We start from the raw sequence: 56047 nt of genomic DNA, 5'->3' as shown, positions 1-56047 counted from the left end.
AGACGCGCCTGCGTATAGGCGCGGCCGTCGGTCCACTTCGGAAAGGACAGGGCGACGAGGCCGATGCGGTCGAGGTCGTCAGCGAGGGTTTCGATGTCGACGTCGTTCGGCACCGCGACGCCGACCGGCACGTCGGCCGGCCAGCGCTCGCGCAGCACCTGCCAGTCGGCGAGCTCGAGCAGCTGGTAGGCGCCCGGCTCGGCGTCGCTGCCGGCGCTGCGCGACACCCAGCGGTCGGTGGCGGAATCGATGAAATGCATGTCGGGAGCGTCGTGTGATCGGATCGGGGAGGGCTGCACCGCTCAGGCGCGCGCGGTGGACCGGCGCACGGCGTTGGCCGACGCCTTGAAAGGGTCGAGGCCGATGCGCCGTACGGTCTCGATGAAGCGCTCGCTCGCCGCGCGCTCGGCGCGGTAGGTATCGACGATGGCCTCGATCACGTCGGGCACCTCGTCGGCCGCAAAGGACGGGCCGATCACCTTGCCGGGAACGGACGCGCCGCTGAGCGTGCTGCCGTCCGAGCCGCCGAGCGTGATCTGGTACCACTCGGCGCCGTCCTTGTCGACGCCGAGGATGCCGATGTGCCCGCTGTGGTGATGGCCGCACGAGTTGATGCAGCCGCTGATGTGCAGGTCGATGTCGCCGACGTCGTAGATCTCGTCGAGATCCTCGAAGCGCTCGGTGATCGCCTCGGCGATCGGGATCGAACGCGCGTTGGCGAGCGCGCAGAAGTCGCCGCCCGGGCACGCGATCATGTCCGTCAGAAGTCCGATGTTGGGCGTCGCGAAGCTCGCCGCTCGGGCGCCTTGCCAGAGCGCGTGGAGGTCGCTCTCGAGCACCCACGGCAGCAGCAGGTTCTGGTCGTGGGTGACGCGGATCTCCCCGCGGCTGAAGCGGTCGGCGAGGTCGGCGGCCGCGTCCATCTGCTCGGCGGTCGCGTCGCCGGGCGCCTGACCGGCGCGCTTGAGCGACAGCGTGACCGCGCGGTAGCCCGGCACCTTGTGCGCGTGCACGTTGCGCTCGAGCCAGCGCATGTAGGCCGGGTCGCCCGTCGGGCGGTCGAGTTCGCTCGGCGTGGTGGCCGCGCCGGTGTCGACGCCCGCGGGCAGCGGGAAGTGCACCGCCACGCGCTCGAGCTCGCTCAGCGGGATGATGTGCTCGCGGCCGCCTTCGTCGTGCTCGAGGATGTTGGCGAACTCGGCGTTGACCGCATCGATGAACTTCTGACCCTCGGCCTTGACGAGGATCTTGATGCGCGCCTTGTACATGTTGTCGCGCCGACCGTAGCGGTTGTAGACGCGCACGATCGCCTCGATGAAGACGAGGATCTGCTGCCAGGGCACGAAATCGCGGATCAGCGTCGCGATCACCGGCGTGCGGCCCATGCCGCCGCCGGCGAGCACTCGAAAGCCCACCTCGCCGGCACCGTTCTTCAGGAGCTGCAGGCCGATGTCGTGCCACGCGATCGCTGCGCGGTCTTCACGCGCGCCGGTCACCGCGATCTTGAACTTGCGCGGCAGGAAGGCGAACTCGGGGTGCAGCGTGCTCCACTGTCGCAGGATCTCGCAGTAGGGCCGCGGGTCGACCACCTCGTCGGGCGCAATGCCGGCGAGCGCGTCGGTCGTGATGTTGCGGATGCAGTTGCCGCTGGTCTGGATGCCGTGCATGTCGACCTGGGCGAGCAGGTCGAGCGCGTCGGCGCTGCGCTCGAGCGGAATCCAGTTGAACTGGCAGTTCTGGCGCGTCGAGAAATGGCCATAGCCGCGGTCGAGCTCGCGCGCGATGCGGCCGAGCTGGCGCAGCTGGCGCGAGCCGAGTTCGCCGTAAGGCACCGCGATGCGGAACATCGGCGCGTGGCGCTGGATGTACCAGCCGTTCTGCAGGCGCAGCGCGCGGAAGTCGTCGTCCGGGAGCTGCCCCGCGAGGTGGCGCTCGAGCTGGTCGCGGAACTGCGCCGCGCGCTGGTGGACGAACTGGCGATCGAACGCGGTGTATTGATACATGCCGGGTGGGAAGCGGGAAAAAAGCTGGCGATTCTGCGGTCGATCGGCTCGGGGTGCCGGGTGCAGTCGGCACCGCCACACCGGGGAAGCGCAATGTAGGTGGCGAAGTCAGTAGCGGAAAGAACAGTTTTCTTCGTTCGTTATCCTCGAGCCGAATATGAGAGCGTCTCCCGATCGTCCGAGCCCACCGTCCGATCGCATGCGCCGCGAGACCCTGACGCGTCTCGCCGGCGCGGCGGCGCTCGCGTTCGGCGGCGCGCTCGTCGGCTGCTCGACGCGACGCCCGCCGCCGCCCGCGGCACCTGCGGGACCCGTCACCCCACCGGCGCCGCCGCAGCCGCCGCGCATCGGCCTCGCGCTCGGCGGTGGCGCGGCACGCGGGTTCGCGCACATCGGCGTGATCCAGGTGCTCGAGGAAAGCGGCATCCGGCCGGACCTCGTCACCGGCACGTCGGCGGGCAGCCTGGTCGCGGCGCTCTACGCCGCCGGTCGGAGCGGCGCCGAGCTGGCTGCGCTGGCCGAGGTGATGGACGAGACGGCGTTCGCCGACTGGGCGTTCCCCGGCCGCGGACTGATCCGCGGCGAGGCGCTCGCACGGTTCGTGCGCGAGAAGACCGGCGGGCTCGACATCGACCGAATGCGGATCCCGCTGGGCATCGTGGCGACCGACCTCGACAGCGGCGATCCGATCCTGTTCCGCCGAGGCGACACCGGCACCGCGGTGCGTGCGTCGAGCGCGGTGCCGGCGGTGTTCCAGCCGGTGAAGATCGGCACGCGCGAGTACGTCGACGGCGGCCTCGCGGCGCCGGTGCCGGTGCGCTTCGCGCGGCAGATGGGCGCCGAGGTGGTGATCGCGGTCGACATCTCGCAGGTCACCGACGGCGCGCCGACCACCGATGCGGCGCGCATGCTGCTGCAGACCTTCGCGATCATGGGCCGCCGCATCAACCACTTCGAGCTGCGCGAAGCCGATGTGGTGGTGCAGCCGGCGCTCGCCGGCGCATCGGGCACCGACTTCAGCATCCGGCGCCGAGCCATCGAGGCGGGCCGCGCGGCGGCGCGCGCCCAGCTGCCGCAGCTGCGCCAGGCCATCGCGGCGAAGACGCACTGAGCCGCGGGCGCGACCCGAGGACGGTGCGACGGGCGCCGCCGCCACCGGTCAGCCGGCGCCGTCGGGCAACGAGACCGCCGGCCGCAGCGAGCTCGAGTCGCGCGGTGGGATCGGTCCGCCTCGTCCTGCGTCGCGCTCCCAGCAAACAAAAAGGCCCGGTGTCGCCACCGGGCCTTCGCTGCATCGCGTCACCGCATCGCTGCGGTGCGACCTGCCGGTTCTTGCGGGGACTCAGGCGGCGCGGCGCGCCTTGGTCGCGGCTTGCGTCGCGCGCACGGCGGTCGACGACAGGGCCTGGAAGTTCGCGTCGGCGACGTCGGCGGCCTGCTTGGCGGCCTTCTGCATGGTCTCGAACGCATTGCTGGCCGCGGCGACGGCCGACTTGACGAGCGTCACGGCGTTCTCGGTGCCGGCGGGCGCGTTCTTGACGGCGTTGTCGACGATCGCCATGAACTTGGCCTGGGCATCGGCCGTGGTCGCCTCGGCGACGCGGTTCACCTCGGCGCCGGTGGTCTGCGCGATCTCGTACACGTGACGGCTGTAGGCGGCGGCCTTTTCGGCGGCGGGTTGCAGCAGGCCGGCTTGCAGCGCGAGCAGCTCCTGCGCGTCCTTGACCGACAGCACGGCTTGCGTGGTCGCCGCGGCTTCGCCCATCGCGGTCTTGGCGACCTGCAGGTTCAGCTCGATCAGCTTCTCGATGCCTTCGAAAGCCTTGCCGGTCAGGCCGAACAGGGTTTCGACGTTGGCCTTCTGCGCGGTGATCAGTTGGTCGGCGGTCATCATGGTGTCAACTCCTCGAGTGGTTTGAAGCGTGTCCGGAGCAGTGATGCTGCACCGCAACATGGATGAAGTATAGGGTCACGGCCAGCGAATGCAAGCACTTTTTGCTGCAGTGCAGCAGAATTGTTGCAGAACCGGCCACGGCATGGCCCGCGCGCCGGCGGAGCCATCCTGCGGGGCGCTCGAGGGCGGGCAGTCTGCACGCGATGGAACAATGGGCCATGCCCGAGTCCGATGCCAGCCTGGGAAGCGGCGCGCCGCCCGCCGCACGTGCCCAGCCCGAGCCACGCAGCGCCTACCGCCGTTTCGAAGCGCTGACCACGCGCTGGATGGACAACGACGCCTACGGGCACCTCAACAACGTCGTCTACTACAGCCTGTTCGACAGTGCGGTGAACGCGTACCTGGTACGCGCCGGCGCGCTCGACATCACCGCAAGCCCGGTCATCGGGCTCGTCGTCGAGACCGGCTGCAGCTACTTCGCGTCACTCGCCTTTCCGGAGCCGGTCGAGGCGGGCCTCAGGGTCGCGCGCCTCGGCGCGAGCAGCGTGCGCTATGAGGTCGGCATCTTCGCAGCGGGTGGCGAGCACACCGCCGCGCGCGGGCACTTCGTGCACGTCTACGTCGACCGCGCGACGCGGCGGCCGGTCGGGCTGCCTCCCACGCTGGTGGACGCGCTGCGGCCGCTCGTCGTCGACGCCGGCGCATGAGCACGGTCGATCCGGCTGCCGACCCGGCGCTGGTGCGCCGCATCGTCGATCACGCGCTGAGCTCGCGGCGCTCGGTGCGCGCCTTCCTGTCGACGCCGGTCGAGCGCGCGACCATCGAAGCGATCCTGGCCGCTGCATCGCGCGCGCCCTCGGGCACCAACACCCAGCCGTGGAACGTCTACGTGCTCACCGGCGCGGCCAAGGCCGAACTGACGCGGCGCATCCTCGACGCGTACGACGACCCGGCCGAGTTGGCGCGGCACACGGCCGAGTACGCCTACTACCCGACCGAGTGGCGCTCGCCGTTCGTCGAGCGCCGCCGCAAGGTCGGGTGGGACCTCTACAGCCTGCTCGGCATCGCCAAGGGTGACAAGGTGCGCATGCACGCCCAGCACGGCCGCAACTACGCGTTCTTCGACGCGCCCGTTGGCCTGATGTTCACCATCGACCGCGTGATGGAGCTCGGCAGCTGGCTCGACTACGGCATGTTCCTGCAAAGCGTCATGATCGCGGCGCGCGGCCATGGCCTCGATACCTGCCCGCAGGCGGCGTTCATCGACTTCCACCGCATCGTGATGCCGCTGATCGGCGCGCCCGTCAACGAGCAGCTGGTCTGCGGCATGTCGCTCGGCGTGGCCGACCCGGCGGCCATCGAGAACAGCCTCGTCACCGAGCGCGAGCCGGTCGAGCGCTTCACCCGCTTCCTCGACGATCCCATCGACTGACCACAACGCCAACCGGAGACCAGCCCATGAAGCCAGCCGTCCTTGTCGCCCGCCGCATCTTCCCCGAAGCCATGGCGCGTCTTGCCGAGCATTTCGACGTCAGCGGCAACCCCGACGACGAGGTCTGGCCCAAGGAGGAGCTGATCCGGCGCCTGCAGGGCAAGGCGGGCGTCTTCGTCACCGGCAGCGAGAAGATCGACGCCGCGCTGATCGCCGCGTGTCCCGACCTGCGCGCGGTCTGCACCATGGCGGTCGGCTACAACAACATCGACGTCGACGCCTGCACCGCGGCCGGCGTGCTGGTCAGCAACGCACCCGACGTGCTGACCGAGACCACCGCCGACTTCGGCTTCGCGCTCATGATGGCGGCGGCGCGCCGCATCACCGAGAGCGAGCACTTCCTGCGCCGCGGCGAGTGGAACAGCTGGAGCGTCGACATGTTCGCCGGCGCCGACGTGCACGGCGCGACGCTCGGCGTGCTCGGCATGGGCCGCATCGGTCAGGCCATTGCCCGACGCGGCGCTCTCGGCTTCGGCATGAACGTGATCTATCACAACCGCTCGCGCCTCTCCGAAGCGGACGAGGCGGCGGTGCGTGCGCGCTACGTCGACAAGGACGAGCTGCTGGAAACCGCCGACCACGTCGTCATCGTCGTGCCGTACAGCCCGGCGGCGCATCACCTCATCGGCGCGGCCGAGCTGCGCCGCATGAAGCCCACCGCGACGCTGACCAACGTCGGGCGCGGCGGGGTGGTCGACGACGCGGCACTTGCCGCCGCCCTGCGCGATCGCACGATCGCCGCCGCCGGGCTCGACGTGTTCGAGAACGAGCCGGCGTTGCACCCCGACCTGCTGACGGTCCCGAACGTCGTGCTGACGCCGCACATCGCGAGTTCGAGCCTGCCGACACGGCGCGCGATGGCCGATCTCGCGATCGACAACCTGATCGCCGTGCTGGCCGGCGGGCGCGGTGCACGCCCGCCCACGCCGATCAACCCGCAGGTGCTGGCGGGACGCTGAGGCGTAGGAGCAGACCCACAGGGGCCGCCGGCCCCGACCGATAGGGTCGCCCAGGGGCGCCGACCAGAATCGGCGCCATGCGGAAACCACTCAACCGGACCGCGTGCGCCGCCGGCGCCGCCATGCGGCCGACAACGGATCGATGACGCGCGCACTTCCCGGGTGGCTCGCGGGACGGCGCTGGCTGCAGATCACGCTCGGCGTGCTGGCCGCGCTCATCGTCGGCGTCGGCATCTGCGAGGCGCTGGGCTGGCCGTTCCTGGTGGGACCGGTCCAACGCAAGCTCGCCGAAACACTTGATCGCAAGGTCGAATTCGCGGCCGACGAGGCGAACCCCCGGGTCCGCATCGGCCTGCTGGGCAGCGTCCGCGTGCGTGCCGCCCGCATCGAGATCGGCGCACCGTCATGGAGCTCGGAGCCGCACACCTTCCTTGCCGAGGACGCCGCCCTCAAGCTGCGCTACCGCGACCTCTGGCGCATGTCGCGTGGCGCTCCGCTGCGCATCGAGTCGCTGACCGCGCGTCGCTTCGACGGTCGTATCGAGCGCCTGGAAGACGGCCGCGCGTCGTGGCAGTTCGGAGACGAGCCGAAGACCCAGGAGCAGGCAGGCAAGGACCCGTCGCTGCCGGCCTTCGGCACCCTGCGGGTCGACGACGGCAGCCTGAAGCTGCGCGACGCGATCTTGCCCGCGAGCGTCGACGCCACGTTCTCGCTCACCGACAGCAGCGACCCAGGCGGCGGCGCCGCGAGTGCCGGCGCGGCGTCGGCAGCTTCCGGCGCGGCGAGCGCGGGTCGTCGTGCGTCGGCGGCGTTGCGCGTCGGCACCGAGCTGGCGGCAAGCGCGGCGAGCGCCGCCGAGCGCGCAGGCGTCGGCCGCGACGCCGATGCTCCGCGTGCCGCGGCGGCGGCGGCATCGGCCCCCGGCGGTCTGCAGGTCAGCGCGACCGGCACCTATCGCAAGCTGCCGCTCAAGGTCGAGCTGCGCACCTCGGGCGTGCTCGCGCTCGTCGACGACCCGTCCGGTGCGCCGGCGCAGCCGGTCTACATCAACGCGACCGTCGGCGGCGCGCACCTCACGTTCGACGGCAGCGCACGCGACCCGCTGCACCTCAGCGACCTCGCCGGGCGCTTCTCGCTGTCGGGGCCGTCGCTCGCCGCGGCCGGCGATCCGCTCGGGCTCACGCTACCGACGACGCCCGCGTTCACCACCCGGGGCGCGCTCCGCAAGGACGGGCAGGTCTGGAACGCTCTCTTCGAGCGCGCCGACATCGGCACGAGTCGCCTCGAAGGTGCATTCCGCTACGACCCCACGCGCGAGGTGCCGCTGCTCTCGGGGCGGCTCGGCGGCAGCCGCTTGCTGCTCGCCGACCTCGGCCCTGCGATCGGCGGTGCGCCACGGCCCGGCCCGGCAGGCGTCGCGCCGGCCCGCGAAGGCGGTGCCTCCCGGCCCGGCAAGGTGATCCCGGACCGCCCATTCGACCTGCCGTCGCTGCGCGCCATGAACGCCAACGTGCTTGTCGACATCGGCCATCTCGACCTCGGCACCGACAAGCTCGACCCGCTGCGGCCGCTGCGCGCGCACCTCACGCTCGCCGGCGGCGTGCTGCACATCTCGGACATCGTCGCCCGCACCGGGCAGGGCCAGCTCACGGGCGCCGTCGGTCTCGACGGGCGCGGCGCCAAGGCACGCTACGACGCCGACCTGCGCCTGCAGGGCGTTCGTCTCGAGCAATGGCTGAACCTCGCGCGCAACGGGCAGCCGTACATCACCGGGCGCCTCAATGCGCAGGCCAAGGTGACGGGGCAAGGGCGCTCGGCCGCCGAGATCCTGGCCGGGCTCGACGGTGGTCTGCGCATCCAGTTGCGCAACGCGACGCTTTCGCACCTCGTGATGGAAGCCGGCGGGCTCGACATCGCGCAGGCCATCGGGCTTCTCGTCAAGGGCGACAAGCCGCTGCGCATTTCGTGCAACGTCGGCGACTTCGCGATCAAGGACGGGGTGATGCGCCCCAACATCTTCGTGGTTGCGACGGAAGACTCGACGATGTGGGTCGACGGCACGCTTTCGCTTTCGACCGAGGCGCTCGACCTGCGCGGCGTGGTGGCCCCGAAGGACTTCAGCCCGCTCACCATCCGCACGCCGATCCACGTGCGCGGCACGCTCGGCGACCCGGCGGTGTCGGTCGAAGCCGGGCGGCTGGCCGGCAAGGCCGGCGCGGCGGCGTTGCTGGCGCTGCTGCACCCGTTGGCCGCGCTGCTGCCGTTCATCGACACCGGTTCACGGGAAGAGGCGCGCGAAGCCGATCAGGAGTGCCAGGCGCTCGCCAAGCGCGGCGGCGCGCCGTTGCCCTCCGCGCAGGCAGAGGCCAAGGGGCGTTGAGGCTGGGCTGCGGGCCGGCGACACGCCGCCGGCGGTCCGGGAGGGGACGAGGAGCCGCGCACGACGTCCGCCGTCAGTGCCGGGCGTTGCGTCGCTCGCTATTGACCAAGGCGCTCTTGAGACGGCCAGCAAGGTGGCGGTGGTCGCTCGCGGCCCTCAGCGGCGCGCGCTGACGAGCGGGCGCAGCCGTTGCCTGGTAGACGCGTCGAGCCGCGTGCGCGGCCGCCAACTTCAGCCGCCCGGCGTCTTCCCCTGATCGCCGGCCGGCTTGTCCTCGGCAGCTTGTCCGCTGCGACTGTGCGCCGCATCGCTGCGCGCGCGCTCGCGGGCGTCTTCCTTCGAGCCGGGGAACGGTTCGTCCGCTGCCGGCTCGACACGCGCCGACTCGCTGAACTCGCGCGCCGCGTCGTCATAGCGACGGCCCGGCTGCACCGACGTGTCGATGTCGGCGGGAATGCTGGGTGACTTGTTCGTCATGTGAATCTCCGTTGGCACGGTCGGCGCCGCTGCTGCCCGGGATGCGGGCTCAGACCACGTTCAGCGGCGCCTCGGTCACCTCTTCGGTGATCACGTCGAAGCGGTTCAGCGTGCTGCGGCCGAACGCCATCGTGATCGGCACGTCGCCGGCGTCGCGGCCCCGCGCCATCACGATGCGGCCGATGCGCTGGCGGTTGTGGCGCGCGTCGAAGGTATGCCAGCGGTTGCCGAGGTAGACCTCGAACCAGGCGCTGAAGTCCATCGGGTAGGGCGCGACCGGCACCCCGATGTCACCGAGGTAGCCGGTGGTGTAGCGTGCCGGGATGTTCATGCAGCGGCAGAGCGTCACCGCAAGGTGCGTGAAATCGCGGCACACCCCGACGCGCTCGCGGAACGCGTCCAGCGCGGTGCGCGTCGGCCGCGCGAGCTTGTAGTTGAAGCTCAGGTGCTGGTGCACGAAATCGCAGATCGCCTGCACGCGCTGCCAGCCCAGGGGCGTCGAGCCGAACTGGTTCCAGGCGAAGTCGAGCAGTTCGCTGTCGACCTCGCAGTAGCGGCTCGGCAGCAGGAACTGCAGCGTCGAGAACGGCAGCTCCGTCGGGTCGTGCTGGTACGCGTTGTAGTCGACCGGGTCGGGCAAGCCGGAGTCGCGGATCAGCGCCTCGTTGCTGATGCGGATGGAGTTCGTCGTTGCCGGAATGTTCACCCGCCCGCAGTGGTTGCCGAAGCTGTCGACGTACTCCTCGGCTTCGAGCCCGCCGCTGATCCGGAAGTTTTCGGGCCCGACCAGGTCGTCGCGCCGCGACGGGTGCACGTGCAGCAGATAGATCAGCGCCATCGGCGTCGCAACCGTGAGTTCGATGTCGAACCCGATCCTGATGAGCATGAAGGCTCCTTGTTTAGAACGACCGGGAGCTTCTCATGCACGGATCGTTCCCGCCGTCCGACGGAACTGGCACGCGCTGTAGGAGCAGCCCGCCGCGGGCACCCCGTGTAGGTTCGTTCCGACGCCGGGTGAAGCTTTCGCCCGGCTGTGCAGAACCCGCGCGGGAACTAAGGTGAAGGCTCGATCGGAGCACATGATGTCGGAGTCGTTCCAGCGCTGGTTCCAGCGATTCGTGCGGTGGTTTTTCAACTCGTCGCCCACGGCGTTGCTCGACGACGAGACGGGCTGGCGCGACGCGCGCGGTCGCGACGCCGATCCTCGGGCAGCCCATCGCGCGCCACGCCATCAGCTGACCCGCTTCGACGCGAGCTGATCCTGCTGTACCGCTTTCACGAGGTCGCCATGCCTGTCACGCCTTCCGCACCTGCAATCACCGGCGGCTGGTCTTCCGCGACTCACACGTCCGCTCCCCGCCCCGGCATTCGCCGCGCCCTGGGCTGGCTCCTCGGCGCCACGGCGCTGCTGCTCCTCATGCTGTTCTACAGCGTGGTCAGCGAGGCGGTCGAGCGTGCCGACATGCGCAGGACGCAGCAACGCGCCCAGTTCGAACGCAACGCGCGCTGCGCCGCCTTGCCGCCGGCGTCGCGCGACCTCTGCATGCTGACCGCCGCTGCGCCGATCGACGGTCGGCGCGAATCGGCGGCTCAGCGCGCGGCGATGCTGAGCGCGCGCCTGGAATGACGGAGTCGCGCGGCGGTGCGCCCGCGCGCTGAGCAAGCGCTGGCGTCGATCCCGTCGGCGCCCCGATCGCACGGCGTGCTGGTCGCGCGAGCGTCGACGCCGCCGGTCGCCCTGAGCAGGGCCACCGCGCGAACCACCGGAAACGCTGATCGATAATCCGCCGCTTTCGCGACCCGCCTGTGGCACTGCGGGTCGTTTTCGAACGAGGGATCGCGTTGGGCCGGGCCACATCCTCTTTGGCAGTCTGTGAGCAGTGCGGTCTGGCGCACCGCTGGAACCCGCTCGCGCCGGGAGCGGTGGCGCGCTGCGTGCGCTGTGCGGCGGTGGTCGGCCGGGGCCATCGCTTCGGCTTCGATGCGGTGCTCGCGCTCACCGTCACGGCGGCGGTCGCCTTCCTGATCGCGATGGGCACTGCGGTGATCGAGGTGCGCCTGCGCGGCGCCGCCGTCGCGGCGAGCATCCCCGAGGCGGTGCTGATCGCGTGGAGCGAGGGTCAGCGGCTCGTGGCGCTGGCGGTCGCGGTCACCGCCATCCTCGCGCCGGCCCTCTTCATCGGCCTTCGGCTCTACGTTCTGCTGCCGCTGGCGCGTGGCTGCCTTGCGCCAGGCTTCGCGATCTGCGTGCGCGCGCTGCACCACGCCACGCGCTGGAACATGCTGCAGGTGTTCACGATCGGCGCGCTGCTCTCGCTGGTTCGCCTCGCCGGTCTGGCCGACGCGTCGCCCGGCCCCGCGCTGTTCGCGCTCGGCGCGCTCACGCTGCTCTTCGCCGCGATCGAGTCGGCCGGCCTCAAGCACCTGTGGTGGCACGTCAGGTGAGCGTCTCTGCCACGCTGCCGCCTCGCGCGGATTGCGACCCGTTGCCTGCCGGTGAAGCGGCGCCGCCGCTGCTCGGCTGCACCAGTTGCGGGCTGGTCTCGCTCGATCTCGGGGCGTCGCTGCCGCACGGAATGGTGCAGCGCTGCACGCGCTGCGGGCGGTCGCTGCGCCGGGAGAAACCGATGAGCCTGCAGCGCACCTGGGCATGCCTGATCGCCGCGACGCTGCTCTACATCCCGGCCAACGTGCTGCCGATCATGAGCACCACGTCGGCGCTGCAGCGCAACGAGCACACGCTGCTCGGCGGCATCCGCGAGCTCTGGATCGACGGTTCGTGGATGCTCGCGATCATCGTGTTCGTCGCCAGCATCGCGGTGCCGGTGCTGAAGATCGCGGTGCTTTCGCTGCTCGCGTGGAGCGTGCGTCGCGCCCCGCGATGGCGGCGGCTCGAGCGGGCGCGCCTCTACCGGCTGATCGAGACGGTCGGCCACTGGTCGATGCTCGACGTCTACGTGGTGGTGCTGCTGGCCGCGACGGTGCGCTTCGGCTCCCTGGCGAGCGCCGGCCCCGAGCCGGGTCTGCTCGCGTTCGGCGCCGTCGTGATCTTCACCGTGCTCGCGACGCTCAGTTTCGACCCGCGACTCATCTGGCAGGAGCCGCATGGCCCAGCTGCCGCCTGACGGGCTCGGCGCCGGCGCGCCGCCCGACGACGATCGGTCGCCCGATGGCTGGGCCGCGCTGCCGCGCCCGCGCGTCGACGCGCCGCGCCGCTTCAACGTCTCGCTGGTGTGGCTGGTGCCGCTCGTCGCACTGCTCGTCGGGGCCTCGCTGCTGGTGCGCACGGTGCTGCTGATCGGCCCGCGCATCGAGATCGAGTTCAACTCGGCCGAGTCGATCGAGCCCGGCCGCACCGAGGTCCGCTACAAGGAGGTGGTAATCGGCCGCGTCGAGACGGTGCAGCTTCGCGACGACCGCACGCGGGTCGTGGTGACGGTGCAGCTCGACCGCAACGCAGCCAGCATCGCGGTCGAGGACACGACGTTCTGGGTGGTGCGCCCGCGCGTCGGGACCAGCGGCATCACCGGCCTCGGCACCCTGCTCTCGGGCGCCTACATCGGGGTCGATGCCGGCGTCTCGCGCCAGGAGCGCACGCATTTCAAGGGACTCGAGTCGCCGCCTTTCGTGCTGCGCGGCGAGCCCGGTTCGGTGTTCGTGCTGCGTGCCGACGACCTCGGTTCGCTCGACGTCGGCTCGCCGGTCTACCACCGGCGCACCCGCGTCGGGCGCGTGGTCGGGTACACGCTCGACCCGGATCGCGACGAGCTCTCGATCAAGATCTTCGTCGAGGCGCCGTATCAGAAGCTGGTGACGACGCAGACCCGGTTCTGGAACGCGAGCGGCGTCGACGTTACCATCGGCGCGTCGGGCCTGACGCTCGACACGCAGTCGCTGGTATCGGTGCTCGCGGGGGGCCTCGCGTTCGCGGATCCGCCCGACACGCCGAACGGCACCCCGGCGGCGGAGAACAGCGTGTTCACGCTGGCGGGGGACCGTGCCGAGGCGCTGGCACCTCCGGCCGGGCCGCCGATGCCGGTGCGCATGGTCTTCGATCAGTCGGTGCGGGGCCTTGCGCCGGGCGCACCGATCGACTTCCTCGGCGTCGAGATCGGCCGCGTGCGCCAGGTGTCGCTGCAGTACGACGCCCGGCGCGACCGCTTCCCGGTCGAGGTGACCGCCGACATCTTCCCGCTGCGCTTCGGCCCGATCCGCAGCGCCGCGTCGAGCGGCGCGAGCGGGCGCGCCGACGACGAGGCACTGATCCAGAACCTGGTCGACCACGGCCTGCGCGCGCAACTGCGCACCGGCAACCTGCTGACCGGTCAGCTCTACGTGGCGTTCGATTTCCAGCCGGGCCGTGCACCGGCGCGCGTACAGCGCGATGCCGGCCTGCTGACGCTGCCGACCGTGCCGGGCACGCTGAGCGAGATCCAGCCGCAGATCGCCGACATCGTGCAGAAGGTCAGCAAGATTCCGTTCGACCAGATCGGCCGCGACCTGCAGGCCACGCTGCGCGGCGCGCAGACGACGATCGCGCAGCTCACGCCCGAGGCGCAGAAGGCGCTCGCCGAGGTGCAGCGGACGCTGCAGAAGGCGCAGGGCACCCTCGACACGCTCGAGCGCGGCGTGCTCGACCCGTCGGCGCCGCTGCAGCGCAACGTGGAGGACACCATGCTCGAGCTGCAGCGCGCCTCGCGCTCGCTGCGCACGCTCGCCGATTACCTGCAGATGCATCCCGAGTCGCTGCTGCGTGGCAAGCCGCCCGACCCGGCGATCCCGTCCCGTGGAGGAAGCAACCGATGAACGCGCGACGTGCAGGCTCGACCGGATCGCGCGCTCGCGTTCGGGCCGAGCCGCTTTCGATTCGCCTGCGACAAGCGCTCTGCGTGGTGGCTGCCGCGACCGCGACCCTCGGCGCCGGCTGCGCGGCGAACAAGGCGCCGCGCTTTCATTCGCTGCTCGGCAGCGCCGGTGCCGGCGCGCCGCCCGCCGCTTCGCCGGCCGCGTCGCCGCTGCGCATCGATCTCGGCCGCGTCGCGGTGCCGGCGCAGGTCGACCAGGCGCAATGGCTGGTGCGGCTGCCCGACGAGTCGCTCGCGTTGCTCGAAGCCGAGCGCTGGGCCAGCCCGCTGCGCGACGAGCTGCGGCAAGCGTTGCTCGGCGTCCTGGTCGAGCGTCACGCTGCGGTCGATGCGCGCAGCAGTACCGGCGAGGTCGCGCCCTGGCGGGTCGATGTCGACGTGCGCCGCTTCGAATCGGCACCCGGTGCCGAAGCACGGATCGAAGGCACGTGGTCGGCACTGCGCCGCACGCCGGCCGCGCGCCTGACGTGCAGCTGGGCGATCCGCGAGCCGGTCGGCGACGGCATGCTTGCCCTCGCGGCGGGGCATCGGCGTGCGGTCGAGCGGCTCGCGGGTTCGATCGCGGCGGCGTTGCGCGCGGCCGAGCGGGGTGCTTCCGCGCCGTGCGAGGCGCCGGCGGCGGCCGGCTAGGGTCGCCGCGTCAGCGCGAAGACGTGTTCTGATCCGAGTCGTCGCTGCCCCAGAGGGCGAGCAGCACGACGGCGATGAACAGCACCAGGAAGACGACGAAGAGGATCTGCGCGGCACCCGCGGCGCCCAGGGCCACTCCGGTGAAGCCGAAGATCGCGGCGACGGCCGCGACGATCGCGAAGACGATGGCCCACCAGATCATCCTGAATCCCGTTTGCCCGATCCGCGTCGTGGCAGTTCGACTCTAGAAGCCTCGCTGCAACAAGCGAATCGGAGCTCCTCGCCAGCCGCTGTAGGAGCGCGGCTCGACCGCTCGGGCTCAAAAAGAAACGCGCCGAAGCGCGTTTCGAAGACCCCACGGAGGGAGACCGGCCGCCCTGCGCAGGCAGGGGGCGAAGGGGCCATTGGGAGGTAATCGTCAGGACCCGGTGCCGGGCGTCGTCGATGCGTTCGCTCGATTCGAACCCGCGGTGCTGCTGGCGCCCGCAGGGCCCGGCTTGCGGCGTGCAGTGCGCGGCGGCGTTGCGTCGAGGCGGCTCGCGAGCAGCGCCATCGAGGCGAGCGGCAGCTGTTTCGCAACGGTGGCGATGAAGTGCGGCAGCAGCGCACGCAGCATGCGGCGCCGGAACAGCAGCCGCCAGGGCCGCAGGATGACGAGCACCGCGCCAAGTGCCACCGAGCCGAGCACGAGCTGGTTGGGGTTGCGCTGCGCGTAGGGAACGATCGCGTTGCGCGACGCTTCGGCGGCAACGACCACGGCGTCATGCAGCGGATGGCGCCGCCACCAGCGCTCGAGCGTGGCCATGAGAAGCGATGCGCCCGGCATGGTCTGCACGCGTTGAGCAGCGGTCTGCGCGACGTGCAGCGCCTTGCCCGCAGTGCCGGTCGGCGCCGGCTTCGCCGCTGGATGCGCGATGTGCTGCATCGCGTTGCGAAGGCGCTCGCGCGACGCCTCGATGCGATCGGCCGCCGACATCGAGTCGTCGTCGATCTTGGTCGCTGGCGCCGGGATCGGTGCGCTCGCGGGCGACGCCTTGGCTGCGCTCGAAGGCGCCGTGCTGGCCGCCGTGGTGCTGGCGCCGGTTGCTGCGGCCGGCGCCGCCGCCGCGGCAGCCGTCGCTGCGCCCGTGGCGCTGGTGGCGCCGCTGCCTGCGGAACCGCCGAGCGGCGTGCTACCAGGGGAGTAGGTCGTCGTGCTCATGCGGAGCCCACCTCGCGCAGCATCGCCATGTCGGCGTTCAGTTGAGCCTTCACGGTGGTCATGACGTCGTGCTTGGAAGGCGCGCGGGCGCGCCAGATGCAGAGCGCAGCGCCGACCAGCGGCACCAGCGGCACCACGATCAGCAGCCAGCCGTGTTCCATGTCGGACCACGGGACCGCGCCGAACAGCATCAGCGCGACGCCGACGAAGATGAGGCCGAGCAGCGCCATCACGCCGCCGGTCACGTAGAGGACGATGCGCATGATCCACATCGTCGACACCTTCGAGACTTCGTCGCCGACGAGATGCGCGTACGCCTCGACGTGCTCGGTCAGGAGGCGCGGCTGTTTGACTAGCAGGCGGAGCAGCGGGTGGATCATGGGCACGCTCGGTGTTGCGGTACACGGAGCCCGGCAATTACCGGGCCCGCGGAGCGCGTCAGTCGTTGCGGCGGCTCATCATGCTGACGAGGCCCATCAGCAGGGCGCCGGTGGCGGCGGCGATCAGCATCGACTTGATCGGCTCGTCCTTGATGTAGCCGACGGTCGAATCGGTGGCCACGGCGGCGCGTTCGCGCAGCTGCTGCGAGGTCTCGCGAACGGCTTCCATGCCGCGGCGCGCGGCCGCTTCGGCCTGCGCCGAGACGCGGTTGATCATCGGCTTGGCCTGGCTGCGCAGGTCCTCGACCTTCGACGACAGCCCGTCGATGGTGCGGTTCGCGGCTTCCTTGGTCGACTGCAGCACGTCGTCGGCCTTGTCCGCCGCCTGATCGGCGGCGTCCGCCGCTTGCTGACCCATGTTGTCGGTGTTTGCGTTCATGTGGCTGGATCTCCTCTTTGAAGTGGGCGGGGACGAGTTCCGCAGCGTGTTCCCTGCAACGCAAGCGGAAGGCGCTGGCAGTCGCGAAGCCTGTGCGCGACACGACCGTGCGAAGTGTGTCGCGAACGGCAATCAGCGGCGATAGGGCGCGTCGCCGCAGGATCGTCGGGAGAGCGAGTCAGGCCGCGTAGGACGCGACCGACAGTCCGCGCGGCTATGCCGGAACGGCGTCGACGCCTTCGCGCGGCTCCTTCGCGGGGATCGCCTGCGGCAGCACGGCCTCGATCAGCGTTCCCTGCCCCGGAGCCGACGTGAGCTTCATCTCGCCGCCTTCGGCTTCGACGCGGTAGCGCATGCCCACGAGGCCGTGGGTCGACGTGCGTCGCGTCCGCGGGTCGAAGCCGACCCCGTCGTCGCGCACGGACACGTGCACGTTGCCGTTCGCGTCGGGGCCGAGCCGGATCTCGACGCGGCTCGCCTTCGCGTACTTGGCGACGTTTGTCAGCGCTTCCTGGATCAGCCGGTAGATCGTGAGCTCGGCCGGCGCGTCGAGGTGCACCGGGTGCAGGTCGCACACCATCTCGATGTCGCTGCGTGCGCCGAACTCGCGCGTCAGGATGTCGAGCGCGGCGACGAGGCCGAGATTGCTCAGCGACGACGGACGCAGGTCCTCGATGATGCGGCGCTTGAGCGCGATGCCGCCGTTGAGCGCCTCGTTGAGGTGGGTCAGGCGCTCGGCGACCTCGGGCGTGGTGGCGCCGAGCCGCGACTTCAGCCGTGCGGCGTCGAGCTTGGCCGCGGTGAGCAGCGCGCCGAGCTCGTCGTGCAGCTCGCGGGCGAGGCGGCTGCGCTCGTCCTCGCGCACCGTCTGCAAGTGCTGGGCGAGTTCCTTGAGCTGGATCGTGCGTGCGGTGACCTCGGCCTCGAGGCGGTCACGCTCGTTCTGGATCACCTCTTCCTGCTCGGTGCGCTCGCGGTCGAGCGCGGCCGACTGGCGCAGGTACATGAAGAGGGCGAGCAGGCTGAGCGCCGTCATCGCCGTGACGCCGATGCGGTTGAGCAGCAGGGTGCGAAAGACGCTGTCGCGGCTGGTCCGGATGCGCGCCGCCTCGACGTCGAGCAGCTGCTTGGTCAGCGCCTGCACGCTCTGCATCTTCTCGCGGCCGATGTCGGTGAGCAGCAGCTCACGCCATGCGCTCTCGCGGCCGGCAGCCTGCAGCTTGAGCGTGGTCTCGATCTCGGAGAGCTTCTCGCCCGAGAGCTTGATGACGCGCTCGCCGACGGCGCGGTCGTCGCCGTCGTTGGCGTAGTACGAGCGCAGCCAGGCGAGCGAGCGCTCGATCATCGGCAGCGCCGTGCGATAGGGCTCGAGGTAGTCGTCACGGCCCGTCAACAGGAAGCCGCGCTGCGCCGTTTCAGCCTCGAGCAGGCTGCGCGAGAGCAGCTGAATGTTCGAGCGCGCCTCCGAGCGCGCGCCGAGCTCGTCGAGCGACGCGCGCGCGTCCTGGTACGAGGTCTCGCTGATGAAGAACATCGCCAGCGCGGTGAGCGCCGCGAGCGGGAACGCGACGACCCCATTGCGCAGGCGCCGGATCAGTCGCGCCGGCATGGCTTGCCCCTAAACTTCCCAACTTCGAGCATCACGCCCCATTCCAATCATGATTCGAATCGCGATCGTCGACGACCACGCCATCGTGCGAGCCGGTTTGCGCCAGTATTTTTCCGAGCAGGTCGATCTCACCGTGGTGGGCGAGGCGTCGACGGGACGTGAGGCGCTCGACATTGTGCGCAAGGGCGACGTCGACGTCATGCTCATGGACCTGTCGATGCCCGACCAGAGCGGCGTCGACGCGCTGGCGGCGATCAAGGCGCGCGCGCCCGACCTGCCGGTGCTGATTCTCAGCGGTTTCCCCGAGGAACACTACGCGACGACACTGCTGCGGCAGGGGGCCAGCGGCTACCTCAACAAGGATTGCGACCCCGAGGAGATCGTGAAGGCGATCCGCACCGTTTACCGCGGCCGCAAGTACATCACCGCAGGGGTGGCCGAATTGCTCGCCGACGGGCTCGGCGGTGGCGGCGACAAGCCGCCTCACGAGCATCTTTCCGAGCGCGAGTTCCAGGTCTTCCTGCGCCTGGCCAAGGGCGAGACCATCGGCCACATGGCCAACAGCATGTCGCTCAGCGTCAAGACCGTCAGCACGTATCGCACGCGCGTGATGGAGAAGATGAAGCTCGAGTCGAACAGCGACCTCACCTACTACGCGCTGAAGAACGGACTGATCCAGTAGCGCGGGCGGAGCCTGGCACGCGCGCCGGCGGCGCGCGTCAGAGGCCGCTGCTGAAATCGGTCTGACCACTGCCCCCTTCGGCGATCCGGCAGCAGTAGAGGATCAGCGCGTCGATCTCGTTCGACTTGTCGAACACGCGATCGGCGCCGAGCTCGAGGCACTTGCGGCGCATGTCGGGCGTCGCGTAATTGCTCAGCACGACCAGCTTCTTCGACTGATTTGTCGTGGCGGCGGCCTTGAGCACGCCGAGCCCCGAGCCGCTCTTGAGGAAGATGTCGACCACGACCAGGTCGCAGTCGTTGTCGCTCTCGGCGAGCCAGCGCACCGCGCTGGGTTCGTCTTCCGCGGTGCCGACCACTTCGATCGGAGCCAGTTCCTCGAGCGCTGCAACCAGGTTCTCCCGGATCACCGGGCTGTCTTCGACGATGAAGGCTTTGAGTTGGTTCATCGGACGTTCGTCATCGGGCGGCCGGCCGCGCTGACGGGGCCGCTGGCCGCGGCCGCGCGCTGCGTCGGCAGCGCTGCCCGCAGCACCGGCGCGCCAGAAGCGCCGGCATCGAAGTGGTGATGGAGTTCGGAAGTCATGGCGCGCACGCCCAAAGGAAGTCGAGTCTCGCCGAAACGGGCGTGCGGATCGTAGCTCCAAGCACGCGTTGCATGGTCAGAACTATCCTACAGCGCCCGAGCATTGGCTTTTCCCGCATCGGTCGAGATGCATGCGAGGCGGCGCGATGTCCACACCGGTGCGGTACGTACCGGCTGCGACAATCGCCCGATGACTCTCGAATGGCTCACGCCGGCGCTGCTGGCGCTGCTGCTGCTGGTGACCGCTTGGCTCGCGCTGCGGCGCCCCGACACCCGTCCCTGGCAACGCTTTTCCGATCAGCTGCACGAGCTGCTGCGCGCCGAGACCCAGCGCGTCGAGCGCGAGCTGCGTGACGAGATCTCGCGCAGCAGCCTGGCGACGCGCCAGGAGCTCGGGCAGACGCTGGTCGGCTTCCAGCAGACGCTGCTGACGCAGCAGGGCGACGTCGCGCGCACCCAGAACGAGCAGATCGACCGCTTCGGCCTGCAGCTCGCGGCGACGCGCGACGGCTTGGCCGAATCGCTGCGGGTCGCGGCGCTGACGCAGGCGCAGCAGGCGAGCAGCGCGCGCGACACGCTCGACCACACGCTGGCGCGCCTGTCCGAGCAGCAGGCGGTCACGCTGCAGCGCTTTTCCGACACGCTGAACGAGCAGCTGCGCGCGCTCGCGCGTTCCAACGACGAGCGGATGAGCGAGGTGCGCAGCTCGGTCGAGCGCAAGCTGCAGGCGATCCAGGCCGACAACGAGAAGAAGCTCGAGCAGATCCGCGCGACGGTCGACGAGAAGCTGCACGCCACGCTCGAGCAGCGCCTCGGCGACAGCTTCAAGCAGGTCGCCGACCGCCTCGACCAGGTGCACCGCGGCCTGGGCGAAATGCAGACGCTCGCGCGCGACGTCGGCTCGCTCAATCGCGTGCTCACCAACGTGAAGACGCGCGGCATCTTCGGCGAGGTGCAGCTGTCGGGCCTGCTCGAGCAGGTACTGACGCACGAGCAGTACGCGACCAATGTCGAGACGGTGCCGGGCAGCGGCGCGCGCGTCGAGTTCGCGATTAGGCTGCCCGGACGGCGCGACGATCACGCGCCCCTGTGGCTGCCGATCGACTGCAAGTTCCCGCGCGACGACTACGAGCGGCTCGTCGAGGCGCAGGAGCGCGCCGACCGCCCGGCGATGGAGCTCGCCGCACGTGCGATCGAGACGCGCCTTCGCAACGAGGCGCGGACCATCCGCGACAAGTACATCGAGTCGCCGCACACCACCGACTTCGGGATCATGTTCGTGCCGACGGAAGGTCTCTACGCCGAGGCCCTGCGTCGGCCCGGCCTGGTCGAGAGCCTGCAGCGCGAGTACAAGGTGATGCTCACCGGCCCGACGACGCTGCTCGCGACCCTTTCGAGCCTGCAGATGGGCTTTCGCACGCTCGCGCTCGAGAAGCGTTCGACCGAGGTCTGGGAGACGCTGGGCGCGGTCAAGACCGAATTCGCGAAGTTCGGCGACGTGCTCGCCAAGACCAAGAAGAAGCTCGACGAGGCGTCGAGCAGTATCGAGATGGCCGAGCGGCGCACCCGCGTGATGGCGCGCAGCCTGCGCGATGTGGAGGCGGTGCCCGACGACCGCGCGCAGACGCTGCTGCCCGGGGGCCTCTTCGACGACGAGCCGGCGCTGCCACGCTGACGCCAGCGCACGATGACCGCTCGCGACACCACGCGCACGCTGGTCGCGCTCGTGGTCGGGCAGGTCTGCCTGCACGCGTGCATGGCGGGCACCCGAATGGCGGCGCCGCTGCTGGCGCTGCGCGACGGTCACGCCGCGTGGGCGGTGGGCCTGTTGCTCGGCCTCTTCGCCGTGGTGCCGATCGCGCTCGCACTCACCGCCGGTCGGCTTGCCGACCGCTACGGCTACCACCGGCCGATGTGGATCGCGATCGCGCTCACCGTCACCGGTGGGCTGCTCGCGGTGCTCGCGACCGTCGTCACGAGCGGCCGCTTCGGCGTGCTGTGCCTCGCGGCCGCGTTCGCCGGGGCGGGCGCCAACTTCGGCCTCATCACGATCCAGCGCACCGCGGGGCGAAGCGCCGCCGACGCGACCGAACTCAAGCGCGTGTTCAGCTGGCTCGGCCTCGCTCCCGCGCTCGCCAACGTCGCCGGTCCGGTGCTCGCCGGGGCACTGATCGACCACGCGGGCTTCCGAGCTGCATTCGCCGCGCTCAGCGTGCTGCCGGCGATCGCATGGTGGTGGGCGCGCCGGGTACCGGTGGAAGCGGTCGCCGCGACACCGTCGGCGGCCAAGGCGCGCAGCTCGTGGGAGCTGCTCGCCGCCCCCGGATTCCGGCGCCTGCTTCTCGTGAACTGGCTGCTCTCGTCGAGCTGGGACGTGCATTCGTTCCTGGTGCCCATCCTCGGCCACGAGCGCGGCTTCAGCGCGTCGGCGATCGGGCTGGTGCTGGGCGTGTTCGCGACCTCGGTCGCGGCGATCCGGGTTGCCATTCCGTCGATCGCGCACCGGCTGCGCGAGTCGGTGGTGCTGGTCGGCGCGATGCTGACGACCACCGCCGTGTTCCTGGTCTATCCGTTCGCGCAAGGCCCGTGGGTCATGGGCGTCTGCGCGAGCGTGCTCGGCCTCGCGCTCGGCGCGGTGCAGCCGATGATCATGGCGACGCTGCACCAGATCACGCCCGACCAGCGCCACGGCGAGGCGATCGCGCTGCGCTCGATGACGATCAACCTGTCGAGCGCGCTGATGCCGTTCGTGTTCGGCTTCGCCGGCGCCGCGCTCGGCGCCTCGTGGCTGTTCTGGCTGATGGCCGGGGCGGTCGGCGCGGGCAGCGTGCCGGCGCGACGCATCGGCGAGGGCGCCGGGCCGCGGGCGCCCTAGCTGCGCGCGGCCCCGACCGGCAGCGACGAGCGTGGGGCGCGTACCTGCGTCAGCCGAGCGCGCGCGGTCGGTGAGCCGTCGCCCGCCGGCGGCGTCAGCCGCTGCGCGTCAGAACTTGATGCCGCCCGGGCCCGGCGGCGGCGGTGCCGGGATTCCGCCGGCCTCCGGGCGCGCCGCGGGTGCGGTGGCCGCGCGCGCCGGCACCGCGTCGCGCCGTTCGACGATCCGCAGCGGCGGGCGCGGCGTGTACGTCGGCGGCAGGCGCGACTGGCGCGGGTAGCCGGCGGCATCGAGATACGAGGTCCAGACGTCGGGCGAGAGGCCGCGCAGCGTCTGCGAGCCGATCGTCAGGGTCGGCGCGTCGCGCCCGCCGGTCAGGCGTTCGAGCGCGTCGCCGTCCTCGGCCGAAATGGCCTGGCGCTCGATATAGGGAATGCCACGCTGGCGCAGCAAGGCCCGCGCCGACTCGCACGGCTCGCAGGTGCCGGCCGACGTGTAGAGCGTCACCGGAAAGCGCGTCGCGATCTGGCGCAGTTCGAAGGGGAGGTCGCTCTCGCTGCCCGCCGAGCCGCCGCGCGCGTTGAGCGGCGTGATGCGGCTGTCGACGGTGGCAGGCGGTCGGTCGGTGTAGGTGACCCGGCCGTCCGGACCGGTGACCTTGTACTGGCCGAGCGCAGCCCCGCTTGCCAGAACGGCGGCCAGTGCGGCGGTCGCCGCCACGGCGCGGCGAGATTCGAGCGGGGCAGGGCGGTTCATGGCGTCTCCGGTGGCCAATCTAACCGACTCGGCACGGGCGCTTCAACGGTAAGGGCTCGCCGGCGCGGGGCGGAACCCGCCGCTCAGCGCCGGGTGCAGGGCTCTCAGGCCGCCAGGCCCTGGTGCCGCAGCAGCGCGTCGATGGTCGGCGCCCGGCCACGGAACGCGACGAAGCTGTCGAGCGCAGGGCGGCTGCCGCCGACCTCGAGCACGTTCTCGCGGAAGCGCCGGCCCGTTGCGACGTCGAGCACGCCGTCCGGGCCGTTGGCGGCCTCCTCGAACGCGCTCCACGCGTCGGCCGACAGCACTTCGGCCCACTTGTAGCTGTAGTAGCCGGCCGAGTAGCCGCCCGAGAAGATGTGCGAGAAGCTGTTGAGGAAGCGGTTGAACGTCGGCGGACGCACCACCGCGACCTCCTCCCGCACCTCGTCGGCGAGCGCCTGGATGCGCGCCGAGCTGCCGGCGTCGGCGTGCAGCCGCATGTCGATCAGCGAGAACTCGACCTGGCGCAGCGTCTGCAGCCCCGACTGGAAGTTCTTGGCCGCCAGCATCTTGTCGAACAGCGCGCGCGGCAGCGGCTCGCCGCTGTCGACGTGCGCCGTCATGCGGCGCACGACCTCCCATTCCCAGCAGAAGTTCTCCATGAACTGGCTCGGCAGCTCGACGGCGTCCCACTCGACGCCCGAGATGCCGGACACGGCGATCTCGTCGACCTGCGTCAGCATGTGATGCAGGCCGTGACCGAACTCGTGGAACAGCGTCGTCACGTCGTCGTGCGTCAGCAGCGCCGGCTTGCCATCGACCGGCGCGGCGAAGTTGCAGACCAGGTACGCGACGGGCGTCTGCAGCGCGCCGTCGGGGCGCTTCCAGCGGTTGCGCGCATCGCCCATCCATGCGCCCGAGCGCTTGCCGGCGCGAGCGTAGGGGTCGAGGTAGAACTGACCGACGAGGCGGGTGGTATCGCCGACCGGCCGCTCGACGCGGAAGAAGCGCACGCCTTCGTTCCAGACCGGCGCCTCGTCGGGGCGGATCGTCACCTCGAACAACTTCTCGACGATGCCGAACAGGCCCTCGAGCACCTTGGGCTCGGTGAAGTACAGCTTCACGTCCTGTTCGCTGAACGCGTAGCGCGCTTCCTTGAGGCGCTCGCTCGCGAAGCTCATGTCCCATGCCTGCAGCTCGTCGATGCCGAGCTCGCGGCGCGCGAAGTCGGCAAGCTCGGCGAGGTCGGCTTCGGCGCTCGGACGCGCCCGCTTGGCCAGATCGCGCAGGAACGTCAGCACCTCCTCCGGCGACGCAGCCATCTTGGGCACCAGCGACAGGTCGGCGTAACGGCGGTAGCCGAGCAGCTGCGCCTCCTGCTGGCGCAGGTCGAGCAGGCGCTGCATCGCCTCGGCGTTGTCGCGCTCCGGCGGCCCGAACTCGCTCGCGCGGGTCACGTACGCGGTGTAGACCGTCTCGCGCAGGTTGCGGTCGGTCGCGTACTGCATCACCGGCAGGTAGACCGGGAACTTCAGCGTGATCTTGTAGCCGTCGGCGCCATCGGCCTCGGCGGCAGCGCGCATCGCCGCGATCACGTCGTCGGGGACGCCCGCGAGCTGCTCGGCGGTCGCCAGCATCGACCAGCCGTCGGTCGCGTCGAGGATGTGCTCGGAGAACTTCTGCGACCACTCGGCCTGCTCGTCCTGCAGCTTCGTGAAGGTCTCGCGGGCTTCGCCCTGAAGCTCGGCGCCCGACAGCACGAAGTCGCGCAGCGCGTTGTCGAGCGCCCGGCGCCGCGCCGGCGCGAGATCGCGCGCGGCCGGGCTGGCGGCGATGGCCTTGTACTTGGCGTAGAGCTTCTCGTCGGCGCCGAGGCGGGTCTGGAACTCGACCACGCGCGGCAGCTGCGCGGTGTACGCCGCGCGCAGCTCGGGCGTGTCGGCCACGCCATGCAGGTGGTTGACCGCACCCCAGGCGCGGTTGAGCCTATCGAGCGCGACGTCGAGCACCGACGAGAGCGCGTCGTAATCGGCGGGCGTGGCGTCGCTGGTCGCGCACTGCAGGGCGGCGTCGGCCTCGGCGAGCAGCACGTCGAGTGCCGGGGCGACGTGCTCGGGGCGGATCGCGTCGAAGCGCGGCAGTCCGGAAAAGTCGAGCAGCGGATTCAGGTCGGAAGTCATCGGTTCACCTTCTAGGGACTGGCAGGACACGCAACCGCGCGCGGCCGGCGCCGCGCGATCGACCCGGCTCGAGACGCTTCGCGTCAGGCCGAACGCTCGGCCGACTCGACCGTGTTGACGAGCAGCATCGCAATGGTCATCGGCCCGACGCCGCCCGGCACCGGCGTGATCCAGCCGGCCACCTCGCGCACGCCGTCGAAGTCGACGTCGCCGCACAGCTTGCCGGCGTTCGGCTCGCCGTCGGGGACGCGGTTCATGCCCACGTCGATGACGATCGCGCCGGGCTTGACCATGTCGGCGGTCAGCGTGTTGCGTCGCCCGACGGCGGCCACCACGACGTCGGCTTGCCGGGTATGCACGGCCAGGTCTGCGGTCGCACTGTGGCAGATGGTGACGGTCGCATCGGCCTGCAAGAGCAGCAGCCCCATGGGCTTGCCGACCGTGTTGCTGCGGCCGATGACGACGGCATGCTTGCCGCGCAGCGCGACGCCGGTGCTCTCGATCAGCTTCATGCAGCCGTACGGCGTGCAGGGGCGAAAGCCCGGCAGGCCCGCCATCAGCTCGCCGGCGCTCAGCACCGAGTAGCCGTCGACGTCCTTGCTCGCGTCGATCGCCTCGATCACCTTCTTGGCGTCGATGTGGCGCGGCAGCGGCAGCTGGACCAGGATGCCGTGAATCGTGGCGTCCGCATTGAGGGCGGCGACCCGCTCGAGCAGCGCGGCTTCGGTCAGCTCGGCCGGGTAGCGTTCGAGCACCGAGCGGATGCCGGCGGCCTCGCACGCCTTGACCTTGTTGCGCACGTAGACGTGGCTGGCAGGGTCGTCGCCGACCAGGATCACCGCGAGGCCCGGCGTGCGGCCGCGCGCGGTGAGCGCCGCGGCGCGCTCGGCGACGCCGCCACGGATCTGCAGCGCGAGCGCGCTGCCGTCGATCAGGGTTGCAGGCATGGGGTCACCACCGCGGTAGAAGTGAAGGGCACGACCCGACACCGCTGGCGCCGGACGGATGCGGCCGGTGCCGCCCCGGGAGCGGCGTCGCCGGCGCCGCTCAGGCCCGCGTCTGCGCTCCGAGCGCGATCTTCAGCAGGTCGGCGACCGTGTTCGCGTTCAGCTTTTCCATGATGTTGGCGCGATGCGCTTCCACCGTCTTGATGCTGATGCCCAGGTCGTCGGCGATCTGCTTGTTCAGGCGCCCGGCGACGATGCGCTCGAGCACCTGCGCCTCGCGCGTGGTCAGGCGCGACAGCAGGGCGTCGCGGCTCGCCGCTTCCTGGTGCTTCGAGAAGTCGACGCGGGCGCGCTGCAGCATCTTCTCGACGAGCTGCACGAGCTCGGCTTCCTTGAACGGCTTCTCGATGAAGTCCTCGGCGCCCTTCTTCATCGTCGTCACCGCCATCGGCACGTCGCCGTGGCCGGTGATGAAGGTCATCGGCAGCGGCGAGCGGCGCTCGATCAGGCGATCCTGCAGCTCGAGGCCGCTCATGCCCTCCATGCGGATGTCGACGATCAGGCAGGCCACTTCGCGCGGGTCGAAGCGCGCCAGGAACGACTCGGCCGAGTCGAAGCACTTCACCCGGTAGTCCTTGCCCTCGAGCAGCCACTGCAGCGAGTCGCGGACGGCTTCGTCGTCATCGACGACGTACACGGTGCCCTTCTTCGGAATCAAGCTCATCGATTCACCTTCGCACGCGGTGCGGTGATTGCGGAAAGGGTGGGGGCGGCGGGCCGCGCGTGCGGCCCCTTCGCGCTAGGCAGTGGCGGCCGCAGGAGCATCGCTTCGGGACGTTTCGACCGGCAACGTGAACGAGAACCGGCAGCCGATCGGCGTCTCTCCATTGTAGAGGTTGGTCGCCTTGATCCGGCCGCGGTGGCTCTCGATGATCGAGCGGCACAGCGACAGGCCGATGCCCAGCCCGTCGACCTTGGTCGAGAAGAACGCCTCGTAGAGGCGCGCCAGCACCTCTTCCTTGAGGCCCGGCCCGTGATCGGTGACGATGAACTCGATCGTGTCGCCTTCCTCTTCGCTGTGGCGCGGCAGCACGCGCAGCTCGATGCGGCGCCGCGCCGTCGGCAGGTGCGCGTTGTCGATCGCCTCGGCCGCGTTCTTGAGGAGGTTGAGCACCACCTGCTCGATCAGGATCGGATCGACCATCAGCGGCGGCGGGCGCTGCGCCACGTAGGTGTGGATCGCGACGTTGCGGCGGCGCAGCTCGATGCCGGCGAGCTCGACCGCGTCCTCGACGATGGTGTGCGCGTAGGCGCGCTGGCGCTGCGGCTCGCTGCGTTTCACGAACGCGCGGATGCGATGGATGATCTGACCCGCGCGCTCGGCCTGGCGCGCGGTCTTCTGCAGCGCGGCGACGAGGTCGCCCTTGTCGATCGCGTTGTTCTCGACGCGCGTCACCATGCCGTTGCAGTAGTTGGTGATCGCGGTGAGCGGCTGGTTCAGCTCGTGCGCGACCGACGACGCCATCTCGCCCATGGTGACGAGGCGGCTCGTCACCTGCGCCTTCTCGGCCTGGCTCGCCGCCACCGCCTCGGCGTGGCGCCGCTCGGTGATGTCGGTCGCGATCAGCATCTGCGCGAGGCGCCCGTCGGTCCACTGCAGGTAGCGGGCGCGCACGTCGAACCACTTCTGCAGCGACTCGACGAAGACCTCGCGCGAATCGGACCCGGCATCGGTGAGCTCCTGCGTCGGCAGGCCGCCGAGGTCGTCGACCGACTCGTCGATCGCCTCGCCGACCGGCGCGGCGCCGCTCGAGCTCGCCTGCCCGCCCGAGAGCAGCGCGTGGCCGGCGGCCACCGCGCCGAACCAGAGCCGGTACGAGCGGTTCGCGAACAGCAGCTCGCCTTGCTGCACCGAGACCACCGAAACCGCGGCGTCGAGCCCCTCGAGCACGGTGGTGAAGCGCTCGTGCGAGGCCGTGAGCTGGTCGCGGATGCGCTTGGCTTCGGTGATGTTGGTCATCGAGGTCATCCAGCCGGTCTGCTGCCCCTTCGGGTCGATCAGCGGCGAGACGTACATGCGGGCGTCGAAGATGGTGCCGTCCTTGCGCATCACCTTGACCTCGATGCCGCCGGCGGGGCTCTTGCCCTGCAGCTCCTGCTCGAGCAGGCGCCGGTTCTCGTCGACACGGTCGCGCGGCCAGTGGGGAAACGGCGGCCGCTGGCCGATCAGGTCGGCGTCCGAGAAGCCCGTCATCGCGCAGAACGCCGGGTTGACGTAGGTGATGCGGCCTTCGAGGTCCATGGCGCGCATGCCGGTGAGCATGGAGTTCTCCATGGCGCGCCGGAAGTTGGTCTCCGACACCAGCGCGGCCTGCATCTGCAGGCGCCGCCGCATGTGTCGGCCGGTGCCGAGCAGCATCCAGACGGTAAGCACCGAAAGGGCCGCGACCATCCAGAACAGCGTGTTGCTGATCAGGCCGATCGAGGTGCGATGACCCTGGCCGCGCAGCACGAGGCCGTTGTGGGCCGGTGCGAGCGGCACCTCGTGGTTGATCGCACCGCGGCGCGGCGGCGAGCCCGCCGGCGTCATGACGGTGCTCGCCAGCGCGCGGCCCTGCCGGTCGAGCAGGCTGATCGCGTGCCGGCTCGACACCTCCGACGGCACGTAGTAGCGCACCAGGCGCTCGACCGAGTATTCGGCGATCAGCGCGCCGGCGAAGGTGCTGCGCTCGAACAGCGGCACCTGCACCTGGAACACCGTGTGGCCGTAGCTGTCGGCGAACGGGCCCGAGTAGGTGGTCTGGCGGCTCTCGCGGCCGCGCACGAAGGTGCGCTCGGGCTCGGCGTTCGAGCGCAGCGCCGGCATCGACGCCGGCGTGTCGTCGCTGGTGACGCCGCTTTCCGGCAGGAACGTCGTCACCGCGTGGCCGGCGATGCGTGAGCGGTCGGCGCCGACCCAGATCAGATTGGTGATCTCCGGGCGGTCGCGCACGAAGCTCGAGGTGTGCGCCGCGAAGTTCTGGCGCTCGATGCCGCGCGTGACGATGTCGCGTGCCATGCGCACCAGCTGCTCCTGGTTCTCGATCAGGCGCAGGCGCAGCTGCTGCTGCGAGATCTCGGTGTCGCGCTTGACCGCTTCCTGCTCGCGCTCGAACTCCTCGTTTCGCAGGTACCAGAACGCCGAGATGATCGCCGCGAGGAAGAGCAGCACCGAGAACAGCGGCCCGAGGGTCGCGTAACGGTCCTGGTGCGCGGCCGATTGGCGCCGCCACCAGCGCCCGAACAGGCGCTCGGGCCAGGTGCGGGCGGCGCGCGGGCGGGCGGCGGCGACGGTCGGCGGCATGCCCGATTATCCGATCTGGCGCTTGCCCCCGAATGGCCGGTGGTCGCCCGTGCGTTCCCTTCGGCGGGGCGTTTCGCACGCGGTTTGCCGGTGCGCCGGCAGGCTCGGCGGCCGCCGCCTGCGCCACCGGGTGCGCGGCCGGTCCGGCTTCTTACAGAATAGGCCGTCGTGTGACACTTCACGCGGCGGCTCAAGGGCTCGAGCCGATCCAAAACAGGAGACACCTATGTCAGCCATGCCGGAGAGTTTTCTGGGCCCCGCCGCGGGCGACGCCGATCCCGCGGAGACGCGCGAGTGGCTCGACGCGCTGTCGGCCGTCATCGGCGCCGAGGGCGGCGAGCGCGCCCACTTCCTGCTCGAGCAGCTGATCGACCAGGCGCGTCAGGCCGGGATCGATCTGCCGTTCTCGGCGAACACCGCCTACGTCAACACGATCCCGACCGACCAGGAAGAGCGCACGCCCGGCAACATCGAGATCGAGGAGCGCCTGCGCGCCTACATGCGCTGGAACGCGATGGCGATGGTGGTCAAGGCCAACCGCCTGCACCCTGCCGACGGCGGCGACCTCGGCGGCCACATTTCGAGCTTCGCGTCGCTCGCGACGATGTTCGGCACCGGCTTCAACCACTTCTGGCACGCCGCGACGCCCGAGCATGGCGGCGACCTGCTGTACATCCAGGGTCATTCGTCGCCCGGCATCTACGCGCGCGCCTTCCTCGAAGGACGCCTCACCGAAGACCAGCTGCTGCACTTCCGACAGGAGGTCGACGGCAAGGGCATCTCGAGCTATCCGCACCCCAAGCTGATGCCCGAGTTCTGGCAGTTCCCCACCGTCTCGATGGGCCTGGGCCCGCTGATGGCGATCTACCAGGCGCGTTTCCTGAAGTACCTGCACGCGCGCGGCATCGCCGACACCAGCAAGCGCAAGGTGTGGGTGTTCTGCGGCGACGGCGAGATGGACGAGCCCGAATCGCTCGGCGCCATCGGCCTCGCGGCACGCGAGAAGCTCGACAACCTGATCTTCGTCATCAACTGCAACCTGCAGCGTCTCGACGGGCCGGTGCGCGGCAACGGCAAGATCATCCAGGAGCTCGAGAGCGAGTTCCGCGGCTCCAACTGGAACGTGATCAAGCTGATCTGGGGCAGCTACTGGGATCCGCTGATCGCGCGCGACAAGGAAGGCATCCTGCGCCGCGTGATGATGGACACCGTCGACGGCGACTACCAGGCCATGAAGGCCAACGACGGCGCGTTCGTGCGCAAGCAGTTCTTCGGCCGCCATCCCAAGCTGCTCGAGATGGTCTCGAAGATGAGCGACGAGGACGTCTGGCGCCTCAACCGGGGCGGCCACGACCCGCAGAAGGTCTACGCCGCGTTCCATCGCGCCGCCAACCACCAGGGCCAGCCCACGGTGCTGCTCGTGAAGACCGTCAAGGGCTTCGGCATGGGCAAGAGCGGCGAGGGCAAGAACACGGCTCACCAGACCAAGAAACTGGTCGATGACGACGTGCGCGCGTTCCGCGACCGCTGGAACATTCCCATCCCCGACGACCAGCTCGGCGATATCCCGTTCTACAAGCCGGCCGACGACACGCCGGAGATGAAGTACCTGCACGAGCGGCGGCAGGCGCTCGGCGGCTACCTGCCGGCGCGCCGCCCGAAGGCCGACGAGCAGCTCGCGGTGCCGCCGCTCGAGACCTTCAGCGCGGTGCTCGAGCCGACCGCCGAGGGGCGCGAGATCTCGACCACACAGGCGTTCGTGCGGTTCCTCACGCAGCTGCTGCGCGACAAGGAACTCGGCCCGCGCGCGGTGCCGATCCTGGTCGACGAGGCGCGCACCTTCGGCATGGAGGGCCTGTTCCGGCAGATCGGCATCTACAACCCCGCGGGCCAGAACTACACGCCGGTCGACAAGGACCAGGTCATGTACTACCGCGAGGACAAGGCCGGGCAGGTGCTGCAGGAGGGCATCAACGAGCCCGGCGGCATGAGCAGCTGGATCGCCGCGGCGACGTCGTACGCGACCAACAACCGCATAATGGTGCCGTTCTACATCTACTACTCGATGTTCGGCTTCCAGCGTGTGGGCGACCTCGCCTGGGCCGCCGGCGACATGCAGGCGCGCGGGTTCCTGCTCGGCGGCACCTCCGGCCGGACCACGTTGAACGGCGAAGGGCTGCAGCACGAGGACGGCCACAGCCACATCTACGCGCACACCATCCCGAACTGCGTCTCGTACGACCCGACGTTCGCGCACGAGGTGGGCGTGATCCTGCACCACGGCCTGCAGCGCATGGTCGAGCGCCAGGACAACGTGTTCTTCTACCTCACGCTGCTCAACGAGAACTACCCCATGCCGGGCCTGCAAGCCGGCACCGAGAACGAGATCATCAAGGGCATGTACCTGCTGCAGCCGGCCGGCGGCGACGCGGGCCGGCCGAGCGTCAACCTGCTCGGCAGCGGCACCATCCTGCAGGAGAGCATCGCTGCCAAGGCGCTGCTCGAGAGCGAGTGGGACGTCGGTGCCAACGTCTGGAGCTGCCCGAGCTTCAACGAGCTCGCACGCGACGGGCAGGATGCCGAGCGCTGGAACCTGCTGCACCCGACCGCCGAGGCGCGGGTGCCGTTCGTGACCCGCCAGCTCTCGCGCACGCCGGGCCCGGTGGTCGCGTCCACCGACTACATCAAGCTCTACGCCGAGCAGATCCGGCCGTTCATCCCGCAGGGGCAGACCTACAAGGTGCTCGGCACCGACGGCTTCGGCCGCAGCGACTTCCGCTACAAGCTGCGCGAACACTTCGAGGTGAACCGGCACTACATCGTGGTCGCCGCGCTGCGTGCCCTCGCCGACGCCGGTACGGTGCCGCTCGGGCGCGTTGCCGAAGCGATCGCCAAGTACGGCATCAACGCCGACAAGATCAACCCGCTGTACGCCTGACCGCAGCGCGCCCGCGCGAGCAGAACAACGGAGACATGCATGGCCCTCGTGGAAGTCAAAGTGCCGGACATCGGCGATTTCAGCGACGTCGAGATCATCGAGCTGCTGGTCAAGCCGGGCGACACGATCGCCGCCGACCAGTCGCTGATCACGGTCGAGAGCGACAAGGCGTCGATGGAGATTCCGTCGTCGGCCGGCGGGGTGGTCAAGGAGCTCAAGGTCAAGCTCGGCGACAAGGTGTCCGAGGGCTCGCCGCTGCTGGTGCTCGAGTCGGCTGACGCGGGCCAGGCCGCCTCCGCGCCGGCGCCGGCAGCGTCCGCGCCAGCGCCTGCGCCGGGTCCCGCGCCGGCGGCATCGGCTCCTCCGCTGGCTGCGCAGGGTGGCGGTGCGCCGGTCGAGGTCGTCGTGCCCGACATCGGCGACTTCGCCGAGGTGGCGGTGATCGAGGTGATGGTCAAGCCGGGCGACACGATCAAACCCGAGCAGAGCCTCATCACGGTCGAGAGCGACAAGGCGTCGATGGAGATCCCGTCGTCGCACGGCGGCGTCGTCAAGGAGGTCCGCGTCAAGGTCGGCGACAAGGTGTCGGAAGGCAGCCCGGTGGTGGTGCTCGAGGGTGGCGCCGCTGGGGCAACCTCTGCAGCGGCTTCAGCGCCGGCGCCTGCCGCGGCGCCGAGCGCTGCAGCCGCGCCCGCTCCGTCGCCGGCGCCGAGCGGCCCTGCCGAGCGCACGCTGCCGACCGCCGCGCTGCCGGCGCACGAGCCGAGCGCGCCGCGCGGCGCGCTGCCGCACGCGTCGCCGACGATCCGCAAGCTCGCCCGCGAGCTCGGCGTGCCGCTCGACGAGGTCAAGGGCAGCGGGCCCAAGGGCCGCATCACGCAGCAGGACGTGCAGGCGTTCGTCAAGGGCGTGATGGAGGGCAGCCAGCAGACCAAGGCGCAGGCCGCCAAGGCACCGGCCGCGGCTTCGGCAGGGGGTGCGGGCTTCCCGGGCCTCCTCGCCTGGCCGCAGGTCGACTTCGCCAAGTTCGGCCCCGTCGAGCGCAAGGACCTGCCGCGCATCAAGAAGATCAGTGGCGCGAACCTGCACCGCAACTGGGTGATGATTCCGCACGTCACCAACCACGACGACGCCGACATCACCGAGCTCGAGGCGTTCCGCGTTCTCACCAACAAGGAGAACGAGAAGAACAAGGACGCGCCCAAGGTCACGATGCTGGCGTTCCTCATCAAGGCGTCGGTCGCCGCGCTCAAGCAGTTCCCCGAGTTCAACGCCTCGCTCGAGGGCGACCAGCTCGTCTACAAGAAGTACTTCCACATCGGCTTCGCGGCCGACACGCCCAACGGCCTGATGGTCCCGGTGATCAAGGACTGCGACCAGAAGGGCGTGCTGCAGATCTCGAAGGAGATGGGCGAGCTCGCCAAGAAGGCGCGCGAGGGCAAGCTCTCGCCGGGCGAGATGACCGGCGGGTGCTTCTCGATCTCGTCGCTCGGCGGCATCGGCGGGCGCTACTTCACGCCGATCATCAACGCACCCGAAGTCGCGATCCTTGGCGTCTGCCGCAGCACGACCGAGCCACGCTGGGACGGCAAGGCGTTCCAGCCGCGCCTCATCCTGCCGCTCAGCCTGAGCTGGGACCACCGCGTGATCGACGGCGCGGCGGCCGCGCGCTTCAACGCGTTCCTGGTGCAGATCCTCGGCGACTTCCGCCGCGTGCTGCTTTGACCACCCGAGGCTGAGCATGGCGACGATCGACATCAAGGTTCCGGACATCGGCGACTTCAAGGACGTCGCCGTCATCGAGGTGCTCGTCAAGCCGGGCGACACCGTCAAGCCCGAGCAGAGCCTCATCACGGTCGAAAGCGACAAGGCGTCGATGGAGATCCCATCGTCGGCCGGCGGCGTGGTGAAGGAGCTCCGGGTCAAGGTCGGCGATACCGTCAACGAGGGCTCGGCGATCCTGGTGCTGGAGGGCGACGGTGCCGCGGCAAGCGCCGGTGCCGCGACCGGCGCGACTGCGGCCGCGGCGGGCTCGGGTGCGGCAACCGCTGCCAACGCTGGCGCCCCGGCGGCCGGCTACGGTGGAACCACGGGCGCGGCGTCGTCCGGTGGCGCGGCCGGAGCCACGGCTGCCCCGGCCGCGCCAGGCGGCGGCTCGTCGCCCGCTGGCGCCGCGCCGGCGCGGAGCGCAACCCCGCCGCGCACCAGCGGGCCCGCCGACCTCGAGTGCGACCTGCTCGTGCTCGGCGCCGGCCCGGGCGGCTACTCGGCGGCCTTCCGAGGCGCCGACCTCGGCCTCAAGACCGTGCTCGTCGAGCGCTTCGCGACGCTCGGCGGCGTCTGCCTCAACGTGGGCTGCATCCCGTCGAAGGCGCTGCTGCACGTCGCCGCGGTGATGGACGAGGTGAAGCACTTCGAATCGATGGGCGTGACGTTCGCCCCGCCCAGCGTCGACCTCGAGAAGCTCCGCGCGCACAAGAGCAAGGTGGTCGGCAAGCTGACCGGTGGCCTTGCCGCGATGGCCAAGATGCGCAAGGTCACGGTGGTGCAGGGCAGCGGCGAGTTCATCGACGCGTACCGGCTGCAGGTGACCAAGGCCGACGGGGGAACCCAGACCATCGGCTTCAAGCGCGCGATCATCGCGGCCGGCTCCGAAGCGGTGAAGCTGCCGTTCCTGCCCAAGGACGACCCGCGCGTCGTCACGTCGACCGGTGCGCTCGAGCTGCGCCAGAATCCCAAGCGCATGCTCGTGATCGGCGGCGGGATCATCGGTCTCGAGATGGGCACCGTCTATTCGACGCTCGGCGCGCGCCTCGATGTGGTCGAGATGCTCGACGGCCTGATGCAGGGCGCCGACCGCGACCTCGTCAAGGTCTGGCAGAAGATGAACGCGCCGCGCTTCGACAACATCCTCTTGAAGACCAAGACGGTCGGTGCCGAGGCGACCGAGGGCGGCATCAAGGTGTCGTTCGAAGGCGAGGGCGGCGTCAAGGAGCAGACCTACGACTTGGTGCTGCAGGCCGTCGGGCGGGTGCCGAACGGCAAGCGCATCGGCGCCGACAAGGCGGGCGTCGAGGTCGGCGAGCGCGGCTTCATCTCGGTCGACATCCAGATGCGCACGAGCGTCGCGCATATCTTCGCGATCGGCGACATCGTCGGCCAGCCGATGCTCGCGCACAAGGCGGTGCACGAGGCGCACGTCGCCGCCGAAGTCGCCGCCGGCGAACTGCTCGGCGACGACCACCTCGCCAAGGCCGCGTTCGATGCGCGCGTGATCCCGAGCGTCGCCTACACCGACCCCGAGGTCGCCTGGGTCGGCGTGACGGAAGACGACGCCAAGGCGCGCGGCCTCAACGTGAAGAAGAGCGTGTTCCCCTGGAGCGCATCGGGCCGGGCGATCGCCAACGGCCGCGACGAGGGCTTCACGAAGCTGCTGTTCGACGCCGACACGCACCAGATCGTCGGCGGCGCGATCGTCGGCACGCACGCCGGCGACATGATCGGCGAGGTCGCGCTTGCCATCGAGATGGGCGCCGACGCGGTCGACATCGGCAAGACCATCCACCCGCACCCCACGCTCGGCGAAAGCCTCGGGATGGCGGCCGAGGCGTTCGAAGGCGCCTGCACCGACCTGCCGCCGGTCAAGCGCTGAGCGCCTCGCGCCCGCGCCGACCGGCGACTGCCGGTGGCGTGTGCGTGCGACGCGGGTCCGAGGGCTGCCGTGCATCGCTCGCGGCAGAAATGGGTGCGAGCCGGCGCATAGGCCGGCAGTGCGGTCCCTCGTTCCCACACGCACGTTGCGCGAAGCATGCGAGTCTCGGCTCCACCGCAAACGGCGCTCAACGTGCACGAGGCGCTGTAAGGGTCCTGCGCCGTTCTCCGTGCGCGCAAGCACGCCGGCCTTGAAGACCTGCGGAGCTCCCGGCCGCACGTGAGTTTTTCTCGCGCCGGTGTCACCAATTCTCGGTTGCCGCCGTGTTCCCGAGGCCGCAGACTGTCGCGGGCATACCCCGTCGACGACTCGCACGTGGCGTGATCGCACGCGTGCTCAGGCCATGACCCGCATCGACGAGCCGGCGGCAGCCGGCCGCTCACCGGGACATCCCATCACGGCAGGCGCGGGTCGAGTTGTCCGCCACCGGTCCAAAGGTCCAACCATGATCGAGTTCATCCCCCGCGAACAACGTCTGCCGCGCCTCGCGGGCGCGGGCCTGCCGCAGGACACCATCGAGACCTTCGTGCGCGCGATCGACGCCAGCCGCGAGCGCCTCGAGGAAGGCACACTGCGCGAGGCGATTCAGCAGGGCCGCGCGCTGCTCGGCGCGATGCCGCTGCGCTCGCAGCGCAATGCCGCGCAGAAGCTCGCCGGGCAGACGGCGGTCCAGCTGATGGCCGACGCGACCTGGCGCTTCTTCCGCCGTCAGGCGGTGCCGCTCTATCGCGAGCTCACCGACGGCGGCCGCCGGTCGCTGCGGGTCGAGGCGCTGCTCTGGGAGGCCGCCGCGCGCTGGCCCGACATCCTGCCGACGGAAGGCCAGCTCGCCGAGGAGTGCGAGCGCATGCAGGCCGACAAGGACGGCCTCGAGATCCATCAGGGCCTCTTCGTCAGCATGGTGCTGTCCGACCCCGCGTGCGGGCACCACCTGATCCGCTCGATGCTGCGCCCGCGTGCCGAGTCGCTGGCGCTGCTCGACGAGTTCGTGCGCACCGGCCGCGCCGACCTCGGCAAGGTGAAGATCGTGGTCGAGGGCGAGACCGCGCACGTCACGCTGCACAACGAGCGCTATCTCAACTCGGAGGACGACACCACCGTCGGCCCGCTCGAGATCGCGACCGACCTGGTGCTGATGAACCCGAACGTGCGCATGGGCCTGTTGCGCGGCAGCGTGGTCGACCACCCGAAGTACAAGGGCCGCCGCGTGTTCTGCTCGGGCATCAACCTGACCCGCATCTACCAGGGCAAGCAGAGCTACCTGTCGTTCCTGTATCGCAACATGGCGATGCACAACAAGCTCTACCGGGGCGTGCTGCTCGGCGACGAGCCCGACAGCCTCGACGTGTCGCTCACCGCGCCCGAGCAGACCGTCGAGAAGCTGTGGGTCGCGGTGGTCGAGTCGTTCGCGATCGGCGGCGGCTGCCAGCTGCTGCTGGTGGTCGACCACGTGATCGCCGAGAAAGGCTCGTACTTCAGCCTGCCGGCGCGCAAGGAAGGGTTCCTGCCGGGCACATCGAACATGCGGCTGCCGCGTTTCGTGGGCGAGCGTGCGGCGCGCGAGGCGATCATGTTCGACCGCGTGTTCCACGCCGATTCCCCCGAAGGCCGCATGATCGCCAACCAGGTCGTCGCGCGGGACGAGATCGACGCCGCGCTCGCCACCTGCATCGAGAATGCGGTCGGCTCCGGCATGGTGAGCGCCGGCGCCAACCGCAAGGCGATGCGCCAGCAGACCGAGACGCTCGAGGCGTTCCGCGGGTATCTCGCGACCTACGCCTACGAGCAGGGCTTCTGTCACCTCAGCGAGCAGCTCATCCGCAACCTCGAGCGGCACTGGAACGCGAGCCAGCGCAAGCTCTGACGGCCGACAAGCCGACGACCACCCCGTGCTGACCCTTGCCAACCTGCTGCGCGCGACCGCGCAGAGCCATGGCCACCGCGTCGCGATCCGCATGGACGACGCGATCTGGACCTGGGACGAGTACCTCGAACGCATCGCGCGCACGGGTTCGATGCTGCGCGGGCTCGGCCTCACGCCGGGGCGCCGTTTCGGCATCCTTGCGCGCAACAGCGTGCCGCAGGCCCAGCTGCTGAACGCCGGCTACTGGGCCGGCGTGGTGCCGGTGCCTCTGAACTTCCGTCTTGCCGCGCCCGAGATCGCGCAGATGCTCGACGACGCGCACTGCGACGTGGTGTTCGTCGACAACGCGCTCGCCGCGATGCTCGACGCGCCGGCGCTCGCGCGCTGGCGCGAGCGCGCGGTGATGCTGCCGGTCGACGCGCCGGCGGCGCCCGGCTGGCTGGCGTTCGACGCGCTCGTCGCCGACGCCGGGCCGATGCCGGCGCACGAGTCGCACGAGGACGACGACGCGATCGTCCTGTTCACCGGCGGCACCACCGGGCGCTCGAAGGGCGTTCGCCTCACGCACCGCAACGTGGTCTCGAATGCGCTGCAGCTCGCGCGCGTGATGGAAGTCGACGAGAACGACGTCTACCTGCATGTCTCCCCGATGTTCCATTCGACCGACCTCAAGGCGACGGTGGTCACGATGTACGGCGGCGGCCACACGTACCTGAGCGACTTCTCGGTGGAAGGGGTGCTGCGCGCGGCGGCGCGCCATCGGGTGACCATCCTCAGCCTGGTGCCGACGATGATCGTGCGGGTGCTCCGCGAGGGGCGCCTCGCGGAGCACGACCTCTCGAGCGTGCGCCTCGTCAGCTACGGCACCTCGCCGATCGACGAGGGCGTGCTGCGCGAGGCGATGCGCGCGTTCGCGGGCGTGGGCTTTCACCAGTGCTACGGCCTCACGGAGACGTCGCCGCTGCTGGCGATCCTCGACCAGGCGTCGCACCGGCTCGCGCTCGCCGACAGGCCCGAGCTGCTGCGCGCGGCGGGCCGCCCGCTGCCCGGCGTCGACATGCGCTTCGTCGACGACCACGGCCGCGAAGTGGGGCGCGGCGAAGCCGGCGAGATCGTCGTGCGCGGCCCGCAGGTCAGCCGCGGCTACCTCAACGCGCCCGAGGAGAACGCCAAGGCGTTCAAGGGCGGCTGGTTCCACACCGGCGACATCGGCCGCATCGATGCCGACGGCTACCTGCACGTGCTCGGGCGCCGCAAGGAAATGGTCATCACCGGCGGCGAGAACGTCTACACGCGCGAAGTCGAGTGCGTGCTCGAAGACCATCCGGCGGTCGCCGAGGTGGCGGTGGTCGGCGTTCCCGACCCCCAGTACGGCGAGGCGCTGCTCGCGGTGATCGTGCCGAGCGGCGCGGCGCCCGCGCCCGAGGCGATGATCGCGTTCTGCCGGGGCCGCCTCGGTGGCTTCAAGATCCCGCGCCGTTATCAGTTCGTCGCGCAGCTGCCGCGTACCCAGCTCGGCAAGGTGCGCAAGAACGACCTGGTGCAGGCGTACCTGAGCGCCGCCGAGCAGCGCGGCGTCGAGGAGACCGCGACATGACGACGACTTCCAGCACGCGCCGCAACGGTGGCCAGATCCTGATCGATCAGCTGCGCATCCACGGCGCGCGCCGCGTGTTCTCGGTGCCGGGCGAGAGCTTCCTGCCGGCGATCGACGCGCTGCACGATGCGCGCGAGGCGATCCAGCTCGTGACCTGTCGCCAGGAGGGCGCCGCCGCGCACATGGCCGAGGCGCACGGCAAGCTGACCGGCGAGCCGGGCATCTGCTTCGTGACGCGCGGCCCGGGCGCGACCAACGCCAGCATCGGCGTGCACACCGCGCGCCAGGACTCGACGCCGATGATCCTGCTTGTCGGCCTGGTGGGGCGGCACGTCGCCAGGCGCGAGGCGTGGCAGGAAATCGATGTCGAGGCGGTGTTCGGGTCGCTCGCGAAGTGGGCGGTACGCATCGACCGCATCGAGCGGATCCCCGAGCTCGTCGCCCGCGCGTTCCAGGTCGCGACCTCGGGCCGCGGCGGGCCGGTGGTGATCGGCCTTCCCGAAGACCTGCTCTACGAGGAGGCCGAGGTCGAGGACGCGGTGAGGTACCAGCGCGTCCACGCGAGCCCGAGCCCCAGCGACATGCAGCGCCTGCGCGAGCTGCTGGCCACCGCCGAGCGCCCGTTCGTGCTGCTCGGCGGCGGGGGGTGGAGCCGCGCCGCGTGCGACGCGATCCGCTCGTTCGCGGCGGCATTCGACCTGCCGGTGGGCACCGCGTTTCGGCGCCAGGACCTGCTCGACAACCGCGACGTCCACTTTGCCGGCGACGTCGGCATCGGCGTCAACCCGGCGCTCGCCGAGCGGATCCGCGGCGCCGACCTCATCGTCAGCGTCGGTGCGCGCATGGGCGAGACGACGACCAACGACTACACCCTGCTCAAGGTGCCCAAGCCGACGCAGACGCTGGTCCACGTGCACCCCGATCCGAACGAGCTCGGCAGCGTCTACCAGGCCGACCTGATGATCAACGCCGGCATGCGCGAGTTCGCCGAGGCGGCGCAGAGGCTGGAGCCGGTGCCGACGACCGCCTGGCGCGGCTGGACGCGCGCGGCGCGCGCCGACTACCTGGCGACGCTCGAGCACGGCCCGATGCCGGGTGAGCTGAACATGGGCGACGTGATGGCGCAGCTGCGTCAGCGCCTTCCGGCCGACACCATCGTCACCAACGGCGCGGGCAACTACACGTCGTGGGTGCACCGCTTCTACCAGTACGGCGGTTTTCGTACGGAGCTCGCGCCGACCAGCGGCACGATGGGCTACGGCACGCCGGCGGCGATCGCGGCGGCGCTCGAGCACCCCGGCCGCACGGTGGTCTGCTTCGCCGGCGACGGGTGCTTCCAGATGACTCCACAGGAGCTCGCGACCGTGCAGCAGTACGGCCTCGGGATCCTCTTCGTCATCGTCAACAACGGCATCTACGGCAGCATCCGCATGCACCAGGAGGTGCACTACCCGGGCAAGGTGTACGGCACCGACATCGAGAACCCGGACTTTCCGGCGCTCGCGGCCGCCTACGGCCTGCACGGCGAGGCGGTGCAGCGCACCGAGGACTTCGGCAACGCACTCGAGCGCGCCCTGCATGCGCCGGGCGCGGCGCTGCTCGAGCTGCGCATCGACCCCGAGGCGATCACGCCGCGCACCACGCTGACGGCGTTGCGCGAGAAGGCGCTCGAGGCGCGCGGAGCCGGCTGAGTCCGGCGCGCGCGCTGCGACGGGCTGCCGCCCAGCGGCTCCGAAGGCACGTTCGGCTCCCCCGCTGCCGGCGCTGCGCTCGACCGCTTGCCGCTGAACGGCTGCGGCACGAGATTCCCGCGCCTGTGGGCGGCTCAGGCGATGTCGATGCAGTGCAAGCCGAACGCGCCGCGCCGGAAGTCGGCGAACCAGCACTCGAGCGTGGTGCGGACGCTGCGGAACGCGAGCTCGTCCCACGGCACCTCGGCTTCGCCGAAAAGCTGCGCCTCGATCGTCTCGGGGCCGGGCGCGAAGTCGGTGTCGATCAGACGCGCGCGGTAGAAGAGGTGCACCTGGCCGACGCGCACGACGTTCAGCACGCTGAAGAGCCCCTGCAGCTCGATGCGCGCGCCGGCCTCCTCGACGGTCTCGCGCTGGGCCCCCTCGGCGGTGGTCTCGCCGAGCTCCATGAAGCCGGCAGGCAGGGTCCAGAAGCCGTGGCGCGGCTCGATGTTGCGCCGGCAGAGCAGCACGCGGTCGCCCCAGGCCGGCACGGTACCGACCACGTTGAGCGGGTTCTCGTAATGAATCGCGCCGCAGGCGGCGCAGGTCGCGCGCTCGCGGTTGTCGTCGGCCGGGATCGCGTACGCGGTGGCGCCGCCGCAGGTCTTGCAATGCTTGATGCCGCGCTGCGTGAGCATGCGACGAGTGTAGGCCGCGCTCGTTTCGCGAGCCGGCGTGGGGGCGGCGCCTGCCCGCGCGCCCCCGGGGCCGGCAGCGCGACCGATCGCAGCTCGCGCCGGGCCGTGATGGCATGATCGGCCGCATCCTTCGCCCTCGAGCCGATCCATGCAGCACGTCGTCACCGCCCCGCAGATCCCGACCGTTCCCGTCCACGGCGCCGACGGTGCCGGGTTCCCCGTGCACCGCATCTACTGCGTCGGCCGCAACTACGTCGAGCACGCGGTCGAGATGGGCTTCACGGGGCGCGAGCCGCCGTTCTTCTTCCTCAAGCCCGCCGACGCGATCGTGCCGATCGCGGAGGGCAGCGTCGGCCGCATGCGCTATCCGAGCCTGACCAAGGACCTGCACCACGAGGTCGAGCTGGTGGTCGCGATCGGCACCGGCGGCCGCGCGATCAAGGCGGCCGAGGCGATGCAGCACGTCTGGGGCTACGCGGTCGGCCTCGACATGACCCGGCGCGACCTGCAGGGCGAGGCCAAGAAGCTCGGCCGCCCGTGGGACATCGGCAAGGCGTTCGAGGAGTCGGCGCCGATCGGGCCGCTGCACCGCGCCGCCGAGTGCCGCATCGACGAGAACACCGCGATCACGCTGACGGTGAACGGGGCCGAGCGCCAGAAGAGCCGCATCGGCAAGCTGATCTGGAGCATTCCCGAGATCATCGAACACCTGTCCGCGGGGTGGGACCTGCAACCCGGCGACCTCATCTTCACCGGCACGCCCGAGGGCGTCGCCGCGGTCAAGGCCGGCGACACCCTGCACGCGCAGGTCGACGGTGTCGGCTCGCTGCAGGTCGAGATCGTCGAGCGCTGAGGCGTCAAGTGGAGCTCTACAGCTACTTCCGCTCGTCGGCGTCGTACCGGGTGCGCATCGCACTCGCGCTGAAGGGCCTCGAAGTCGACTACCACGCCGTCCACCTGCTGAAGAAGGAGCAGACGAGCCCCGACTACGCCGCGATCGCGCCGGCCCAGCTCGTCCCGCTGCTCAAGGACGGCGACGCACTGCTGAGCCAGTCGCTCGCGATCATCGAGTACCTCGACGAGGTCCACCCCGAGCCGCCGCTGCTGCCGCGCGACCCGCTCGGCCGCGCCCGGGTGCGGGCGCTCGCGCTCGACATCGCCTGCGAGATCCACCCGCTCAACAACCTGCGCGTGCTGCGCTATCTGGTGAACGAGCTGAAGGTGTCCGAGGACGCCAAGAACGCGTGGTATCGGCACTGGGTGGAAACAGGCCTGGCGGCGTTCGAGCGCTCGCTGACGCTGCCCGGCGCCGCCACCGGCAGGTTCTGCCACGGCGACACGCCGACCCTCGCCGACTGCACGCTGGTGCCGCAGATCCACAACGCGCGTCGCCTCGACTGCAACCTCGAGCCGATGCCCACGGTGCGCCGCATCTTCGACGCCTGCATGATGCTGCCGGCGTTCGCGTCGACGCAGCCGTCGGCGTGCCCCGACGCGGCGTGAGCGAGGCGGGCAAGGCAGCGTCGAACGCGTCCGCCGCGGCATCGGGGCGCGACGGCTATGCCGCCGACTGGCTGCGCCCCGAGTGGCGCGCGCCGGCGCGCGGCCTGATGACGACGCGCCAGGGCGGCGTCAGCACCGCGCCCTACGACACGATGAACCTGCACACCGGCGGCGCCGACGCGCCGGAGGCGCTCGTCGAGAACCGGGCGCGCTTCGCGGCTGCGATCGGCGGGCGGCCGCTGTTCCTGAACCAGATGCACGGCAGCCGCGTCGTGCGGGTCGGCAGCGCCGATGCGGAGCGCAGCGCGCGCGGCGAGCGGCTCGAGGCCGACGCCGCCGTCTCCACCGAGCCCGGCGTCGCTTGCGCGATCCAGGTCGCCGACTGCCTGCCGGTGCTGTTCGCGGCGCATGACGGCGGCGCGGTCGGTGCGGCGCACGCGGGCTGGCGCGGCCTCGCCGGCGGAGTGCTCGAAGCGACGCTCGAGGCAGTCTGCGAGGCAGCCGGCTGCGCGCCGGCGGCAGTCGATGCCTGGATCGGCGCGGGCATCGGGCCGGGTCACTTCGAGGTCGGCGCCGACGTGCTTGCAGCGTTCGGCGCCGACATCGCCGGATCACCCGCGGCAAGCCGCTTCGCGTCGCGCGGCGGCGGCAAGTGGCTCGCGGACCTGCCAGAACTGGCGCGGGACCGCCTCATCACCGCCGGCGTCGCGAACGTCAGCGGCGGCGCCTGGTGCACCTACGCCGACGCGTCACGTTTCTTTTCGTACCGGCGCGACGGCGTCACCGGCCGCATGGCCGCCGCCGTCTGGCTCGACCGCGAGCGCGGCTGAGCGCGCAGCGGCCTGCGCGGCCGCTTCGGCCGCGGCGCGCGCCTTGCGCCGCGCCGGCGTGCGCATCAGGTAGATCGCGATCGAGAGCGGCAGCACGCCGTAGAACAGCAGCGTGAACAGGGCGCCGAGCACCGTACCGTTGGCGGCGCTCGCTTCGGCGGCCGCCATCATCACGACGACGTACATCCACGCGATCGCGACCAGATAGATCAGGTACATGGCTGACTCCGGAACGGGGTTTTCGGCACGGCGGACCGCATCGAGGGCACCTGATTGTCCGGCGCGCGCCCATCCGCCGTGCGCCCCGACCCGAACGACCTTGCGGCGCTGCGGCGGCCGCGCCGCGACTCCGGCAGAACCCGCAGTTCGCCCTTCGGGCCACGCCGATAATCCCGCCGAGGGCTAGGATGCGCGAAAGCGCGCCGGCGGCCGCATCGCCGGGCACAAGGAGACAGCGCCGTGAAAGAGCAACCGACCACCGACCGGCCCGGCGCGAGCGCGCCGAACATGCGGGCCGCGCCGATCTTCGACGTCGCCAACGTGCTGAGCGGCGCCTGGAAGCCGCTGCTCGACTTCAAGCTCGTTCCCGAGAAGCTGGCCCAGCTGCAGTCCGACTACCTGGCCGAATCGACCGCGCTCTGGAACCGCCTGCTCGCACCTGCCGACGGGGCCGACGGCGCGGGCAAGCCCAAGCCGCTCGACCGCCGCTTCGCCGCGCCCGACTGGATGGGCAGCCCGTCGACCGCGTACCTCGCGCAGATGTACCTGCTGAACGCGCGCACGCTGATGCAGATGGCCGATGCGATCGAGGCCGACGAGAAGACCAAGGCGCGCATCCGGTTCGCGGTGCAGCAGTGGGTCGATGCCGCGTCGCCGGCCAACTACCTGGCGCTCAACCCCGAGGCGCAGCGCAAGGCGCTCGAGACGCAGGGCGAGAGCATCGCCAAGGGCGTGATGCACCTGCTGAACGACCTCAGGCAGGGGCACCTGTCGCAGACCGACGAGAGCGTGTTCGAGGTCGGCCGCAACGTCGCGACGACCGAAGGTGCGGTGGTGTTCGAAAGCGAGCTGTTCCAGCTGCTCGAGTACAAGCCGCTGACCGCCAAGGTGCACGCGCGGCCGATGCTGTTCGTGCCGCCCTGTATCAACAAGTACTACATCCTCGACCTGCAGCCCGAGAACTCGCTGATCCGCTACACGGTCGAGCAGGGCCACCGGGTGTTCGTGATGAGCTGGCGCAACCCCGAGCCGTCGATGGCGAAGCTCACCTGGGACGACTACATCGAGCAGGGGCCGCTGAAGGCGATCGATGTGGTGCGCGACATCACCGGCAGCGACAAGCTCAACACGCTCGGCTTCTGCATCGGCGGCACCATCCTCGCCACTGCGCTCGCGGTGCTCGCCGCGCGCGGCGAGCGCCCGGCGTCGAGCATGACGCTGCTCACCACCTTTCTGGACTTCTCGAGCACGGGCGTGCTCGACATCTTCATCGACGAAGCGATGGTGAAGATGCGCGAGATGACGATCGGCGCCGACTCGCCCGGCGGCGGTTCGCTGCTCAAGGGGCAGGAGCTCGCGACCACGTTCAGCTTCCTGCGCCCGAACGACCTGGTCTGGAACTACGTCGTCGCCAACTACCTGAAGGGCGAGACGCCGCCGCCGTTCGACCTGCTGTACTGGAACAGCGACGGCACCAACCTGCCGGGGCCGATGTACTGCTGGTACCTGCGCAACACGTACCTCGAGAACAACCTCGTCAAGCCCGGCAAGCTCACCGTCTGCGGCGAGAAGGTCGACCTCGGCAGCATCAAGGTGCCGGCGTTCATCTACGCCTCGCGCGAGGACCACATCGTGCCGTGGGAGGGCGCCTACCGGAACCTGCAGGTGCTGGGTGGCGACACCCGTTTCGTGCTCGGCGCCTCCGGGCACATCGCCGGCGTGATCAACCCGCCGACCAAGGGCAAGCGCAGCCACTGGGTCGCCGACCCGGGCGACCCGGTCGACTCGCACGTGTGGCTCGACCATGCGCGCGAGCTGCCCGGCAGCTGGTGGGGCGAGTGGTCGCGCTGGCTCAAGCCGCTGTCGGGCAAGCAGATCCCGGCGCCCGCCGGCTACGGCAGCGCCAAGTACCCGGTGATCGAGCCGGCGCCGGGCCGCTACGTCAAACAGAAGGCGACCTGACGGCTGACCGTCGGGTTCGCCAGTTCCGCATTTCATCGTCCAACCAGGAGATTCCCATGACCGACATCGTCATCGTCGCCGCCGCCCGTACCGCCGTCGGCAAGTTCGGCGGCAGCCTGTCGAAGACGCCGGCGCCCGAGCTCGGCGCGGCCGTCATCGCGAACGTCCTCGAGCGCGCCAGGCTCACCGGCGACCAGATCGGCGAGGTCATCCTCGGCCAGGTGCTGACGGCCGGATCGGGCCAGAATCCGGCGCGCCAGGCCGTCATCAAGAGCGGCCTGCCGCAAAGCGTGCCGGGGCTCACCATCAACGCGGTCTGCGGCTCGGGCCTCAAGGCGGTGATGCTCGCCGCGCAGGCGATCCGCGACGGCGACTACGAGATCGGCATCGCCGGCGGCCAGGAGAACATGAGCCTGTCGCCCCACGTGCTGATGGGCTCGCGCGAAGGCATGCGCATGGGCGACTGGAAGGCGGTCGATTCGATGATCACCGACGGTCTGTTCGACGTGTACAACAAGTACCACATGGGCATCACCGCCGAGAACGTCGCCAAGAAGTACGACATCTCGCGCGACAAGCAGGACGCGCTCGCGCTGGCCTCGCAGCAGAAGGCGGCGGCCGCGCAGGAGGCAGGCCGCTTCAACGACGAGATCGTGCCGTTCAGCATTCCGCAGAAGAAGGGCGATCCGCTCGTCTTCTCGGCCGACGAGTTCATCAACAAGAAGACCAACGCCGACGCGCTGGCGGGCCTGCGTCCCGCGTTCGACAAGGCCGGCACGGTCACCGCCGGCAATGCGTCGGGCATCAACGACGGCGCCGCCGCGGTGGTGGTGATGACCGCCAAGCGCGCCGACCAGCTCGGCCTCACGCCGATGGCGCGCATCGCCAGCTACGCGACGGTCGCGCTCGACCCGGCCTACATGGGCATGGGTCCGGTGCCGGCGTCGCAGAAGGCGCTGCAGCGCGCCGGCTGGAAGCCGCAGGACCTCGATCTGCTCGAGATCAACGAGGCGTTCGCCGCCCAGGCCTGCGCGGTCAACAACGAAATGGGCTGGGACACCAGCAAGGTGAACGTGAACGGCGGCGCGATCGCGATTGGCCACCCGATCGGTGCGTCGGGCTGCCGCATCCTGGTGACGCTGCTGCACGAGATGGGGCGGCGCAACGCGAAGAAGGGCATCGCCAGCCTCTGCATCGGCGGCGGCATGGGGGTCGCGCTCTGCGTCGAACGCTGACCCGCCGGCGCCGGATCCGGCGCATTCCTTGCTCTCTGTCCGTCCGATCGGCGCCGGCCTGCCGGCGCCGCACGGAGACCCGATGACCCGCAAGATCGCATACGTGACCGGTGGCATGGGCGGCATCGGCACCGCCATGTGCCAGCGCCTGCATCGCGACGGCTTTCTGGTGGTGGCGGGCTGCGGGCCGAGCCGCGATTGCGCCAAGTGGCTGCGCGAGCAGCGCGCGCTCGGTTACGAGTTCCACGCCTCGGTCGGCAACGTCGGCGACTGGGACTCGACGGTCGCCGCGTTCAGCGACGTGCGCGCCACGCATGGCCCAATCGACGTGCTCGTCAACAACGCCGGCATCACCCGCGACGGCCTGTTCCGCAAGATGACGCGCGCCGACTGGGATGCGGTGATCGAGACCAACCTGACCAGCCTGTTCAACGTCACCAAGCAGGTGATCGACAACATGGTCGAGCGCGGGTGGGGCCGCGTGATCAACATCAGCTCGGTGAACGGCGAGAAGGGCCAGTTCGGCCAGACGAACTACTCCGCCGCCAAGGCCGGGATGCACGGCTTTACGATGGCGCTGGCGCAGGAAGTCGCCAGCAAGGGCGTCACGGTGAACACGGTGAGCCCCGGCTACGTCGCGACCGACATGGTCAAGTCGATCCGGCGGGAAGTGCTCGACAAGATCGTCTCCGGAATCCCCGTCAAGCGGCTCGGCACGCCGGACGACATCGCTTCGATCGTCGGCTGGCTCGCGTCCGAGGAGTCGGGCTTCGCCACCGGCGCCGATTTCTCCGTCAACGGCGGGCTGCACATGGGGTGAGCAAGGACGAAGAACAGTCCCTGCGGACTGTTCTTCGCCTTGCGAACCGCCCGCGCCTGCAAGGGCGGGCGTGGGGTGAGCCTGGACGCAGGACAGTCCCTGCGGACTGTCCTGCGCCTGGCGAACCGCCCGCCCCTGCAAGGGCGGGCGTGGGAAGAGCAAGGACGAAGAACAGTCCCTGCGGACTGTCCTGCGCCTGGCGAACCGCCCGCCCTTGCAAGGGCGGGCGTGGGGCAAGCCGGCCGAAGAACAGTCCCTGCGGACTGTTCTTCGCCTTGCTCACGGGTTGCGCTTCCAAGCGAACCCAGGGCGCGCACGCCCCGAGCCGCGTTGCGCCTGGGACGCGCCTGCTTGTCGCCCATGGCCCCTCGCAGACTGGCTGTGCCGGCGCAGCCGTTACATCCGGCGGCCCCGTCCGCGCAGCCGTCCGGCCCAGGCTCACCATTTGCTCCCTCGAGAGGTTCCACAGCATCCGGGTGATCGCCATGCCAGACCAGACCCTCACCAGCCACGAAGGGCAGACCGTTCCCGACGTGTCGTTCCGCCTGCGCCGCAACGGCGAGTGGCAGACCCTCACCACCGACGAGCTGTTCGGCGGCAAGAACGTCATCGTGTTCTCGCTGCCTGGCGCGTTCACGCCGACCTGCTCGTCGACGCACCTGCCGCGCTACAACGAGCTGGCGCCGGTGTTCAAGCAGCACGGCATCGACACCATCGTCTGCGTCTCGGTGAACGATCCGTTCGTCATGGAAGAGTGGGGCCGCGACCAGGAGGCCGAGAACGTGTTGCTGCTGCCGGACGGCAACGGCGCGTTCACCGAGGCGATGGGCATGCTCGTCGACAAGAGCGACCTCAATTTCGGCAAGCGCTCGTGGCGTTACTCGATGCTGGTGCGCGACAAGAAGATCGAGAAGATGTTCCTCGAGCCGCAGAAGGAAGGCGATCCGTTTGAGGTGTCGGACGCCGACACGATGCTCGAGTACCTCGCCCCGGGCGCCAAGCCGCCCGAGCCGATCGCGATCCTCACGCGCCAGGGCTGCAGCTTCTGCGCGAAGGCGAAGAAGATGCTCGACGATGCCGGCCTCAGCTACGCCGAGGTGCCGCTGCCGCACACGATCCGCAGCAAGGCGCTCGGCGCCATCGCCAGTGCCGGCACGGTGCCGCAGGTGTTCGTCGGCGGCAAGCTGATCGGCGGCTCCGAGCAGCTCGAGGCGTGGCTGCGCGAGCGCGGCAACGGCAGCGGGGCTTCAGCGCGCCAGTAGGCGAAGAGGGCGGCGCCTGCGCCGCCGACTCAGCTCGAAAGGGCGGCCGAGGCTGTCGGCGTAGCGGCCACAGCCGGCCCTGGCCGCTCCGCCGCCTCGCCGATCCGCGCCGCCGTCGCCGCCAGGCTCGCCGCGTCGCCGCGCCAGTCGATGCGGAGCCACGGCTCCGCGACGCCGCGGAAGTTGCGCCGCATCGATTGCAGGTAGATCGGGTCGTAGTGCTCGACCAGAAGGGCGCGCACGACCTCGGCGTGCTGGCCGACGCGCGCCGCATCCTGCCACGCGTCGATCGTCGCGTTGCCGCGCAGCGGGCGCAGCGCATTGAGGCGCTCGCAGAAGGCGCCGGTGTCGGCGACGAAGAAGGCGTAATCCTCGAGCAGCAGCGCCACGCGGGCGTCTACGTCGAGGTTCAGCAGCACGCACGGCGCGTCGCGCATGCGCGCGATCAGCGTCTCCGGCACCCGCACGTCGCCGATCTTCTTGCTCTCGCTCTCGACGAACACCGGCCGCGCCGGGTCGAGCCCGCGCAGCGCGAACCAGAGGCGCGAATCGAACGCCTTCTGGCTCGGCTGCGGGTGCCCGGGCACCAGCCCGAGCACCGAGCCACGGTGCTCGGCGAGCGCTTCGAGGTCGAGCACCTGCCGGCCCTGGCGCGCGAGTTCGCCGAGCAGCCGGCTCTTGCCGGACCCGGTGGTGCCGCAGACGACGCGGAAGTCGAAGTTCGGCATCCGCTGATCGAGTTCGGCTAGGACGGCGCGCCGGTACTCGCGGTAGCCGCCGTCGAGCATCGCGACCTGGAACCCGATCTGGCCGAGCACGGTCGAGAGCGCGCCGCTGCGCTGCCCGCCGCGCCAGCAGTAGACCAGCGGCTTCCAGTCCCTGGGCTTGTCGAACACCTCGCGCTCGATGTGGCGCGCGATGTTGCGGGCGACCAGAGCGGCGCCGCGCTTTCTGGCATCGAACGCGGAGACCTGCTTGTATTCGGTGCCGACGAGCGCCCGCTCGGCGTCGTCGAGCGAGGGCCAGTTCACCGCGCCGGGGATGCGGTCGATCGCGAACTCGCCCGGCGAGCGCGCGTCGATGATGGTGTCGAAGCTCGCCAGCCGGGCCAGCGCGTCGTCGGCGCTCACGAGCCTCGTGCCCATCGAATCAGGCGCTGATCGCGTCGAGCATCTCGGTCTCGATCTGCAGCTGCATGCGGCTCTGCTGCAGCGCCGGGCCGTCGATGAGGAACGTGTCCTCGACGCGCTCGCCGAGCGTCGTGATCTTGGCCAGCTGCAGGTTGATGTTGTGCTGCGCGAGCACGCGCGAGATCGCGTAGAGCAGCCCCGAGCGGTCGCTCGCCGAGACGCCGAGCAGCCAGCGCTGCGCGCGCTCGTCGGGGCGCAGGGTGATGCGCGGCGTGATCGGGAACGACTTCACGCGGCGCGAGATGCGGCCGCGGCTCGGCTCCGGCAGCGGCCCCTCGGTGCCGAGCGCGCGCGCGAGCTGCGTCTCGACGTAGAGGATGAGGTCGCGATAGTGCGGCTCGCCGCCGCTGTACGAGCTGATGACCTGGAAGGTATCGAGCGCGTAGCCGCTGGTGCTGGTGTGCACCTTGGCGTCGAGGATGTTGAAGCCGGCGCTGTCGAAGTAGCCGCAGGTGCGCGCGAAGAGGTCGCGCCGATCCGGCGCATAGACGACGACCTGCAGGCCTTCGCCGACCGGCGAGACGCGCGCCCGCACGATCGGCACCGGCGTCGCGACGTGCTGCTCGAGCGAGCGCGTGTGCCAGGCGATGTCGCCGGCGTCGTGGCGCGCGAAGTAGCTGAGCTCGAGCGTCTTCCAGAGCCGCGTCTCGGCGCCCGCCGGCAGCGACGCCAGGCTGAGCAGCTGGCGCGCCTCGAGCTTGCGCGCCTCGATCTCGGCGTCGAGGTTGGGGCGCGCGCCGCCGAGCGCGCGCAGCGTCAGGCGATAGAGGTCCTCGAGCAGCTTGCCCTTCCACGCGTTCCACACCTTCGGGCTGGTGCCTCGGATGTCGGCGACGGTCAGCAGGTAGAGCGCCGTCAGGCGCCGCTCGCTGCCGATGCGGCGCGTGAACTCGGCGATCACCTCCGGGTCGGAGAGGTCTTCCTTCTGCGCGATGCGCGACATCGTGAGGTGCCCGGAGACCAGGAACTCGATCAGCTCGGCGTCGGGCTTGCCGATGCCGTGGTCGCGGCAGAACTGGCGCACCTCGCGCGCGCCGAGCTCCGAGTGGTCGCCGCCGCGGCCTTTGGCGACGTCGTGGAAGAGCGCGGCGACGTAGAGCACCCACGGCCGGTCGAAGGTCGACGCGAGCTGCGAGCAGAACGGGTACTCGTGCGCGTGCTCGGGGATGAAGAAGCGGCGCACGTTGCGCAGCACCATCAGGATGTGCTGGTCGACCGTGTAGACGTGAAAGAGGTCGTGCTGCATCTGCCCCACGATGCGGCGGAACACCCACAGGTAACGCCCGAGCACGCTGGTCTCGTTCATCAGCCGGAACGCGTGCGTCTGCCCCTCGGGCGCGGTGAGGATGCGCATGAAGGTGCGCCGGTTGACGGGGTCGGCACGAAAGCGCGCGTCCATCAGCTCGCGCGCGTTGTAGAGCGCGCGCAGCGTGCGCGCCGACAGGCCCTTCAGGCCCACCGTCCGCTGGTGCACCAGGAAGGTCTCGAGGATGGCGTGCGGGTCGCGCCGGTAGAGGTCGTCACTCGCCACCTCGAGCATGCCGGCGCGCTCGAGAAAGCGATCGTCGATCGGCCGCATCGGCGCGTCCTTGAGGCCGGCGACGCGCTCCTCGATGTTGAGCATGAGGATGTGGCTGAGCTGGGTCACCGCCTTGGCGGCCCAGTAATAGCGCCGCATCAGCACCTCGGAGGCGCGCTGCGCGTTGGACGAGCGGTAGCCGAAGCTTTCGGCGACGGCGGTCTGCAGGTCGAAGACGAGCCGGTCCTCGCGCCGCCCGGCGATCAGGTGCAGGCGCACCCGCACCAGCTTGAGCAGCCCTTCGTTGCGCTGCAGCTGGCGCACCTCGAACGGCGTGATGAGGCCGTTGCCCGCCATCGCCTTCCAGGTCGAGCCGAGCCCCGCCGCGCGCGCGACCCAGATCACGGTCTGCAGGTCGCGCAGCCCGCCCGGGCTCTCCTTGCAGTTGGGCTCCAGCGAGTACGGCGTGTTCTCGTACTTCTGATGGCGCTGCAGCATCTCGAGCGACTTGGCGCGAAAGAACGCGTGCGGCTCCATCGCGTCCGCGGTCGCCTGCATGAAGCGGCGGCAGAGCGGCACCGACCCGCAGAGCAGGCGCGCCTCGAGCAGCGCGGTCTGCACCGTGATGTCGTCCCGCGCCATCGCGACGCATTCGTCGACGGTACGCACGCTCGAGCCGATCTCGAGTCCGAGGTCCCAGCACGCGGTGATGAACGGGCCGACCGACTGGCTCGCGGCGTCGTCGGGCGCGTCGTCCGGCATCAGCACGAGCACGTCGACGTCGGAATGCGGGAACAGTTCGCCGCGCCCGTAGCCGCCGACCGCCAGCAGGGCAGCACCCTCCGGCATGGCGGATCGCTCCCAGAGCGCGCACAACGTCTCGTCCACGTGCGCGGCCAGGCCGCGAATCAGCGCGTTGGCCGCACGCGACGACGGCGCGGCGCTGCGGAAGCGCTCGACGAGCGCCGCCTTGCCGTCGCGGAACGCCGCGCGGAGCGCGGATTCGGGGGTGCCGACGGCAGCCTCCATCTGCGCTGCCGCAGGGCCGCCGTGCGGCTGGTGCGCGCCGCCCGGCCGCGTCGCATCGGCGAGCCCGCCGTGCTGCTGCATGGCGCCGGGTCAGACGTCGGTGACGAACGCGGGCGGCGGCGGGGAGCCGGCCGACAGCGTGAGGACCTCGTAGCCGGTCTCGGTGACGACCAGCATGTGCTCCCACTGGGCCGACAGCGAGCGGTCCTTGGTGACGATGGTCCAGCCGTCGCCGAGCTCGCGGATCTCGCGCCGGCCGGCGTTGATCATCGGCTCGATCGTGAACACCATCCCGGGCTGCAGCACCTCGAGCGTGCCGGGCTTGCCGTAATGCAGCACCTGCGGCTCCTCGTGGAAGCGCTGGCCGATGCCGTGGCCGCAGAACTCGCGCACCACCGAAAAGCCGTTCGACTCGGCGTAGGTCTGAATCGCATGGCCGATGTCGCCGAGGCGCGCGCCAGGCCTGACCTTCTGGATGCCCTTCCACATCGCCTCGTACGTGAAGTTGACGAGGCGCTTGGCTGCGATCGAGCCGTCACCGGCGATGAACATGCGGCTGGTGTCGCCGTGCCAGCCGTCCTTGATGACGGTGACGTCGATGTTGACGATGTCGCCGTTCTTCAGCGGCCGGTCGTTCGGAATGCCGTGGCAGACCTGGTGATTGATCGACGTGCAGATCGACTTGGGATAGGGCGTGTAGCCCGGCGGTGCGTAGTTCAGCGGCGCCGGCGTCGCCTTCTGCTCCTGCGTGATGTAGTCGTGGGCCAGGCGGTCGAGCTGCTCGGTGGTCACGCCGGGCTTCACGTGAGGCGTCAGCATGTCGAGCACCTCGGCGGCCAGGCGCCCCGCCACGCGCATGGCCTCGATGTCGGCCGGCCCCTTGAGCGAGATCGTCATCCGGGGATTATCGCATCGGGCCCCTAGAATCGCGGGTTTGTCCCAGGGGACGGTACGGTCGGCGGCGCACGCCGCGCGAACCGCTCCCGCCCGACCTGCGAGCCGCACGCGTGACCCTGACCGACTGGTACTTGGCGACCTATGAGGGGGGCAACGCGCTCTCCGCCTTCCGCGCCCAGGCGCTCGTCGAATCGCTGCGCGCGATCGACCGCCGCATCGAGGCCATCCACGCGCGCCACGTGCACTGGGTGCGCAGCGCCGGGCCGCTCGACGCCGCGACGCGCGATCGTCTCGGGGCGCTGCTGCGCTACGGCGAGCCCTACGCCGGCGCGGCCGAAGGCACGCTGGTCGTCGTGGCGCCGCGCGTCGGCACGCTCTCGCCGTGGGCATCGAAGGCGACCGACATCGCGCACAACTGCGGCATCGCGGCCAACCGGATCGAACGCGTCACCGAGTACCGCGTGGTGCTCGCGCGCGGCCTGCTCGGCGGCACGCCGACGCTCTCGGGCGAGGCCTGGAACGCGCTCGCGGCGCGCCTGCACGATCGCATGACCGAGAGCGTGTTCGGCGCTCGCGACGACGCGCGGCGGATCTTCGACGAGCCGGAAGCCGCACCGGTCGCGCACGTCGACGTGCTCGGCGCCGGCGCCGCCGCGCTGCACGACGCCAACGTGCACTTCGGGCTCGCGCTCTCCGGCGACGAGATCGACTACCTGGTGCAGGCGTTCCAGGGCCTCGGCCGCAACCCGAGCGACGTCGAGCTGATGATGTTCGCGCAGGCCAACAGCGAGCACTGCCGGCACAAGATCTTCAACGCCCGCTTCGTGATCGACGGCCAGGCCCAGGACCACTCGATGTTCGAGATGATCCGCCACACGCACCGGCTCGCCCCGCAGCACACGGTGGTCGCCTACAGCGACAACGCGTCGGTGATGGAAGGCGGTGAGGTCGAGCGCTGGCTGCCCGAGGGTTACACCAACGCGCCGGTCTACGCCGCACGGCGCGAGACCGTGCACGTGCTGATGAAGGTCGAGACGCACAACCACCCGACGGCGATCTCGCCGTTTCCGGGTGCGTCGACCGGTGCCGGCGGCGAGATCCGCGACGAGGGCGCGACCGGCCGCGGCTCGCGTCCGAAGGCGGGGCTCACGGGCTTCAGCGTGTCGAACCTGCACCTGCCGGCGCTCGCCGAGTTCCCGGCGCTGAGCGGACCGGAGCGGCCGGAGCCGTGGGAGCAGGGCGCCTATGGCCGCCCGGGGCACATCGCGAGCCCGCTGCAGATCATGATCGACGGCCCGCTCGGCGGCGCCGCGTTCAACAACGAGTTCGGCCGCCCCAATCTCGCCGGCTACTTTCGCGTCTACGAGCAGGACGTCGGCGGCAAGCGCCGCGGCTACCACAAGCCGATCATGATCGCGGG

General features: G+C 70.4%; 49 protein-coding genes (2 of these 49 cut by a window edge). 28 read left to right on the top strand and 21 right to left on the bottom strand.

Translation table 11 applies throughout. The features are described from left to right. Both HQN59_RS04875 and HQN59_RS04870 read right to left on the bottom strand, forming a co-directional pair. On the bottom strand, positions 1 to 260 hold the 5' portion of the coding sequence (locus tag HQN59_RS04875) for a DUF934 domain-containing protein (protein WP_176066681.1). The gene continues 217 nt to the left of window position 1, outside the view; 260 of the gene's 477 nt are visible here — the first part of the coding sequence; it begins with the start codon at positions 258 to 260; its stop codon lies off the left edge, out of view. 42 nt (positions 261 to 302) lie between these two features. After that, entirely contained in the window at positions 303 to 2003 is a 1701-nt protein-coding gene (locus HQN59_RS04870) for a nitrite/sulfite reductase (protein ID WP_176066679.1), read from the bottom strand. Between the two features lie 199 nt (positions 2004 to 2202). On the opposite strand from HQN59_RS04870, the gene HQN59_RS04865 reads away from it, so the two are divergent. After that, the gene (locus tag HQN59_RS04865; protein ID WP_176066677.1) at positions 2203 to 3114 is read left to right on the top strand and encodes a patatin-like phospholipase family protein; all 912 of its coding nucleotides are present in this window, start codon (positions 2203 to 2205) and stop codon (positions 3112 to 3114) included. A gap of 231 nt (positions 3115 to 3345) precedes the next feature. Here the strand turns inward: HQN59_RS04865 and HQN59_RS04860 are convergent, their stop codons facing one another. Next, entirely contained in the window at positions 3346 to 3897 is a 552-nt protein-coding gene (locus tag HQN59_RS04860) for a phasin family protein (RefSeq protein WP_176066675.1), read from the bottom strand. 218 nt (positions 3898 to 4115) lie between these two features. Between HQN59_RS04860 and HQN59_RS04855 the strand changes: the two genes are divergently transcribed. The 4 genes from HQN59_RS04855 (at position 4116) to HQN59_RS04840 (ending at position 8728) form a co-directional block, all read left to right on the top strand. After that, on the top strand, positions 4116 to 4604 hold the full coding sequence (locus HQN59_RS04855) for an acyl-CoA thioesterase (RefSeq protein ID WP_217703847.1): 489 nt from the start codon (positions 4116 to 4118) through the stop codon (positions 4602 to 4604). Continuing rightward, a complete protein-coding gene (locus tag HQN59_RS04850; RefSeq protein ID WP_176066671.1) occupies positions 4601 to 5329 on the top strand; it encodes a nitroreductase in 729 nt (242 codons plus the stop codon). Before HQN59_RS04855 ends, HQN59_RS04850 begins: the two co-directional genes overlap by 4 nt. Before the next feature lie 26 nt (positions 5330 to 5355). Further along, complete coding sequence (locus tag HQN59_RS04845) at positions 5356 to 6348, top strand: 2-hydroxyacid dehydrogenase (RefSeq protein WP_176066670.1); 993 nt, start codon at positions 5356 to 5358, stop codon at positions 6346 to 6348. A gap of 142 nt (positions 6349 to 6490) precedes the next feature. Next, complete coding sequence (locus tag HQN59_RS04840) at positions 6491 to 8728, top strand: AsmA family protein (protein ID WP_176066668.1); 2238 nt, start codon at positions 6491 to 6493, stop codon at positions 8726 to 8728. A gap of 231 nt (positions 8729 to 8959) precedes the next feature. Here the strand turns inward: HQN59_RS04840 and HQN59_RS04835 are convergent, their stop codons facing one another. Continuing rightward, positions 8960 to 9205, bottom strand: coding sequence for a hypothetical protein (locus tag HQN59_RS04835; protein ID WP_176066666.1), 246 nt, complete (start codon positions 9203 to 9205; stop codon positions 8960 to 8962). Positions 9206 to 9254: 49 nt separating this feature from the next. Next, a complete protein-coding gene (locus tag HQN59_RS04830) occupies positions 9255 to 10091 on the bottom strand; it encodes a transglutaminase-like domain-containing protein (protein ID WP_176066664.1) in 837 nt (278 codons plus the stop codon). Between the two features lie 172 nt (positions 10092 to 10263). Between HQN59_RS04830 and HQN59_RS04825 the strand changes: the two genes are divergently transcribed. From HQN59_RS04825 to HQN59_RS04800, 6 genes are all read left to right on the top strand, one after another. After that, a complete protein-coding gene (locus HQN59_RS04825) occupies positions 10264 to 10464 on the top strand; it encodes a hypothetical protein (RefSeq protein WP_176066662.1) in 201 nt (66 codons plus the stop codon). Between the two features lie 29 nt (positions 10465 to 10493). Continuing rightward, positions 10494 to 10832, top strand: a complete 339-nt coding sequence (locus HQN59_RS04820) for a hypothetical protein (RefSeq protein ID WP_176066660.1) — start codon at positions 10494 to 10496, stop codon at positions 10830 to 10832. Between the two features lie 236 nt (positions 10833 to 11068). Then, positions 11069 to 11650 (top strand): paraquat-inducible protein A, encoded by a 582-nt coding sequence (locus HQN59_RS25955; RefSeq protein ID WP_176066657.1) that lies wholly within the window; start codon positions 11069 to 11071, stop codon positions 11648 to 11650. A gap of 41 nt (positions 11651 to 11691) precedes the next feature. Beyond that, positions 11692 to 12330, top strand: coding sequence for a paraquat-inducible protein A (locus HQN59_RS25780; protein ID WP_246294699.1), 639 nt, complete (start codon positions 11692 to 11694; stop codon positions 12328 to 12330). Further along, positions 12311 to 14011: a PqiB family protein gene (locus HQN59_RS04805; RefSeq protein ID WP_176066656.1), complete on the top strand. Its 1701-nt coding sequence runs from the start codon at positions 12311 to 12313 to the stop codon at positions 14009 to 14011. The genes HQN59_RS25780 and HQN59_RS04805 overlap by 20 nt, the downstream gene beginning before the upstream one ends. After that, positions 14008 to 14700 (top strand): PqiC family protein, encoded by a 693-nt coding sequence (locus HQN59_RS04800; RefSeq protein WP_176066653.1) that lies wholly within the window; start codon positions 14008 to 14010, stop codon positions 14698 to 14700. The genes HQN59_RS04805 and HQN59_RS04800 overlap by 4 nt, the downstream gene beginning before the upstream one ends. A 10-nt stretch (positions 14701 to 14710) precedes the next feature. On the opposite strand, the gene HQN59_RS04795 is transcribed toward HQN59_RS04800, so the two are convergent. From HQN59_RS04795 to HQN59_RS04775, 5 genes are all read right to left on the bottom strand, one after another. After that, entirely contained in the window at positions 14711 to 14902 is a 192-nt protein-coding gene (locus tag HQN59_RS04795; protein ID WP_176066651.1) for a DUF1328 family protein, read from the bottom strand. A gap of 216 nt (positions 14903 to 15118) precedes the next feature. Then, the gene (locus HQN59_RS04790) at positions 15119 to 15901 is read right to left on the bottom strand and encodes a hypothetical protein (RefSeq protein WP_176066649.1); all 783 of its coding nucleotides are present in this window, start codon (positions 15899 to 15901) and stop codon (positions 15119 to 15121) included. Then, positions 15898 to 16281 carry a phage holin family protein gene (locus HQN59_RS04785; protein ID WP_176066647.1) on the bottom strand — a complete coding sequence of 128 codons (384 nt, stop codon included), beginning with the start codon at positions 16279 to 16281 and terminating at the stop codon, positions 15898 to 15900. Before HQN59_RS04785 ends, HQN59_RS04790 begins: the two co-directional genes overlap by 4 nt. Before the next feature lie 58 nt (positions 16282 to 16339). After that, positions 16340 to 16720 (bottom strand): hypothetical protein, encoded by a 381-nt coding sequence (locus HQN59_RS04780; RefSeq protein WP_176066645.1) that lies wholly within the window; start codon positions 16718 to 16720, stop codon positions 16340 to 16342. A 214-nt stretch (positions 16721 to 16934) separates the two neighbouring features. Continuing rightward, positions 16935 to 18329 carry a CHASE3 domain-containing protein gene (locus HQN59_RS04775; RefSeq protein ID WP_176066643.1) on the bottom strand — a complete coding sequence of 465 codons (1395 nt, stop codon included), beginning with the start codon at positions 18327 to 18329 and terminating at the stop codon, positions 16935 to 16937. Positions 18330 to 18378: 49 nt separating this feature from the next. On the opposite strand from HQN59_RS04775, the gene HQN59_RS04770 reads away from it, so the two are divergent. Further along, complete coding sequence (locus tag HQN59_RS04770) at positions 18379 to 19011, top strand: response regulator (RefSeq protein WP_176066641.1); 633 nt, start codon at positions 18379 to 18381, stop codon at positions 19009 to 19011. Positions 19012 to 19048: 37 nt separating this feature from the next. Here HQN59_RS04770 and HQN59_RS04765 read toward each other — a convergent pair whose 3' ends face one another. Further along, positions 19049 to 19459 carry a response regulator gene (locus tag HQN59_RS04765; RefSeq protein WP_176066639.1) on the bottom strand — a complete coding sequence of 137 codons (411 nt, stop codon included), beginning with the start codon at positions 19457 to 19459 and terminating at the stop codon, positions 19049 to 19051. A gap of 327 nt (positions 19460 to 19786) precedes the next feature. Here HQN59_RS04765 and HQN59_RS04760 point away from each other — a divergent pair, with 327 nt between their 5' ends. Further along, positions 19787 to 21271 (top strand): DNA recombination protein RmuC, encoded by a 1485-nt coding sequence (locus tag HQN59_RS04760; RefSeq protein ID WP_176066637.1) that lies wholly within the window; start codon positions 19787 to 19789, stop codon positions 21269 to 21271. A gap of 12 nt (positions 21272 to 21283) precedes the next feature. Continuing rightward, on the top strand, positions 21284 to 22471 hold the full coding sequence (locus HQN59_RS04755; RefSeq protein WP_176066635.1) for an MFS transporter: 1188 nt from the start codon (positions 21284 to 21286) through the stop codon (positions 22469 to 22471). A 108-nt stretch (positions 22472 to 22579) separates the two neighbouring features. Here HQN59_RS04755 and HQN59_RS04750 read toward each other — a convergent pair whose 3' ends face one another. From HQN59_RS04750 to HQN59_RS04730, 5 genes are all read right to left on the bottom strand, one after another. Next, a complete protein-coding gene (locus HQN59_RS04750) occupies positions 22580 to 23227 on the bottom strand; it encodes a glutaredoxin family protein (protein ID WP_176066633.1) in 648 nt (215 codons plus the stop codon). 104 nt (positions 23228 to 23331) lie between these two features. Next, entirely contained in the window at positions 23332 to 25389 is a 2058-nt protein-coding gene (locus HQN59_RS04745; RefSeq protein WP_176066631.1) for a M3 family metallopeptidase, read from the bottom strand. Between the two features lie 83 nt (positions 25390 to 25472). Then, entirely contained in the window at positions 25473 to 26336 is an 864-nt protein-coding gene (gene folD, locus HQN59_RS04740) for a bifunctional methylenetetrahydrofolate dehydrogenase/methenyltetrahydrofolate cyclohydrolase FolD (protein WP_176066629.1), read from the bottom strand. 100 nt (positions 26337 to 26436) lie between these two features. Next, positions 26437 to 27060, bottom strand: a complete 624-nt coding sequence (locus HQN59_RS04735) for a response regulator transcription factor (RefSeq protein WP_176066626.1) — start codon at positions 27058 to 27060, stop codon at positions 26437 to 26439. A 75-nt stretch (positions 27061 to 27135) separates the two neighbouring features. Next, complete coding sequence (locus HQN59_RS04730) at positions 27136 to 29679, bottom strand: PAS domain S-box protein (protein ID WP_176066624.1); 2544 nt, start codon at positions 29677 to 29679, stop codon at positions 27136 to 27138. A gap of 226 nt (positions 29680 to 29905) precedes the next feature. On the opposite strand from HQN59_RS04730, the gene aceE reads away from it, so the two are divergent. From aceE to HQN59_RS04700, 6 genes are all read left to right on the top strand, one after another. Beyond that, positions 29906 to 32617: a pyruvate dehydrogenase (acetyl-transferring), homodimeric type gene (aceE, locus tag HQN59_RS04725; protein ID WP_176066622.1), complete on the top strand. Its 2712-nt coding sequence runs from the start codon at positions 29906 to 29908 to the stop codon at positions 32615 to 32617. A gap of 39 nt (positions 32618 to 32656) precedes the next feature. After that, the gene (aceF, locus tag HQN59_RS04720) at positions 32657 to 34342 is read left to right on the top strand and encodes a dihydrolipoyllysine-residue acetyltransferase (protein ID WP_176066620.1); all 1686 of its coding nucleotides are present in this window, start codon (positions 32657 to 32659) and stop codon (positions 34340 to 34342) included. A 16-nt stretch (positions 34343 to 34358) separates the two neighbouring features. Continuing rightward, the gene (gene lpdA, locus HQN59_RS04715; RefSeq protein WP_176066619.1) at positions 34359 to 36269 is read left to right on the top strand and encodes a dihydrolipoyl dehydrogenase; all 1911 of its coding nucleotides are present in this window, start codon (positions 34359 to 34361) and stop codon (positions 36267 to 36269) included. A 505-nt stretch (positions 36270 to 36774) separates the two neighbouring features. Continuing rightward, positions 36775 to 38193 (top strand): enoyl-CoA hydratase/isomerase family protein, encoded by a 1419-nt coding sequence (locus HQN59_RS04710; protein ID WP_176066617.1) that lies wholly within the window; start codon positions 36775 to 36777, stop codon positions 38191 to 38193. Between the two features lie 25 nt (positions 38194 to 38218). Beyond that, on the top strand, positions 38219 to 39790 hold the full coding sequence (locus HQN59_RS04705) for an AMP-binding protein (protein WP_176066614.1): 1572 nt from the start codon (positions 38219 to 38221) through the stop codon (positions 39788 to 39790). Further along, positions 39787 to 41481 carry a thiamine pyrophosphate-binding protein gene (locus tag HQN59_RS04700; RefSeq protein ID WP_176066612.1) on the top strand — a complete coding sequence of 565 codons (1695 nt, stop codon included), beginning with the start codon at positions 39787 to 39789 and terminating at the stop codon, positions 41479 to 41481. The genes HQN59_RS04705 and HQN59_RS04700 overlap by 4 nt, the downstream gene beginning before the upstream one ends. Positions 41482 to 41615: 134 nt before the next feature. On the opposite strand, the gene HQN59_RS04695 is transcribed toward HQN59_RS04700, so the two are convergent. Next, positions 41616 to 42161 (bottom strand): NUDIX hydrolase, encoded by a 546-nt coding sequence (locus HQN59_RS04695; protein ID WP_176066610.1) that lies wholly within the window; start codon positions 42159 to 42161, stop codon positions 41616 to 41618. A 148-nt stretch (positions 42162 to 42309) separates the two neighbouring features. Between HQN59_RS04695 and HQN59_RS04690 the strand changes: the two genes are divergently transcribed. From HQN59_RS04690 to pgeF, 3 genes are read left to right on the top strand one after another with little or no spacing between them, the layout of a single operon-like run. Further along, the gene (locus tag HQN59_RS04690; protein ID WP_176066608.1) at positions 42310 to 43014 is read left to right on the top strand and encodes a fumarylacetoacetate hydrolase family protein; all 705 of its coding nucleotides are present in this window, start codon (positions 42310 to 42312) and stop codon (positions 43012 to 43014) included. A gap of 8 nt (positions 43015 to 43022) precedes the next feature. After that, positions 43023 to 43664, top strand: a complete 642-nt coding sequence (maiA, locus tag HQN59_RS04685; protein WP_176066606.1) for a maleylacetoacetate isomerase — start codon at positions 43023 to 43025, stop codon at positions 43662 to 43664. Next, positions 43646 to 44494: a peptidoglycan editing factor PgeF gene (gene pgeF / locus HQN59_RS04680; protein WP_342451124.1), complete on the top strand. Its 849-nt coding sequence runs from the start codon at positions 43646 to 43648 to the stop codon at positions 44492 to 44494. The genes maiA and pgeF overlap by 19 nt, the downstream gene beginning before the upstream one ends. Here the strand turns inward: pgeF and HQN59_RS04675 are convergent. Further along, positions 44414 to 44713, bottom strand: a complete 300-nt coding sequence (locus HQN59_RS04675) for a hypothetical protein (protein ID WP_217703846.1) — start codon at positions 44711 to 44713, stop codon at positions 44414 to 44416. The genes pgeF and HQN59_RS04675 overlap by 81 nt on opposite strands. A gap of 288 nt (positions 44714 to 45001) precedes the next feature. Between HQN59_RS04675 and phaC the strand changes: the two genes are divergently transcribed. The 4 genes from phaC to HQN59_RS04655 all read left to right on the top strand — a co-directional run bounded on the left by phaC (position 45002) and on the right by HQN59_RS04655 (position 49992). Next, positions 45002 to 46675, top strand: coding sequence for a class I poly(R)-hydroxyalkanoic acid synthase (gene phaC / locus HQN59_RS04670; protein WP_176067442.1), 1674 nt, complete (start codon positions 45002 to 45004; stop codon positions 46673 to 46675). A gap of 56 nt (positions 46676 to 46731) precedes the next feature. Then, positions 46732 to 47910 carry an acetyl-CoA C-acetyltransferase gene (locus tag HQN59_RS04665; protein WP_176066604.1) on the top strand — a complete coding sequence of 393 codons (1179 nt, stop codon included), beginning with the start codon at positions 46732 to 46734 and terminating at the stop codon, positions 47908 to 47910. An 82-nt stretch (positions 47911 to 47992) separates the two neighbouring features. Further along, positions 47993 to 48730, top strand: coding sequence for an acetoacetyl-CoA reductase (phbB, locus tag HQN59_RS04660; protein ID WP_176066602.1), 738 nt, complete (start codon positions 47993 to 47995; stop codon positions 48728 to 48730). A gap of 485 nt (positions 48731 to 49215) precedes the next feature. Continuing rightward, positions 49216 to 49992 (top strand): glutathione peroxidase, encoded by a 777-nt coding sequence (locus HQN59_RS04655; RefSeq protein WP_176066601.1) that lies wholly within the window; start codon positions 49216 to 49218, stop codon positions 49990 to 49992. 29 nt (positions 49993 to 50021) lie between these two features. Here the strand turns inward: HQN59_RS04655 and mnmH are convergent, their stop codons facing one another. The 3 genes from mnmH to map all read right to left on the bottom strand — a co-directional run bounded on the left by mnmH (position 50022) and on the right by map (position 54627). After that, positions 50022 to 51137 carry a tRNA 2-selenouridine(34) synthase MnmH gene (mnmH, locus tag HQN59_RS04650; RefSeq protein ID WP_176066599.1) on the bottom strand — a complete coding sequence of 372 codons (1116 nt, stop codon included), beginning with the start codon at positions 51135 to 51137 and terminating at the stop codon, positions 50022 to 50024. 4 nt (positions 51138 to 51141) lie between these two features. Beyond that, positions 51142 to 53730, bottom strand: coding sequence for a [protein-PII] uridylyltransferase (locus HQN59_RS04645; protein ID WP_176067440.1), 2589 nt, complete (start codon positions 53728 to 53730; stop codon positions 51142 to 51144). Positions 53731 to 53820: 90 nt separating this feature from the next. After that, on the bottom strand, positions 53821 to 54627 hold the full coding sequence (gene map / locus HQN59_RS04640) for a type I methionyl aminopeptidase (protein WP_176066596.1): 807 nt from the start codon (positions 54625 to 54627) through the stop codon (positions 53821 to 53823). Between the two features lie 116 nt (positions 54628 to 54743). Here map and purL point away from each other — a divergent pair, with 116 nt between their 5' ends. Further along, positions 54744 to 56047: the 5' portion of a phosphoribosylformylglycinamidine synthase gene (gene purL / locus HQN59_RS04635; RefSeq protein ID WP_217703897.1), read on the top strand. 2830 nt of this gene lie beyond the right edge of the window; only the first 1304 of its 4134 coding nucleotides appear in the window; it begins with the start codon at positions 54744 to 54746; its stop codon lies off the right edge, out of view.

The organism is Rhizobacter koreensis, assembly GCF_013366375.1.
In the GTDB taxonomy this organism is placed as follows: domain Bacteria; phylum Pseudomonadota; class Gammaproteobacteria; order Burkholderiales; family Burkholderiaceae_C; genus Schlegelella_A; species Schlegelella_A koreensis.
This window is presented reverse-complemented; position numbering and strand designations above follow the sequence as displayed.

Bases quoted from the DNA above. Each gene is read 5' to 3' on its own strand.
- mnmH (WP_176066599.1), bottom strand. From the start codon at position 51,137: ATGGGCACGAGGCTCGTGAGCGCCGACGACGCGCTGGCCCGGCTGGCG.
- HQN59_RS04665 (WP_176066604.1), top strand. From the start codon at position 46,732: ATGACCGACATCGTCATCGTCGCCGCCGCCCGTACCGCCGTCGGCAAG.
- phbB (WP_176066602.1), top strand. From the start codon at position 47,993: ATGACCCGCAAGATCGCATACGTGACCGGTGGCATGGGCGGCATCGGC.
- HQN59_RS04830 (WP_176066664.1), bottom strand. From the start codon at position 10,091: ATGCTCATCAGGATCGGGTTCGACATCGAACTCACGGTTGCGACGCCG.
- HQN59_RS04865 (WP_176066677.1), top strand. From the start codon at position 2,203: ATGCGCCGCGAGACCCTGACGCGTCTCGCCGGCGCGGCGGCGCTCGCG.
- HQN59_RS04655 (WP_176066601.1), top strand. From the start codon at position 49,216: ATGCCAGACCAGACCCTCACCAGCCACGAAGGGCAGACCGTTCCCGAC.
- HQN59_RS04860 (WP_176066675.1), bottom strand. From the start codon at position 3,897: ATGATGACCGCCGACCAACTGATCACCGCGCAGAAGGCCAACGTCGAA.
- HQN59_RS04855 (WP_217703847.1), top strand. From the start codon at position 4,116: ATGCCCGAGTCCGATGCCAGCCTGGGAAGCGGCGCGCCGCCCGCCGCA.
- HQN59_RS04870 (WP_176066679.1), bottom strand. From the start codon at position 2,003: ATGTATCAATACACCGCGTTCGATCGCCAGTTCGTCCACCAGCGCGCG.
- HQN59_RS04695 (WP_176066610.1), bottom strand. From the start codon at position 42,161: ATGCTCACGCAGCGCGGCATCAAGCATTGCAAGACCTGCGGCGGCGCC.
- HQN59_RS04690 (WP_176066608.1), top strand. From the start codon at position 42,310: ATGCAGCACGTCGTCACCGCCCCGCAGATCCCGACCGTTCCCGTCCAC.
- HQN59_RS04745 (WP_176066631.1), bottom strand. From the start codon at position 25,389: ATGACTTCCGACCTGAATCCGCTGCTCGACTTTTCCGGACTGCCGCGC.
- aceE (WP_176066622.1), top strand. From the start codon at position 29,906: ATGTCAGCCATGCCGGAGAGTTTTCTGGGCCCCGCCGCGGGCGACGCC.
- HQN59_RS04840 (WP_176066668.1), top strand. From the start codon at position 6,491: ATGACGCGCGCACTTCCCGGGTGGCTCGCGGGACGGCGCTGGCTGCAG.
- HQN59_RS04770 (WP_176066641.1), top strand. From the start codon at position 18,379: ATGATTCGAATCGCGATCGTCGACGACCACGCCATCGTGCGAGCCGGT.
- HQN59_RS04760 (WP_176066637.1), top strand. From the start codon at position 19,787: ATGACTCTCGAATGGCTCACGCCGGCGCTGCTGGCGCTGCTGCTGCTG.
- folD (WP_176066629.1), bottom strand. From the start codon at position 26,336: ATGCCTGCAACCCTGATCGACGGCAGCGCGCTCGCGCTGCAGATCCGT.
- HQN59_RS04675 (WP_217703846.1), bottom strand. From the start codon at position 44,713: ATGTACCTGATCTATCTGGTCGCGATCGCGTGGATGTACGTCGTCGTG.
- HQN59_RS04780 (WP_176066645.1), bottom strand. From the start codon at position 16,720: ATGAACGCAAACACCGACAACATGGGTCAGCAAGCGGCGGACGCCGCC.
- HQN59_RS04795 (WP_176066651.1), bottom strand. From the start codon at position 14,902: ATGATCTGGTGGGCCATCGTCTTCGCGATCGTCGCGGCCGTCGCCGCG.
- HQN59_RS04835 (WP_176066666.1), bottom strand. From the start codon at position 9,205: ATGACGAACAAGTCACCCAGCATTCCCGCCGACATCGACACGTCGGTG.
- HQN59_RS04645 (WP_176067440.1), bottom strand. From the start codon at position 53,730: ATGGAGGCTGCCGTCGGCACCCCCGAATCCGCGCTCCGCGCGGCGTTC.
- aceF (WP_176066620.1), top strand. From the start codon at position 32,657: ATGGCCCTCGTGGAAGTCAAAGTGCCGGACATCGGCGATTTCAGCGAC.
- HQN59_RS04805 (WP_176066656.1), top strand. From the start codon at position 12,311: ATGGCCCAGCTGCCGCCTGACGGGCTCGGCGCCGGCGCGCCGCCCGAC.
- HQN59_RS04820 (WP_176066660.1), top strand. From the start codon at position 10,494: ATGCCTGTCACGCCTTCCGCACCTGCAATCACCGGCGGCTGGTCTTCC.
- HQN59_RS04775 (WP_176066643.1), bottom strand. From the start codon at position 18,329: ATGCCGGCGCGACTGATCCGGCGCCTGCGCAATGGGGTCGTCGCGTTC.
- HQN59_RS04730 (WP_176066624.1), bottom strand. From the start codon at position 29,679: ATGCCGCCGACCGTCGCCGCCGCCCGCCCGCGCGCCGCCCGCACCTGG.
- HQN59_RS04735 (WP_176066626.1), bottom strand. From the start codon at position 27,060: ATGAGCTTGATTCCGAAGAAGGGCACCGTGTACGTCGTCGATGACGAC.
- map (WP_176066596.1), bottom strand. From the start codon at position 54,627: ATGACGATCTCGCTCAAGGGGCCGGCCGACATCGAGGCCATGCGCGTG.
- HQN59_RS04755 (WP_176066635.1), top strand. From the start codon at position 21,284: ATGACCGCTCGCGACACCACGCGCACGCTGGTCGCGCTCGTGGTCGGG.
- HQN59_RS04785 (WP_176066647.1), bottom strand. From the start codon at position 16,281: ATGATCCACCCGCTGCTCCGCCTGCTAGTCAAACAGCCGCGCCTCCTG.
- HQN59_RS04800 (WP_176066653.1), top strand. From the start codon at position 14,008: ATGAACGCGCGACGTGCAGGCTCGACCGGATCGCGCGCTCGCGTTCGG.
- HQN59_RS04710 (WP_176066617.1), top strand. From the start codon at position 36,775: ATGATCGAGTTCATCCCCCGCGAACAACGTCTGCCGCGCCTCGCGGGC.
- lpdA (WP_176066619.1), top strand. From the start codon at position 34,359: ATGGCGACGATCGACATCAAGGTTCCGGACATCGGCGACTTCAAGGAC.
- HQN59_RS04765 (WP_176066639.1), bottom strand. From the start codon at position 19,459: ATGAACCAACTCAAAGCCTTCATCGTCGAAGACAGCCCGGTGATCCGG.
- HQN59_RS04700 (WP_176066612.1), top strand. From the start codon at position 39,787: ATGACGACGACTTCCAGCACGCGCCGCAACGGTGGCCAGATCCTGATC.
- HQN59_RS04850 (WP_176066671.1), top strand. From the start codon at position 4,601: ATGAGCACGGTCGATCCGGCTGCCGACCCGGCGCTGGTGCGCCGCATC.
- HQN59_RS04790 (WP_176066649.1), bottom strand. From the start codon at position 15,901: ATGAGCACGACGACCTACTCCCCTGGTAGCACGCCGCTCGGCGGTTCC.
- phaC (WP_176067442.1), top strand. From the start codon at position 45,002: ATGCGGGCCGCGCCGATCTTCGACGTCGCCAACGTGCTGAGCGGCGCC.
- HQN59_RS04845 (WP_176066670.1), top strand. From the start codon at position 5,356: ATGAAGCCAGCCGTCCTTGTCGCCCGCCGCATCTTCCCCGAAGCCATG.
- HQN59_RS04750 (WP_176066633.1), bottom strand. From the start codon at position 23,227: ATGAACCGCCCTGCCCCGCTCGAATCTCGCCGCGCCGTGGCGGCGACC.